This is a genomic window from Microvirga pudoricolor, assembly GCF_016892705.1.
GTDB lineage: Bacteria > Pseudomonadota > Alphaproteobacteria > Rhizobiales > Beijerinckiaceae > Microvirga > Microvirga pudoricolor.
Genome location: NZ_JAFEMB010000001.1, coordinates 1 through 55,921, shown reverse-complemented (window position 1 = coordinate 55,921; position 55,921 = coordinate 1). Strand labels below are relative to the sequence as shown.

Genomic DNA, 55,921 nt, shown 5'->3' with positions numbered 1-55,921 from the left:
GGTCAGACCCATCTTGCGGCCCAGGTCGATGATCTTGGCGCGGCCGGCCTTCGCGGCATTCTGGGCCTTGCCGCCCAGCTCCACCGACATGATCACCGGGATCGAGTTGATGGAGCGCGCGAGGGCCGACACCATGGGCATGGAGCCCGAGAAGGAGCGGCCATAATTCTGCGGGCACCAATTGCCGAGGCAGACCGGCCGGTCGACCACGACGGAGGTGGGCCGCTTGTCGGGCTTGTCCATCAGGTAGGCCGCGTAGACGAAAGGCTTGAACGAGGAGCCCGGCTGGCGCAGGGCGTCGGTGGCGCGGTTGAACTGGCTCTGGCCGTAGTCGCGGCCGCCCACCATGGCCCGCACGGCCCCGTCCACGTCCATGAGCACGATGGCGCCCTGGCCCGCCTTGTACTGGCGTCCATGCTGGCGCAGCATGTCTTCGAGCACCTGCTCCGCATGGCGCTGGGTGGGCGTGTCGAGGGGGGTCTTGACCGTCAGGACCCGGTCGCTGCCGAGCTTGCCCTCGGCCGCCAGGGTCTTCACCTGCTCGAACGCCCAGTCGAGGTAGAAGTCCGGGGTGGGGTCGCGGGTGCGGTTGATCGGGGTGGCCGGATTGCGCCGGGCGGTCTGGATCTGGCCCTCGGTGAGGAAGCCCGCCTCGACCATGTTGTTGAGCACGTCGTTGGCGCGGGCGCGGGCCGCCGGCAGGTTGATGTGGGGCGCGTACTTGGTCGGCGCCTTGAACAGGCCCGCCAGCATGGCCGACTCGGCCAGGGTCAAGTCCTTGGCCGACTTTCCGAAATAGTATTCTGTGGCCGCCACCACGCCGTGGGTGCCGCCGCCCATGTAGGCGCGGTCGAGATACAGCTTGAGGATCTCGTCCTTGGTCAGGTGGAATTCGAGCCACAGGGCCAGGAACGCTTCCTTGATCTTGCGCTCGATGGAGCGCTCGTTGGTGAGGAAGATGTTCTTGGCGAGCTGCTGGGTGATGGACGAGCCGCCCTGTACGACGCCGCCGCCCCTGGCGTTGACGGTGAGCGCCCGGAAGGTTCCGATGGGGTCGATGCCCCAATGCTCGTAGAAACGCCGGTCCTCGGTCGCGAGCGCGGCCTTCACCATGTAGTCCGGGAAATCCTCCAGCTTGTAGGAATCGTCGTAGCGGATACCCCGGCGCCCGACTTCCTGGCCGTAGCGGTCCACGAAGGTCACGGCCATGTCCTGGGTCTTGAGCCAGTCGTCGTTCGTCTCCCGGAAAGCCGGGATCGCAAGGCCGACCATGACGATGCCGCCGAACACGCTCAGGGTCACGGCCTCGCTGGTCAGGTCCAGCACCAGGCGCGGGAAGCCCCGGACCCGGAAGAAACGCATGCGGTTCGAATACCCTTCCCAGGCCTCCGCCAGCCCGCGCCCGCCCTGGAACAGGGACGAGTTCAGCCAGGCGTCGAAGGCCAGGGCCGCACGCTTGATCCGCGTCCAGAAGGAAATCGATGGGGAGCTGCGCACGGTGATCCCTGAGCTGCGGAATTTTTCCGTCGATTGATCTTATACTGTTCAAACCCGCACGACGAGGCGGATCCCTGAAGAATATCCGCCTCGCGTGGCCTAGCTTCAATAACTCCCTGGGGGCGTTTTGGGTTCAAGTCTTCGCGACTTGTTTCCCGCCTTGGCTCCCATTACTCAACGCCGATCCCGAAAGCGCCTCAAACCCGGACTAGACCGGGCCGGAGGGCACCTTTCGTCCACTCATCCGAGCCAAGATCATCCGAGCCGAAACCCTGTGACCGACCCGACCGAATTCTGGAAAACCAAGAGCCTCGAAGCCCTCACACCTGACGAATGGGAAAGCCTATGTGATGGATGCGGTCGCTGCTGTCTTGTCAAGCTCGAGGACGACGATACGGGCGATATCCACTACACGGATGTCGGCTGCACCCTCCTGAACGACCAGACCTGCCGCTGCCGGGATTATCCTAACCGCCAAGCCAAGGTGCCGGACTGCGTCCGGTTGACGCCGCGCAGCGTCCGTTCCCTGTCCTGGCTGCCGGTCACCTGCGGCTACCGGCTCGTGGCGGAGGGGCGTGACCTGTACTGGTGGCATCATCTCGTGTCCGGCGATCGCGAGACCGTGCACGCGGCAGGCATCTCCGTGCGGGACCGGGTGGCGGGTCCGGAGGAGGATTTCACGGTGCGGGAGCTGATCGGGCGCGTGACCGACTGGCCCAACGAGGACGTCTTCGGCCTTGACCGGCAGGCCGAACAGGCACACACTCCCTCATCCTTGAAAGATGGAGGCTAAGATAATGACTCCACCGGATAGCAAGCGAACAGTCTAGGTCCGCGGGATCAGGGCCGTTCCGCAGGGTTAGACTGCGTCTCCGACAATTGAAACCGTTTCGCCGTCTTACGACGGATCTCCGATTGCGGCTCATGCCGACGATCATCAAGGGCTTCCATCTTACATGGCGGCCCTTTTTCTTTGACCGACCCTCAGGCGGGGTCCTCGCCCGGCACGGGGGTCTGCTCGCCCAGCGTCTCGCGCACATAGAGCTTCTTGACCAGAACGAAGACCACCACGGAGAGCGGGAAGCCGAAGATCAGGCCCGGGATGCCGAAGAGGACGCCCCCCGCCAGGATCGCGAACAGCGCGAGCGCCGGCGGCACCTGGATCACCCGCTTGCCGATGAGGGGAAAGATCACGTTGCCCTCGATCTGCTGGATCAGCAGCATGGCCCCCATGGTCCACAAGGCCGTCTCCAGGCTGACGCTGAAGGCCACGAGCACCGCCGGTAGGGCACCCAGGATCGGGCCCAGGAACGGGATGAAGTCCAGAAGCCCCGCGATGAGGCCCAGCGCCAGGGGGGAGGGCAGGCCGATGATCCAGAAGGCGATCGCCGCGAGGCTCCCCACGCAGGTCATGGCGATGAGCTGGGAGGCGACCCAGAGCTTCAGGGCTTGGCCGGAGGCGGCAAGGGAATCGTCGATGCGCTCATGCTGGCTCTTCGGGAACAGCTTCACGAGGCCCACCCGGTAGAGCCTCGGCGAGGCCGCGATGTAGAGACCGGCGATGACGATGAAGAAGAAGTCCGCGACGGCGTTGGCGATAGCCCCGCCCACGCCGATCGCGCGGACGAGCAGGGTACTTCCCTGCTGCAGGTCGAAGTCCGGCATGAGCTTCGAGATGTCTTCGATGCCGAGGCGGGTTGCCAGGCTGTTGATGCCCGTCGGCAGTCGGTCGCTGATATTGACGAACTGGGCCCGTATCTGGGTCCCGAACAGGATCAGCACGGCGCAGATCAGCGCGAAGATGATGAGGCTCGCCAGGGCGAGGCTCCAGCGCTCGGGCGCGCGGGCGTAACGCTCGAGCAGCTCGGCGAAAGCCCGGAGGATCACCGCCACGAGGATCGACCCGAAGGCCAGCATGAATACGCCGCTGAGCTGCCAGAACACCAGCAGAAGCACCCCGATCCCGACCACGATGAGGACTTTGCGGACAAATTCACGGTCGGACATCATCATGGTCGCTCAAGCCTCCCCGGTCGGGATCGGTCTAAACGATGCGGCCCGGCAAAGCTGAGAAGTCATGAGGCCTCAATTCGTTCCTCCAGCCGCTCTCGTTCCTGTTGACTCTTGCAACGATATTTCTTAACGTCAATTAACCTTTCATCGCGCGCTTTTGATCGGACATCGCGATCAGCGGGGCGAACTGGTCACCGGGCCGTGGAACGCTATTGCAAAAACAAAGTTAATGATCCGTAGAGAGGTTTAGTCCCATGGCTTCGAGTTTCATCTCATTTATACTTGGCGCTGTCTTTCCGGTCGCACTCGTCGGCTGGATGATCTTCGGCCATTGAGCGGTCTTTGCTTGGGCTGATCTCGGTCGCTCAAGTCTAAATTCCGCAAAAGAAAAGCCCGGCAGATGATCTGCCGGGCTTTTGCTTGGTCTGGTCTTAGCGGATGACTTCGCGGCAGGACTGGTTGCCGACCGCATCGGTCACGCAGGTCTGCTCACGGATAGCGCCCGTAGCCGGCGGATCCACCACCACGACACCGGCGGGCGGTGCTGCGGTCTTGGCGTTCTGCTCGGCGATGCCGCCCGCGATCCCGCCGACGCCGGCGCCCACCGCCGCGCCAACCGGGCCGCCGACGATGGCGCCGGTCACGGCACCGGTGGCCACGCCGGCCGCCGTGCCTTCCTGGGCCGAAGCAACGCCGGGCAGGGACATAAGTGCAACCGCGGACGCGGCAAGAAGAATACGACGCATCTTCATCTCCTCGTTCAATCTTGACTGCCTATTCGAACGTGGAGGCCCGCAATGGGTTCCGAAAAACTTGACCGTTGCTTGCGGGAGGGTGGGGACCCGAAGGTGTGGCCACCTTTTTCAAGGTTGTCGCGCTCAGCGGTGCGGGATGCGGTCGGCGAGCTTCTCGAGGAGGGAGGCCGGCAGGTCGACCCCGCTCAGGCGCCAGCGGAACCCGCTCAGGCGCATCTGCAGCCGATAGCGGTCCTGTGGCGCCGCATCGACGGGCACCGTGAAGATCATGGTCCGGAAGCCGTGCGCTTCGGAGGAGGCGTAGAGCCGCAAGGCCTTGCCGATGGACGAGAAGGCGGGACCCAGCGCGGGGGCGGGGGCGGGCGCTGGACCGTCGGGGGCTTCCTGAAGGACCTCCTGGGGCCAGCCGTCATTGAGCAAGTCCACCAGGGTGGCGGGCGTCAGAAGCTGCGCCACGATCGGATCCGCCACCGTCGCGCCCGCTTCAGAGGCCAGCTTCTTGTCGAACGCGCTCAGGTCCCGCGTGCGGTTCGTGCGGTCGAGATATTCGCCGACGAGTTGCTTCGTCAGGGAGAGTCGAAAGGCCCGGAAGTTGATGTGCTGCGCGATCGCGTCCGCGTCCCGCCGCTCCACGGCCCGGGACAGCCCGTACAGGGCGACGTAGGGCGAGGCCGCATAGACGATCCAGGCGGCGAGCAGGAGAAGGCAGATTCGGAAGGTCCAACGCATCATGAATCAGGAGAATCGAACGGCAGGGGCGGGCGAGGCGCGGCCCGAAGCCGAGCGGCGGGCTTCCATAAGCGCTTTGCCGCCGTTCTCCAATACAAAAAGGGCGATCCTGAGACCGCCCTTTCTGCAACATCGTTCGGAATTTCCCTTTCGGGACAGTAGCTTATGATCAGCCGCGAGCGCGGGCGCGGATCATGAACGTATCGTAGGCGTACTCTGCGACTTGGAACCAGAGATATTCCTCGTTGCGGAAAGCGCGGATGCTGTCGTGGACTTTCTTGAAGTCCGCATTCTTGGCGCTGGTTTCCTCGTAGACCTCTCCGGCGGCCTTGTAGGCGGCTTCCATGATCTCCTGCGAGAACGGGCGCAGCTGAGTGCCGGCGCCCAGGAGGCGGCGGATGGCGGCCGGGTTGCGGGCGTCGTACTTGGCCAGCATGTCTAGATTCGCGTAGCCGGCGGCGGAGGCCAGGATGGCCTGATAGTTCTTCGGAAGCTCCTTCCACTTGCCCTGGTTGATGAACAGGTGGATCGTGGGGCCGCCTTCCCAGAAGCCCGGATAGTAGTAAAACGGCGCGACCTTCGCGAAGCCGAGCTTCTCGTCGTCGTAGGGGCCGACCCACTCGGCCGCGTCGATGGTGCCGCGCTCGAGGGACGGGTAGATGTCGCCGCCGGGAATCTGCTGGGGAACGACGCCGAGCTTGGCCATCACGAGGCCGGCGATGCCGGCGATGCGCATCTTCAGGCCCTGCAGGTCCTGAACGGTCTTGATCTCCTTGCGGAACCAGCCACCCATTTGCGTGCCGGTGTTGCCGGCCGGCATGCCGTAGATGTTGAATTTGGCAAAGAACTCGTTGAGCATGTCGTTGCCGCCGCCGTGGTACAGCCACGCGTTCTGCTGGCGGGCGTTGAAGCCGAACGGCATGGCGGTGCCGAGGGCGAAGGTCGGGTCCTTGCCAAAGTAATAATACGAGCAGGTATGACCCATCTCGACCGTGCCGTTGCCCACCGCGTCCGCCACCTGCGGCGTGCCGACGATTTCACCGGCCGCGAAGGGCTGGATCTGGAACTTGCCGTCCGTGGCCTCGGACACCTGCTTGGCGATGACTTCCGCCGCGCCGTAGATCGTGTCGAGCGACTTCGGGAAGCCCGATTGCAGACGCCATTTGATCTCGGGCATGGACTGGGCGATGGCCGGAGCGGCCACGGCCGTGCTGGCGGCTCCGACGGTTGCGGCCTGCAAAAACTGCCGGCGTTTCATGGTGGTTCTCCCTCTGGTTCGTGACAGAGTCACTTGGGCTTCATTGACACTAAGCGTGGGAAGCTGTGCAACAGAATTTAAGTCCCTTGCGACCAATGGATGAGGCTGATTTTCAGGTACCTCCAAGGGGCCGGAACGGTCCGGATCAGGGCCCCAGCGGGACTTCGAGCGTGCAGGCGACGCCCGCCGGCGGATAGGCGAGCCGCAGCGTTCCGTTCAGTTCGCGGGTGAGAATCCGCTCCATGAGCCGGGTCCCGAACCCCCTGCGTCCTGGCGGAGTCACGATCGGCCCGCCCCGCTCCTCCCAGGTGAGCACGAGAGCCGCGCCGCCGTCCCGGTCGTGCCGGGCCCAGGCCAGGCGCACCTGGCCGCCCGGTCGGCTCAGGGCGCCGTATTTGACCGTGTTGGTGCACAATTCGTGCAGGGCCATGGAGAAACCCAGCGTCATGGCGGGCGAGACGCGCAGGCTCTCGCCCTCGACCCGGAAGGCGCTGCCGCCGCCGAGATCCCTGTAGGGCGCGATGGCCTGGGCCACGATGTCGTCCAGGCTCGCGCTGTCCCAGCTCTCCTGGGTCAGCACGTCGTGGCCGCGGGCCAGGGCGAGGATCCGGTTCTCGAAGGCGATCTTCGCATCCCGCGCGAGGGGCGCGTCGCCGAGGTCGCGGAAGCTCTGCTGGGCAAGGGACTGGACGATGGACAGGGTGTTCTTCACCCGATGGTTCAACTCGTTGGCAAGGAGGCGCTGGTGCTCCTCGGCCCGCTTCTGCTGGGTGATGTCGACCTGAAGGCCGTCCCAGATCCACCGTCCGTCGGCGCCCTGGCGCGGCGTGACCACGAGGCGATGCCAGCGGATCTCGCGCGTGATCGCGTGGCGGATGGCGATTTCCATGTCGAAGGGCTTGCGCGCTTCGAACGCCTCGCGCTCCCGGATGGGCATGAGGGCGCGGTACTCCGGCAGCACCAGCTCGTAGATCCGCCTCGGGTCGCGGCGCGCCTCCTCGGCCGGGATGCCGATGAGCTGCTCGCAGCTCCCCGACAGGTAGAGCATCTCCCGCCCGTCCCGCCCGGGCGAGTCCGAGATTTGGTACACCATTCCCAGGGTGAGGTTGTCGGCCAAGGCCGCCAAGCGGGCCTGGCTTTCGCGCAGCTCCGCCTCGGCCTCCCGGCCCGGCGCCCGGTCCGGGAAGCGCGCGCCCACGCCGTCCCCGAACACGAAGAGGTGGACCATGATGCCGTCCGGCGCCACCTCGCAGGCAGCGGCCCGGCCGGTGGCCAGGACCGTCTCGCAGCAGGCTCTCAGCTCCGCCTCGGCGCCCCCCGGAAGGATCTCCCAGATCGGCCGACCGAGCATGGTGTCCCGTGGGCGGCGCAGGACGTCCTCAGCGCGCGCGTTCACGGCGGCGACGCGCCAATCCGTGTCGAGGGCGAAGAAGGCTTCGCCCATCCCGTCGAGCAATTGTCCCAGGCGCGGATCCGCACCAAGCCGAGGCCCGGCGTCGCTCGAAGACCCCGGAGGCACGGCGGCTTTTCCGGCCGCGCGCAGCGCCTCAGCCAGGCCGAGCGGATCGAAGGCGGCGGGAAGGGTCTGCGACGCTGTCATGGCGCAACATAGTCACACGAGGCGACGGCGCGCAATAAGCTCAAGGTCTCGGGAGGCTTTGGCGTAGGGGAGGGGTCAGTTGAAGGCTTCGGCCGCGCAGACGAGGGCGAAGAGGCACAGGACGCCGACAAGCTCCGCAAGATTGAGCAGCAGCATCGACGGCTCGCTCAAGAAGTAGGTCAATCCGCCCAGTACGAGCGCAACCACCGCAGCCCAAACGATCATGGGCCTTCTCCCCGGAAGAATGTGTGCAGTTCGCAAATCAACTCAGTCCTACGGTCCAGGTTCCTCGGGAGTACGAAATATTTCGCCGAGGAGGATCCGGCCGCGCGGGTGTCGATCCGGGCGTCACCATAAGCACAAGAAAATAGTCCCGCAACGCGAACGATGTTTCTAAATCGGTGGGATTATTGTTGTTCTTAACGGATCATCGGGCGGTGACGACAGGGGCCGGCCACCCTATAACCCACCGGTTGCCGGCCGGCGTCGCCCGGACCGGACCGACGGAATGGCGCCCGAGGATGGGCCGCAGCGGAATGGACGATGGTACCAGACAAGGACGACAGCCACCCCGAGACCGAAGACGCGGCCGGCGAGACGCAGGAACGCGCCGGGGACGGGCAGAGCTTCGGTGTCGTCGCCAGGGGCATGCCGGATCATCACAGCTTCAGCCCGACGGGCGAGAAAGCCGAACTGCACTGGCAGAAAAGCTATATCAGCCGGCCGGGCCTCGAGGATCGGGGCGACGTGTTCTTCGCGGCGGTCGAGATGACCCGCATGCCGATGATCGTCACGGACCCGAAACAGGACGACAACCCCATCGTGTTCGCCAACGGGGCGTTCCTCGACCTGACGGGCTATGACGAGCAGGAGATCCTCGGCCGCAACTGCCGCTTCCTGCAGGGCGCCAAGACGGACCGACAGGTGGTGGCGGATATCCGCGAGGCGATCCGGGACCGCCGCGCCATCGCGGTGGAGATCCTGAACTACAAGCGCGACGGCTCGCCCTTCTGGAACGCCCTGTTCATGGGCCCCGTCTTCGACACGGACGGTGAGCTCATCTACTTCTTCGCGTCCCAGCTCGACGTGACCCGGCGGCGGACCTCCGAGCAGGCCTTCCGCCAGGCCCAGAAGATGGAGGCCATCGGCCAGCTCACGGCGGGCCTCGCGCATGATTTCAACAACCTGCTCCAGGTGATGGCCGGCAACGTCGATATGGCGCGCCAGCACATCGACGGCGACCGCGCCCGCCTCGCGAAGGCGCTCGAAGGCGCCGACCGGGCCGCCGAGCAGGCCAGCAAGCTGACCCAGCAGCTCCTGTCCTTCGCCCGCAAGACCCGGCTGGAGCCCCGGCCCACCAACCTCAACACCCTGGTGGTCGCCTTCAGCGACATGCTGTCCCGCACGCTCGGCGGCTCGGTCGACCTGCGCCTCGACCTCAAGCCGCGCACCCCCGCCTGCACCGTCGATCCGACCCATATGGAGATGGCGCTGCTCAATGTGCTCATCAACGCCAGGGACGCGATGCCGGAGGGCGGCGTCGTCACGGTGTCGACGGAGCCGCTGCACCTGAACGGCAACGCGCCGGCCCACCATCTCCAGCCCGGCGACTATGCGGTCATGTCCGTGTCGGACCAGGGCTCCGGCATGACGCCGGACGTGCTGGAGCGGGCCACGGAGCCGTTCTTCTCCACGAAGGGCCCCGGCAAGGGCACGGGTCTCGGCCTCGCCATGGTGCACGGCTTCGTGCAGCAGTCCGGCGGGCGGCTCGAGATCGTCAGCGAGCCCGGCAAGGGCACGACGGTGCGGATGATCTTCCCGGTCGCATCCGACAAGGTCGAGGACCTTCCGGAGCCCGCGCCCGAGCCCGAGACGAGCGGACGCCGCGGGGTCGAGACGGTCCTCGTGGTGGACGACAGCGACGACGTGCGCGATCTCGCGGAGGCCATCCTGGCCGATAGCGGCTACGCCGTGGTTGCGGCCCGCAGCGGAGAGGACGCGCTCGCCGTCCTGAACAGCGGCACGCACGTGGACCTGCTCTTCACCGATCTCGTCATGCCGGGCGGGATGAACGGCCTCGTCCTGGCGGAACAGGTGCACGAGATGATGCCCGAGCTGCCGATCCTGGTCACCACCGGGTACACCGAGGAGCTTGTCGCCCAAGGGCCCGGCACCCCGACCATGGATGTTCTCGGAAAGCCGTACCGCCGCGCCGATCTCCTCGATCGCGTTCGCGCGGCGCTCAATCGCGGCGGGCGCGTGTTCGAGGCGCGCTCGAGCTCTCCCCGGCACGAGGGCTGAGCGCGGGGGCCATCCAGCCGCCCGTTGGCAAAGTATTTTCGTCGGCTTGCATGAACGAGCTTGACAGCGGCCCGCTGATAGAGTACAAAACAAGAACACTGGCGAAGTGTGGATGGGGGGTGCCGCCGCGCCGTTTCTCCATCGCCGGTCGCTTCAGCCGCCTCGGATCCGTTCCGGGCGGCTTTTTCATTGGTTCCTTTTCATGACGTTCAAAATTAGCGTGCCGGCCGCCGTCAAGGCGCGCATCCACGATTGCTACCACCATCAGCCGAGGGTCACGCTCGTCGAGATGGCCCGCGAGGTGGGCGTGACGGTCAAGACCTTCACGGCCTACCGCCGGGCCTGGGGCTGGAAGGATCGCCGGCAGGCGCTCTTCGATGCGTTGCAGGCGCAGGTTGGCGCCGGCTCGCCTCGCCGCAGGCCTCGCGCCGTCGCGAAGGATGCACGCCCGGCGGCCGATCCCCTGCAAAACGATCCGCATCCGGACGATGCGAATGGCGGCCCGGACCCTTCCGCCCGCGCCGCCATCCGCGACGCTGCCACGGCCCTGGCGCGCGTCGCCCAGGCGCGGCTCCGGTCGCTCGCGGCGGACCAGAGGGCGGGGCGCATCGCCGATCCCGACAAGGCCGCCCGCCTGCTGGCGGATTACGCCAAGACCCTGACCACCGCCCAAGCCCTGCTGCGCCGGGACGACGAGGTGCGCGATGACGAAGCCCGCGACGACGAGCCCCGCAGCCTGCGCGATCTCCACGCCGAGCTTGCTCGACACCTTGAGCGCCTTGTGGCGCCGGGGCCGTCTGGCCGAGGCGACGGCGGGTTGGTCGAAGGCTGATGTCGCCGAGGCCTTGCGCTACTGGCCTCTGCGGGCCCGGCCCGAGCAGCGGCCGCCCGACATGGCGATCCCGTGGACCATCTGGCTCATGCTGGGCGGGCGCGGGGCGGGCAAGACCCGCACGGGCGCCGAATGGGTGCGGGGCCTCGCGCTCGGGCTTCCGGGTTTTGCAACGTCCGCACTCGGCCGCATCGCGCTCGTGGGCGAGACCTTCGCCGATGCCCGCAACGTGATGGTCGAAGGCCCGGCCGGCATCCTGTCGGTGCATGCGCGCCGCGAGCGTCCCGTCTGGTCGCCGACCCTGCGCAAGCTCGAATGGCCGAACGGCGCGGTGGCGCAGGTCTTCTCGGCCGAGGATCCGGATTCCCTGCGCGGCCCGCAATTCGAGGCCGCCTGGTCCGACGAGCTCGCGAAGTGGCGGCACCCGGACGAGACCTGGGACATGCTGCAATTCGGCCTGCGCCTCGGCGCGCATCCGCGCCAGCTCGTGACCACGACGCCGCGTCCCATCGCGCTCATCCGCCGCTTCCTGGTCGATCCGCACGTGGCGGTGTCGCGCCTGCGCACCGCCGACAACGCCGACAACCTCGCGCCCGCCTTCCTGGAGACGGTGGTGGGCCGCTATGCGGGCACGCGGCTCGGACGCCAGGAGCTCGACGGCGAGATCATCGAGGACCGGCCCGACGCCCTGTGGCGGCGCGACCTCATCGAGGCGGCGCGCGTCGCGGCGGCGCCGGATCTCGCCCGCATCGTGGTGGCGGTGGACCCGCCCGCCACCTCCTCCAAGCGGGCCGATGCCTGCGGAATCGTGGCCGCCGGCCTCGACGAGACGGGCATGGCCTATGTGCTGGAGGATTCCAGCGCGTCCGGGCTCAAGCCGCCCGAATGGGCCGCGAGGGCCGTGGCGCTCTACCGCCGCCTCCAGGCCGACGCGCTGCTGGTGGAAACCAACCAGGGCGGCGAGATGGCGACGGCGGTTCTCCGCGAGGTCGATCCCACCGTGCCCGTCACGGGCGTGCGCGCCACGCGGGGCAAGTATCTCAGGGCGGAGCCGGTCTCGGTCCTCTACGCCCAGGGCAGGGTGCGCCACGTGGGCGCCCTGCCGGAACTGGAGGACGAGCTCTGCGATTTCGGCCCGTCCGGGCTGGCCTCCGGCCGCTCCCCCGACCGCCTCGACGCCCTCGTCTGGGCGCTCACGGAGCTGATGCTCCGGCGGGACGAGCCCCGGATCCGGGTTTTGTGAGGCACCGGCCTACCACCTTCCCCTAGAGGGAAGGATGAATACACACGACGATTTTCCTTTGAACACTTCAACATCCGCCCGTAGGGCCGGAGTTCTTCCACCATGCTCAATCCCATTACCCGTTGGTTTCGGGCGCCGCCCGAGGCCAAGGCTTCCCGCGCGGCTGCATCTGTCGCGCTGTATTTCGGCGGACAGGCCGTCTGGACGCCTCGCGACTACGGCGCCCTGGCGCGGGAGGGTTTCCAGAAGAACGCCGTCGTGCACCGGGCCGTGCGCCTGGTGGCGGAAGCGGCGGCGTCGCTGCCGCTCACGCTCCTCCACGATGGCGCGGCGCTCTCGGACCATGCGCTGCTGGCGCTCCTCGCGCGGCCCAACGTGCGGGAGGGCGGGCAGCGCTTTCTGGAGAGCGTGTACGGGCACCTCCTCGTGTCCGGCAACGCCTACGTGGAGGCGGTCGGCCTCGACGGCACGCCCCGCGAGCTGCACGCGCTGCGGCCCGACCGGATGCGCGTGGTGCCGGGGGCGGACGGGTGGCCCGCCGCCTATGAATACGCCGTCGGCGGCCGCACGATCCGCTTCGCGCAAGGGGACGCCTGTCCGCCGATCCTGCACCTGACGCTGTTTCATCCGGCGGACGATCATTACGGCCTCTCGCCCATGGAGGCGGCCGCCACGGCGCTCGACATCCACAACGCGGCGGGCGCGTGGAACAAGGCGCTGCTCGACAACGCCGCGCGGCCGTCCGGCGCGCTGGTGATGGGCGGGGGCACGCTCACGGACATGCAGTTCAACCGCCTCAAGGCCGAACTGGACGGCAATTACCAGGGCGCCGCCAATGCGGGGCGTCCGATGCTGCTCGAGGGCGGGCTCGACTGGAAGCACTTGTGAACAAAAGACGTCGTTGGTAAGCAGCCAGCGAGGAGAAATGGGTATGGAAGTCGGCGACAAGAAACCAAAGGCCTACAGCTACTTGCGGTTCTCGACCGCCGATCAGGCCAAGGGCGACAGCTATCGCCGCCAACTCGCTCTCGCAGAGGACTATGCGCGGACGCGGGGTTTGGACCTCGACCGCAGCTTGAGCTTCGAGGACCTCGGCGTCTCCGCCTTCTCTGGCAGGAACAAGAAGCGGGGGGCCCTCAAGCTGTTCCTCGATGCCGTTGAGGAGGACATCATTCCAGCGGGAAGCTTCCTACTCGTCGAGAGCCTTGACCGCATCTCTCGCGAGGCGATCCTCGACGCCCAAGGGACGTTCCTCATGATCGTGAACGCCGGGATCACTCTTGTAACCCTCAAGGGCGACACCGTGGAGCCTCATGAGGTCATCGTCACGGCCCTCGCGATGTTCCTCATGCACTACCAAGAACCGAGGCGCTTCAAGTCGGATGACGCCTTCACCACCCAACTGGTGCGGCGCGTTCGTGGGCTGTCGGACGTGAATGTCGGCGAGTGGTACGACGACAAGAGCGGGCGCACCCGTAGGGTCTACCGAGAACTCCCTCCTCGGGTCGTTCAGGTGATCGCGGGTTGGCTCATCCCGATGCTGGGTGGCATCGGCCTCAAGCTGGTCGAGCTGGAGCAGGCCGAGTGGGACGCTCGGCAGCAGGAGATTAGATCATTCTACAAAGCAGTATCGGACCTCACCTGATGACATCAGCAAGCCAGACCAAGGCCCCGTGGGACGACATCAACGCGGGGGACGCTGCCCCAATCAAACTCGAAGATGATCGGTTCTTCGAGCCGTGGCGAGCCCCACGAACCCCCAAGGCGAAAGCACTGGTGGCTGATGTCACCCGGCAAGTGGAGAGCTACGAGCGTCACCGAAAGCCCCGCGATCGGCAGCGGAAGCAGAGGGATCAACTAGTCTTCGAGGCCACAATCGCGGCCATCGTCTGCGATCTGGCCCATGCCTTCCTGACCAAACACGAGGGAGGATTGGCGGTGAGCCGCTCGAACCGAGAGCTTGGGGTGCGGTCTCGATACCGGTCGCCCATCCTCGGTAAGAAGTTCCCTGAGGTTCTCGACCTGTTGCGGGCCCCAGAGATGGCCTTCATCAAACAGTCTCTCGGCCACCGCAACCCGATAGCGAACCGAAACCAGAAGACGCTTATCACCCCTGGTCCACGCCTCAGGTCCCGCATCATCGAGAGCGGCCTCGAACTCGCCGACATTGGGTGGTCGATGGATGAGGAGACCATCGTCCTTAAGGCCGCCAAGGAAGACCACTGGGACCCGGGGGAGTGGATTGAATATGAAGACACCCCTACCACGAACTTGTTGCGCTCTCGCCTTCGCCAGATCAACGAGTGGATCGACCAAGCGGACATCCTCGTCACGGATGAGCGGAGCCTAACGATCAGCGACCTCGGAGAGCAGGAGCGCCGCCTCCGCAGGGTCTTCACCCAGGGTTCCTTTGAAAAGGGTGGACGCCTCTTTGGAGGTCGATGGCAGGCTATTCGCAAGCAGGACCGCCTGGGGAAGCTGGAGATTGACGGGCAGAACGTCGTCGAGTTGGACTACGGCCAGATGACCCCGCGCATCCTGTACGGCATGGCTGGTGCAGAAGCTCCTGGCACGGATGCCTACCTTGTTCCAGGTACGACAGACCCTGCTCGATACCGGGATGGCTTCAAGAAGCTCCTCAACTCCCTGCTCTTCACCGAGAAGCCTCTGGAGCGGAAGCCCAAGGACACCGAGAGCTTGCTTCCCAAGGAGAACATCAAGACCCTTGTCGAGCGCCTCCGTGAGTTTCACCAGCCGATTGCTAATTACTTCGAGACAGGGATCGGTCATCACCTCCAATACCGAGAGAGTGAAATTATGGTGGAGGTTCTTCTGCGCCTCCAGGCCAAGGAGGTCGTGGGGCTTCCCATACATGATGCGGTGATCGTTCCTGCCTCTGCGGAAAAGATCACGAGAGAGGTCATGGAGGAGGTGTTCCTCGCGAGGACTGGGCTAAGGGGGATCGTAACCACGACCTCTTAACTTCGCCTCTATCAGTAATTCCTATACCCTCTCCTTGATAGGGACTCATAAGCCCGTAGCACGAGCCAAACGGCTTTCGGGATTGGCCTTATCATTCAGTGATCCAGTGGACAGACAGCATTAGCGACGGGCCTCAAGTTCCCTTCTGAGATTGTCCTGCTCTCGCCTAACACCGCTGATGTCTCGGCGTAGCCCTTCAACGGCGCGGACGATGTCTCTGATGTCGTCCCGCGTCACCTCAGCCTGCCGGGTCATTTGTGGGACGCTAGCGCAATCGGGGGAGCCATCCCGGCGATAGCGCAAGCTCAACGTCTCGCCGACCTTCAAGTAGGTGCAGCGGGTCTCTGGGTCCTGCCAAGTGGAGGGACGATCCTGAGCCCCGGCAGGGGCACCCATAGAAAGTATGAGCAACAGAGTTACGGAACCCGCAACCGGGGCAGCAAGGATTAGAGAGCGTGAAAAGTTTCGCATCTCCGGACGCCCTACAGGTTCGATAGGGTTAGCGCAGCACCGGCTGCGAAGAAGGTCAGAAGTAGTGCCGGGTAAAGCTGACGCATCAACGTGCCGCCCATGAACGGCCTGTAGTCCTCACCGTTCTTCGGCAAGGCGATGATCAGCAAGCCCAGGCCAACCACGAGCAGGCCGATCCCAATCCCCATTTGCATAATGTTTCTCCGCGTTGTCGTTCGTTAGTGCTGGCGGCTTAGGCCGTTTCGTAACACGGCTCAGGTTTTGTCATCCGCAGAAGTAAAGCTCCGAGGATCGCTGAGCAGCCTGAACCTGCCAAAACACCCAACTTCACCGCGTCTTGGAGCCCTTCGGAGGTCGGGAAGGCCAGAAGGCCGATGAACAAGCTCATGGTGAAGCCAATCCCGCACAAGAGCGCCACGCCGTAGACCTGCGCCCACGTCGCATGGGCCGGGAGGTCAGCCCAGCCTGCCCGCACCGCTGCCCAGGCGAAGCCGAAGACGCCCACCTGCTTGCCGACGAAGAGGCCAAGCGCCACCCCGAGCGGTACCGGCTCCAGGAGGGTCGAAAACGACATCGTCACGAACGAGACCCCAGCATTGGCGAAGCCGAAGATTGGGACGATCAGGAAGGCGACCCAAGGCTGGAGAGCATGTTCCAGGCGGTGGAGGGGGGAGGTCACGTCCTCCGGCCTGCCGGGCGAGACCCGCAGCGGGATCGTCAAGGCCAGGGCCACACCGGCCAGCGTGGCATGGACGCCCGACAAGAAGACCAGAACCCACAGGACGACCCCTAGGGCCATATAGGGCTTGAGGTCGGTGTAGCCGAAGGCGTTGAGGCCCCTCAACATGCTCAAGACGAAGATGGCTCCGCCCAAGGCGTAGATGTTGAGGTCGCTGGTGTAGAACAAGGCGATGATGACCACCGCGCCCAGGTCGTCGATGATGGCCAGAGCCGTCAAAAAAACTTTGAGCGAGACCGGGACCCGTGGCCCGAGCAGGGACAGAACGCCCAAGGCGAAGGCGATGTCGGTGGCCGACGGAATGGCCCAGCCGTTCGGGTGCCCGCCATAGCCCAGATTGAACACGAGATAGATGGCTGCTGGCACCACCATGCCACCCAGCGCCGCAACCCCCGGCAGGGTGCGCCTGGACCATGTGGAGAGCTGGCCGTCCAGCATCTCGCGCTTGATCTCCAAGCCGACGAGCAGAAAAAACACCGCCATGAGAGCGTCGTTGATCCAGTGCAGGACAGACAGGCCCAAGACGTAGACGTGGAGGGCCCCGAAATAGGCGCTGCTCAGGGGCGAGTTGGCCACCACGAGAGCGAGCGCCGCAACCCCCATGAGGACAAGACCGCCAGAAGCTTCATTGTCGAGAAAGGACCTAAGTGCAGAACGGGGACGGTTACCGGTTGAAATCATGCAGCCTCCAAACTCAAGAGTTGGGTCACACGGCAAGATTTCCGGGGCAAGCAGAACCGGTTGTCCTCACGCCGATGTGACGGAGTCCTCAAAAAAATGAGCGTCTAAAGTTGACAATAGGAAGCCGCTCTCGCTTTCGCCCAAGGACATGGATTTCGTGGAGGCCAAGGCCATCGCGGCCCGCGAGATCGCGCTGGCCTTCGGGGTGCCGCCGCTGCTGCTGGGACTCTCCGGCGACAACACCCATGCCAACTACGCCGAGGCCAACCGCGCCTTCTACCGCCAGACCGTGATCCCGCTGGTGCGACGCACCGCGGAGGCCCTGGCGCATTGGCTCTCGCCCGCCTTCGGCGAGACGCTCCGCCTCGACCCGGACCTCGATGCCATCGAGGCCCTGGCCGACGAGCGCGAGAGCCTGTGGCGCCGGGTGTCCGGCGCGGCGTTCCTCAGCGACGACGAAAAGCGCGAGGCGGTGGGCTACGGGCGCGGCCCGTCCTCCCCACGGACATAGGTCTTGCCCTATGTCCGATTCCCAAGGCGCAAGTCGGAAACATCCGACTTGCGATGGGGACGATGAGACGGGCCTCACACCACACTCAACCCTCAACGGAGACGCCGATCCTCCTTTGCGCCCCAAACCGCGACTGGAACCCACAATGACCATGCTCGATCAGATCGCCGAGGCCGTCATCCGGCGTGGGGATCTGGCCCATCTCGCCCTGTTCGCATGGGCGAGCGGAGCCTCCGCCATGCTTGCCATGACGCTGCGCGACCTGTTCGCCGCGAACCGGCGCTTCGACGCCTTCGTGCGCGAACTCTCCCTCTTCAACCGTCGTCAGACCGGAAGCCACCATGAAAACATCATCACGCCGCACCAAGACCCCGTCCGGTGAGGCGAAGGCCCGCCGCGCCGGATCCGTCGCCCCGAAGGCGACGCCCCGCGCCGCGCGGAACCGCGCCACGCTGATCTTTCGCGATTTCGTCCGCCAGCTCGAAAAGCTGTCCGTCGCGGAGCCCAAGCCGGGACCCGGAGCCCACCGATGAGCGGCCTTCATCCGGGTCTGACCCGCGAGATGAAGCTCCTGCCCGAGGCCCTGACCCACGTGGACGAGGCCGGGATCTTCGAGGGCTATGCCAGCCTGTTCGGCGTGCCGGACCTCGGCAAGGACGTGGTGGTGCCGGGCGCCTTCGCGGACTCGCTCTCGCGGCGCGGCGCCTCGGGCGTGCGGCTCCTGTGGCAGCACGACCCGTCCGAGCCCATCGGGCGATGGCTCGCCATCGAGGAGGACCGGCGCGGCCTGCGGGTGCGCGGTCGGCTCAACCTCGCGGTGTCGCGGGCGCGGGACGTGCACGCCCTCATGCGGGAAGGTGGGGTGGACGGGCTGTCCATCGGCTTTCGCGTCGAGCGGGCGCGGGCGGAGCGTCCCACGGGATTGCGGCGGCTTGAAAGGCTCGACCTGTGGGAGATCTCCATCGTGACCTTCCCGATGCTGCCCGGGGCGCGCATCGACGGCGTGAAGCGCGCCGCGGCGGGCCTCGCGGCGCGCATCAAGGCGGCGGCCGGCCGCCTGTTCCCGGCGGATGCCGGTCCGGCCCGGAAACCTTGGCTCCAGCCGGCGCGTTAGGAATCGAACCCGCAATCGGAACGGTGCGGGCGACGCGTGGGACGATGCCGTCCCGGGCCATCCTTACCCGTCCGCAGGGAGTTTTCCACATGCATAAACTTGCTCTCGTCGCGCTCCTGGCCCTCGGAACCGCGGCCTGCACCACCACGGAGGAGCGCGTGAGCGGTGCGGCCGTGGGCGCGGGCGTCGGCGCCATCGCGGGTCCCGTCGGCGCGATCGCCGGCGGCGCCGTCGGCGCGGCCACCGGCCCGGCCGTGTCCAGCACCGTCCAGAACAACACCCAGCGCGCCCGCAGGCGCTGAGAGCCGCTCCACTCCCCCTTCAGGGATACCACCAGGGCCCGCCGCATGGCGGGCTTTTTTATTGCACCAACCATCGAGTTGCCATGATCCCCGTTGTCGAAACCAAATCATCCCACGCCCAACCCTCTCAAGAGGACGTCGCCTCGGCGTTCGAGGAGTTCGCCCGCGCGTTCGAGGCGTTCAAGGACACCAACGACACGCGCCTCGGCGAGATCGAGACGCGCCTGACGAGCGACGTGGTGACGGGCGAGAAGCTCGCCCGCATCGACGCCGCCCTCGACGCCGCCAAGGGCCGCCTCGACCGGCTCACCCTCGACCGGTCCCGTCCGCCCCTGGGCGGCGGCGATGCCCCGCGGGATCCGGCCCAGGCTGAACACAAGGCAGCCTTCCGGGCCTATATGCGCAGTGGCGAGGCCCCGGGCCTCAAGCGGCTGGAGGAGAAGGCCCTGTCGGCGGGCTCCGGTCCCGACGGCGGGTATCTCGTACCGGACAACGTGGAGCGCGAGGTGCTGCGGCGGCTGTCCGGCGTGTCGCCGATCCGCGCCATCTCGTCGGTGCGGATCATCTCGGGCGGCCAATACAAGCGCGCCTTCTCCACGAAGGGCCCGGCCGCCGGCTGGGTGAGCGAGACCGGGGCCCGCGAGGAGAGCGCCTCGCCGACGCTCACCGAGATGAGCTTCCCGGCCATGGAGCTCTACGCCATGCCGGCCGCCACGCAGACCCTCCTGGACGACGCGGTGGTCGATATCGACGCCTGGATCGCCGAGGAGGTCGAGACCGCCTTCGCCGAGCAGGAGAGCGCGGCCTTCGTCAGCGGCAACGGCATCGACAAGCCGAAGGGCTTCCTGGCCGAGAAGACCGTCGAGGACGAGATCTGGGAGTGGGGCTCGCTCGGCGCCGTGCATACGGGCGGCACGGGCTTCCCGGCGGACGACCCGTCCGATACGCTCATCGAACTGGTCTATGCCCTGAAGGCGGGATATCGCCAGAACGCCGCCTTCGTGATGAACCGCAGGACGCAGAGCGCGATCCGCCGCTTCAAGGACGACAGCGGGCAGTATCTCTGGGCGCCTCCCACGGGCGCCGGCCAGGCCGCCACCCTGATGGGCTTCCCCGTCGTCGAGGCCGAGGATATGCCCGACATCGGCGCGGATACCTGCCCGCTGGCCTTCGGCGACTTCAAACGCGGGTATCTCGTGGTGGATCGGGCGGGCGTGCGCATCCTGCGCGATCCGTATTCCGCCAAGCCCTACGTGCTGTTCTACACCACCAAGCGCGTGGGCGGCGGCGTCCAGGATTATGCGGCGATCAAGCTGCTGAAGTTCTCGGCCTGAGCGAGCCCTCGGGTCTCATGGGCGAGGCGGCCTACTGCCTCGCCCAATGGCCCTGGAGGCCGTCCAGCGACGCGACGCCCTGGTTGATCCAGGCGAGGTGATCGGACACCGGCGTGACGGCGGTCAACCCGCCGCAGGCGGAGTTGCGCGCGCTGCGCAGCGCACCGCTCGACCAACTCACGATGCCCAGGAGCTGATAGCCCGCCTGCGTGGGCACCAGGATGGGCCCGCCGGAATCGCCCCGGCACGCACCCGCGCCCGTCGTCTGCGCCAGACGGTTCTCGTCGGCCACGATGTGTACGCGGTTGGAGATCTTCACGGGTCCGAGAGAGACAAGATCGGTCTGGCGCAACGTTCGCGCCGACCCGCGCTGTCCTTCGCCGACGATGCCATAACCCGCGATCGTCACGCGCTCTCCCGGTTGAAGCTGACCGATCGCACTGAGGTTGAAGGGCACGAAGCCGTCCGTGAGAGGGCGCTCGAGCTTCAGGATCGCCAGATCCACGCCCGGCTGCGTGCGCGGCGTCGTGCCGGGCATGAACTGCGGATGCACCGCCGCCGCGACCACGCGCAGACGTTGCGGCTTGAACGCGCGGTTGAGCGCGACCACGCGGTACGATGCCTGATCCATCATGCAATGCGCCGCCGTGAGCACGAGATCGGGGCGGATGAGCGCGCCGGAGCAGAGTTCGCCCTCGGAGTTCTCGATCCACACGACGGATTGGCGAAGCCCGTCGGGATGACGGGATGGTTGTCCCCGCATCACGGCTTGGGCCGGAACGATGAGCGACGCGAGGGCGAGGAACGACAGGAGGGAGAGAACGCGCATGGGGGGAGTGTGCTGCCTGGCAGGGGTTTTCGCAAGGCAAGCGTTGGCGAACGCCGATGGTTCCCGCGGAATGGTGAAGGAGGGATGACGAGTGCGTTATGGGAGCATGTCGGCACGATAAGGCGCGTTCATCCTCTCCATGGATCTCGTGGCTTGCCGATCACGTTCGTTCCGTCACGGGATAGGGCGGACGTGTCAGCGCCACTGCGCGGCGCGGCCCCAACCGGCCAGCGTCCTGTCGATCCAGTCCCGTTGCGGGCCCACGAGGATCCCCTGCGTGAGGCCGCCGCAGCCGCGCCCGTTGGCGGCCGAGGACCAGATCGTCACGGCCGCCACCTCGTGGCCCACCGCCATGGGCCCGCCGGAATCGCCCTGGCAGGCGCCGGCCCGACGGCCTTCGCCCCACAGGAGAATGCGGCTCGGGCCGTAGGGCTCGATGGCGGTGGCGGCCGCGATCCGGAAGGTTCCCGTTGAGCGCGGATCGTCGCTTTCCGCGACGCCGTAACCGCCCACCGTGAGAGCCGCGCCCTTGGGCGGCGGCGCCGATGCCAGGGTGGCGGTCTCGAAGGAGGCCGGCAGCGGGTCGGCGAGGCGCACCAGGGCAAGGTCCACGGAGGGCCGACGGTTCTCCACCGCCTTGGCGTTGTAGCCCGGGTGCACCGTTCGCGCGGCCGGAACCAGCAGAACGGGTTCGCGACCGTTGCGGTAATGCACCCGATAGTCCCGGTCTCCCGCCACGCAATGGCCGGCCGTGAGCACCACGTCCGGCGCCAGCACGATGCCGCTGCACATCCCCGTGCGCGTCACCAGCATGATGCCCGACCGGCTGAGCGGTCCGCTATCGGCCGCTCCGCCCACGATGGCGCCCGCGCCGCCGGGCGCCAGAAGCCCCAGAAGCGTGAGGCTGACGATGAACTTGTTCATGAGAGGAATCCTGTTTCGATGAATCCGATACTCATCGGCGGCCCGGCCGTCGAGCCGGTTTCGCTCGCTGACATGAAAGCGCATCTGCGCGTCGACGGCGAGGACGAGAATGAACTGATCGCCGGTCTCGTCAAAGCCGGGCGTCTGATGGTCGAGTCCGCCTCCCGGCGTCTCCTGATCGAGCAGGCCTGGCGGGTGACCCTGGACGCCTGGCCGCTCGACGGCGTCCTGTCGCTGCCGGTCTCACCCGTCATCGCCCTCGACGCGGTGCGGGTGGCAGGCGAGGGCGGCGCGATGGTCGATGTCGATCCCGGCGCCGTGGAGGCCGATCTCCTATCCGACCCGCCGCAGGTGATCGTGCGGGGCGCGCCGCGCCCGGCCCGGCCGCGCAACGGCATCGCCCTGGATCTTCGCGGCGGATACGGGGCCTCCGCCCATGACGTGCCCGCCACCCTGGCTCTCGCCGTCAAGCTCGTCGTGGCGCATTGGTTCGAGCACCGGGGCGACATGGAAGGCCTGCAAACCCTGCCCGCCGATGCGCTGGCGCTGATCGCGCCATTCCAGCGGATCCGGATGTAAGCGGCACTTCGCCTCGACACCTCATCTTCACTCGACCTCATCCTGAGGGGGAGCCGCAGGCTCGTCTCGAAGGCGGGCTTCAGCAGAGTGTTTCCTGTGCCAACTGCATCATCCTTCGAGACGCTCGCTGCGCGGGCCCTCAGGGTGAGGTTTTTCGATCATCTTTTCATCTCTTTATCAAAGCCGTCGCCATGACCAAAACCCTCTCCATCGGCGCGCGGGCGCGCCGCTTCGTGCTCGAACTGCCACTGGAATCCCCGGACGGTTTCGGCGGGTCCATTCGGTCCTACGCGCCGGGGCCGCAGGTCTGGGGAGCCGTCGAGATGCTCTCCGGCCGCGAGCGGGTGCGGGCCGACCGCCCCGAGCAGACGCTGACGCACCGGATCACCCTGCGCTATCGCGACGGTGTGACGGGCGCCATGCGGCTTGTCCTGGGCTTGCGCCGCTTCGCCATCCGGGCGGCGTCCGACCCGGACGGGTCGCGGCGCGAGCTCGTCTGCCTCGTCGAGGAGATGAAGCCGTGACGAGCCCTGTCCTGGAACTGCGCCGCGCGATCCTCGCGGCGGCACAAGCGGATGCGGAACTCGTGGCGCTCATGGGCGGCGCGCTGCGCCTCCACGACGAACCGCCGCGCAACGCCGAGCCGGTCTACGCGGTCTTCGGCGACGTGACCGCGTCCGATTGGTCGACGGATACGGATCGCGGCCATGAACAGGACCTGACCCTCGTGGTCTGGTCCCGGCCCGGGAGCGCCCGCGACGGCCTCTCGGCCGCCGAACGCTTCGCCGCGATCCTCCACGACGCGCCTCTCGTCCTCGACAATCATCGCCTCGTGAACCTGCGGGTGACGAGGCTCGTCTCGGCCCGCGACAAGGACACGAACCTCATCCGAGCAACGCTGCATCTGCGTGCCGTGACGGAGGTGATCTGACGTGCCGGATCTCACCCTCTCCCGTGTGGGAGAGGGGCAGGGGTGAGGGAAGAACCTGTCAGATAAGGATGTGAGTGACTCGACCTGACTTCCTCCCCTATTGGGACCAGCGCCGCACCCCCCTCTCTCCATCTCTCCCCCCAAGTGGGGAGAGAGCCTGTCGTGCACCGGCGCAGGTAGGCTTCTTACATCCTCTCACGCACCTTCCATTTTCCATCCCGGACGGAAACTTTCAAAGGAATCCCCATGCCAGCCCAGAAAGGCAAAGACCTCCTCATCAAGATCGGCGACGGCGGCTCCGGCTTCACGACCGTTGCCGGGTTGCGTACGCGCCAAATCGCGTTCAATGCCGAAACCGTGGACGTGACGCACTCGGAATCCGCCGGGCGCTGGCGCGAATTACTGGCGGGTGTCGGCGTGCGGCGTGCAGGAGTCACCGGTTCCGGCGTGTTCAAGGACGAAGCCTCCGACGCGCGCATGCGCCAAGTGTTCTTCGACGGCGACATTCTCAACTACCAGATCGTCATCCCGGATTTCGGCCGCATCGAAGGCCCGTTCCAACTCACCAGCCTCGAATACAGGGGCGACCATGCGGGCGAGGTGACCTTCGAAATGGCCTTCGAATCCGCCGGCTCCATGACCTTCGCGGCGCTCTAGAACCCCTCTCCCGTGTGGGAGAGAGGCAGGGGTGAGGGAATGCCGTTTCAGAACGAAGCATCGGCCAAGCCGACCAACTGAACCACCGAAGAAGGAACGCACATGCCCAATGCAAGGCGCGGGGAAGTCCCGCTCATCCTCGGCGCGCAAACCTATACGCTCTGCCTGACGCTCGGCGCGCTGGCCGAACTGGAAGACGCATTCCAGGTGCAGGACTTGACCGCTCTCGCCGAACGCTTCGGCACGGGCCGTTTGTCGAGCAGAGACTTGCTCGCGATCCTCGGCATCGGCCTGCGCGGCGGAGGACACTCCATGACGGACGACGAGGTGGCGCGCCTGCCGCTCGCGGACGGCATCGAGCCGCTGGCCGCCGCCATCGCGGCCCTGCTGCTCGCGACGTTCGGAGGCACACCCGCAAACCCTCCGGCGCCGCAGGATCGATAGACGAACGGGTCGAGCGCGACGCGTCCCACCGGAACACCTTTCCTTGGGAGGATGCTCTCGCCTTCGCTCTCGGCATCCTGCGGTGGACCCCGGAAACGTTCTGGCGCGCGACCCCGCGCGAACTCGGCGCCGCTTACGAGAGCTTGGTCGGAAGAACTCGTCATGAGCCTGCGGGGCGGGGTGATCTGATGCGGATGATGGAGGCGTTTCCGGACGGGTGAGACATTTCATCCAAGGATCGTCAGCGCCAGCTCAACACGTTCTTTGCTTCATCAGCTTTAATATAAACTTCAAGTTATATGGGTGCATCACGAATGAGCACTCCCTTTCGAGTTTTGCCAACATAAGGAATACCTTTCGCTTCGACGCACGCAACATAGATCCTGTCATAAGTACTTTGTGAATCCACAGTTACAGCCGCAACAGCTTTTACGGCCTCGTAATGGCAAGTCTTGTCGATGATGCTCCATTCTTGATCAGATCTTTTCCCTACATCGAAAGTCAAATTGTACTTTGAATTATCAGCGCAGCCCGCAGCGATCAAAACGCCGAGAAATGCAATGAATTTGAAGATAAATGAGAACCCTGGCCCACCAAATTCCCGGCAAGATGAAGTTGCTGCTGAAGATCGCAAGCGCCAGCTCAACACGCTCATCTCACTCTCCGACAAATTCGGCGACTCTCTGGCCAACGCGTTCGCCAAGAACGTGTCGGAGGGAAAAAAATTCGACGACGTTCTGAAGTCGATCCGCCAGTCATTGGTGGAGGGAGGGTTGCGACTTGCACTTGCGCCTCTTCAAACCGCTCTCAGTCAGAGCTTGAAGAGCTCTATCACTCCGAGCCCTGGCGGCGCACCTCTCGATTTAGGGGGGCTGTTGGGCGGGCTCGGCAAGGGGCTGACCTCAATGCTCGGCTCCCTCTTCGGCGGAGGCGGCGCGGCCTTCGCGCAGGGGGGCGTGATGTCGCGCGGGATGGTGATGCCGTTCGCCCAAGGGGGCGTCGTCGGCGCGCCAACCTACTTCCCGCTCGGGCGCGGGCTCGGCCTCATGGGCGAGCGCGGCGCCGAGGCCGTGATGCCGCTGGCCCGCGGGCCGGATGGGCGCTTGGGTGTGCGCGGCGGCGGGGGAGGGCGCCCCATGACTGTCACCGTGAATGTGGCCACGCCGGACGCGGACAGCTTCCGGCGCTCCGAGGCCCAGGTCTCCGCCGCGCTGGCGCGCGCCGTGGCGCGGGGCCAGCGCGGGATGTGATCCGTCAGTCGCCGCCGTCCAGCATCGCCATCATCTCGTCCTTCAGGCGCACGCGGCGGCGCTTCATTTCCTCCTCCACATCCTCGGTGCTGGGCTCGACCCGCGTCTCGACGCGGTGGATGGAGCGGTTGAGCTCGTCATATTCGTCATAGAGGCGCGCGAAACGGTTGTTGCTCGTCTTGAGCCGGTGGATCTCCTCCTCGCGGCCCGGAAAGTCGGAGGCGAGGTCGTTGGGATTGCTGCTCATCGTCGGACTCCTTTCCCATCACAAACGCGGCGGCACCCGTGTCGTTTCATTCCAGCGAGGTTCTCCGCCATGGCGGCCGATTTCCATGAAGTTCTGTTCCCCCTCGATATCGGTCTGGGCCGGGCGGGCGGCCCGGTTCGGCGCACCGACATCGTCACCCTGGCCTCGGGCCGGGAGCACCGCAACGCGCGCTGGGCCGCATCTCGCCGGCGCTACGACGCAGGCCTGGGCGTCCGCAGCGTGGACGCGCTCCATGCGGTGATCGCCTTCTTCGAGGAGCGGCGCGGCCGCCTCGTCGGCTTCCGCTTCCGCGACCGCACCGACTGGCGTTCGGGCCCGCCCTCCCAGGCGCCCGGGCCCTTCGACCAGCGCATCGGAACCGGCGACGGCGCGAGCCTGGCCTTTCCCCTCGTCAAGACCTATGGCGGCGGCTTCGCGCCCTACCTGCGCGCCATCGCCAAGCCGGTGGGCGGCAGCGTGCGGGCGGGGGTGAACGGGGCCGAGCAGCCCGTCGGATCCGGCTTCAACTGCGATCCCGCGACGGGCCTCGTGACCTTCGCGGCGCCGCCGCCCGCCGGCGCGGCGATCACGGCGGGCTTCGCCTTCGACGTGCCGGTCCGCTTCGACACCGACGAACTCGACATCGACCTGTCGGCCTTCGACGCCGGCGCGATTCCGAAGATTCCGCTCATCGAAATCGTTCCCTGAACGCAACGCTCTCTCCCCATGCGGAAGAAACCATCTTCGACGAGGCTCCCATGCGTGCCATCCCGGCCGATCTCTCCGCTCATCTCACAGACGGCGCGACGTCACTGTGCCATTGCTGGAAACTGATCCGCCGGGACGGCAGGATCTTCGGGTTCACGGATCACGACCGCGACCTGTCCTTCGGGGGCGTCCTGTTCGTCGCCCGCTCCGGGCTCGAGGCCGCGGAAGCGACGGCGGAGCTCGGCTTCGCGGTGGGCGGCGGCGATGTATCGGGCGCTCTGCTCTCGGCGGGCCTCACGGAGGATGACATCTCGTCCGGGTTCTACGACGATGCCAGCGTCGAGACCTGGCTCGTGAACTGGAGCGACGCATCCGAGCGCATCCTGCTGGACGTCGGCACCATCGGCGAGATCCGCCGCCAAGACGGCGCATTCGTGGCCGAGGTGCGCGGCATCATGCACCGCCTCGACGAAGAACGCGGTCGGCTTTACCGCGCCACCTGCTCGGCGGATCTGGGTGATGCGGCCTGCGGCGTCGCGCTCCCGGCCTTTACGGATACGGGCACGGTGTCGCGCACCGACGGCGCGCTCGGCATCGCCGCAACGGCTCTCGGTTTCGCGGACGGCTTCTGCACGGGCGGCAAGCTCACATGGACGGGCGGCGCCAACAGGGGCGTGTCCGTGGAGATCAAGGTGCATCGCAGAAACGGCGCGGCCTCGGAGTTAGACCTCTGGCAGCGCGCGCCCCAGCCCATCGCGGTGGGGGATACGTTCCGCGTGACGGCGGGCTGCGACAAGACCCACGGAACCTGCCGCGCCAAGTTCAACAACGCCGTGAACTTCCGCGGCTTTCCGCACATGCCCGGCAACGATTTCATCATCCGCCTTCCCCAATCCGGCGAGCCCGGCCTGGACGGCGGCAGCTTCTTCCGCTGAGGCGCCACTTTATACCTTCCCCTTGAGGGGGAAGGTCGCCGCGCAAGCGGCGGGATGGGGTGGGAGGCACCACGCCTAGATATGTCGTGTTTCCACCCCACCTCGGCCTTTGGCCGATCCTCCCCCTCAAGGGGAGGATAGGGCGCCTTATCCTGTGCGCCCTTCCTTATACGCCACTCACCATCGGCTTTCTTCATGACTCCTTCCCTCATCGTTGCCACGGCGCGCGGCTGGATCGGCACGCCTTATCGCCATCAGGCTTCGCTCAAAGGCGTGGGCTGTGATTGCCTTGGCCTTCTGCGCGGCGTGTGGCGTGGCGTGTATGGCGTCGAACCCGAATTGCCGCCTCCGTATACGCCCGATTGGGCCGAGGCCGGCGCCGATACGCTGCTGCAGGCCGCGCGGCGTCATCTCGTCGAGACCGATCCGCGCGGGCTCGACGAGGCCTGCGTGCTGCTGTTCAGGTGGCGGGAGAGCCTCCCCGCCAAGCACTGCGCCATCGCGACCTCCGACCGCACCATGGTGCACGCCCATGACGGGGCCTGTGTGTCCGAGGTCGCGATCGGGCCCTGGTGGCGGCGGCACCTGACCCATGTGTTTCGTTTTCCGGAGCTGATCTGATGGCCACCCTCGTACTTCAGACCGTCGGCTCCGTGGTCGGCGGCATTGTGGCGGGCCCGCTCGGCGCCATGGCCGGCCGCGCGCTCGGCGGGCTGGCGGGGGCCGCGATCGACAACTCGCTTCTCGGGGGAGGCGACAGCAAGGTGGTGGAAGGCCCGCGCCTGAAGGAGATCGACGGTCTCACCTCCTCGGAGGGAGCGCCGATCCCCCGCGTCTACGGCCGCGCCCGCATCGGCGGCCAGCTGATCTGGGCGACGCGGCTCGAGGAGGTGGTGAACACCAAGACCGAGCGTTCCGACAAGCAGGGCGGAAAGGGCGGGGCGGCGGCCGGCGGGAAGACCACCACGGTCACCTATTCCTACTTCGCCAACCTGGCGGTCGGCCTGTGCGAGGGCGCCATCGCCCATGTGCGCCGCGTGTGGGCGGATGGACGCGAGCTCGACGTCTCGACGCTCACCATGCGGATTCACGCGGGCCATCCCGGCCAGGTGGCCGATCCGCTCGTCGTCGCGAAGGAGGGGGCCGAGAACGCGCCGGCCTATCGGGGGCTGGCCTATGTGGTGTTCGAGCGCCTGCCGCTTGCCGATTTCGGCAATCGCGTGCCGCAATTCTCCTTCGAGGTCATCCGGCCGGTGGACGGGCTCAACCGCATGGTGCGCGCCGTGTGCCTCATCCCCGGCGCGACCGAGTTCGGCTACGACCAGCGCACGGTCATGCGCGTGCTCGGCCTCGGCCGGTCGCTGCCGGAGAACGTCCACCAGTTCCAGCGCGCGAGCGACGTGGGAGCCTCCCTGGACGCGCTCCAGGCCCTGTGCCCGAACCTGCGCCGCGTCTCCGTGGTGGTGAGCTGGTTCGGCGACGACCTGCGCGCCGGCAACTGCACGATCACGCCCCGCGTCGACGTGAACGACAAGGAGACGGACGGCGCCGTCTGGAGGGTTGACGGGTTGAGCCGGGCCGGCGCCAGGCCGGTGTCGCAGGTCAACGGCTCGCCGGCCTATGGCGGAACGCCCTCGGACGAATCCGTCGTGCGCATCATCCGCAACCTCAAGGAACGCGGGCTTGAGGTCGTGCTCTATCCGTTCGTGATGATGGACGTGCCCATCGGCAACGCGCTCCCGAACCCCTACGGCGGAACGGGTCAGCCGCCCTATCCCTGGCGCGGGCGCATCACCTGCCATCCGGCGCCGGGCATGGGCGGATCGCCGGACGGCACCGCGGTGGCGGGCGCCCAGGTCTCGAGCTGGTTCACCCGTGACTGGGGCTATCGACGCCTCGTCCTGCATTGCGCGGACCTGGCGCGGGATGCGGGCGGCGTGCATGCCTTCGTGATCGGCAGCGAGCTCATCGGCCTCACGCGCGTCCGCTCTGCTTCCGGGGTCTATCCGGCGGTCACGCAGCTGCACGGGCTCGCGGCGGATGTTCGCGCCCGCCTCGGCGCCGGAACGAAGCTGGTCTATGCGGCCGATTGGACGGAGTACGGCGCGCACGTGCTCGACGGCGGCGACGAAGTTCGTTTTCCCCTGGATGCTCTCTTCGCCTCCGCGGACATCGATGCGGTGGGCATCGACTATTACCCGCCGATCTCCGACTGGCGGGACAGTCCGGACCACGCGGATCGCGCCGTGGCGCGAAGTCCCTACGATGTGAACTATCTGCGGGAGCGGCTCGGAAGCGGCGAAGCGTTCGATTTCTACTATGCGAACGCATCAGAACGGGCGGCCCAGACGCGGCGGCCGATCACGGACGGCGCTTACGGCAAAGCCTGGATCTACCGGGCGAAGGATCTCGTGTCGTGGTGGTCCAGCCGCCATGTCCAGCGTGTCGGCGGCCGCGAAACCACGGCGACCCCCTGGCTGCCGCAATCGAAGCCGATCTGGCTCACCGAGATCGGCATCCCGGCCGTGGACAAGGGACCGAACGGACCGAACGTATTTCCCGATCCCAAATCGTCCGAATCGGCCTATCCGCCATTCTCGCGCGGCACGCGGGACGACCTGTCCCAGGCGCGGGGGCTCGAGGCGATCCTGTCGCGGTTCGATCCGGCGCAGCACGGTTTCGAGCCGGCGTTCAATCCGGTCTCCACGGTCTATGGCGGGCGCATGGTCGATCCGGGCCACGTCTATGTGTGGGCGTGGGATGCGCGTCCGTTCCCGGCCTTTCCGGATTTCGACACCGTGTGGGCCGACGGTGCCAACTGGGAGACCGGCCACTGGATCACGGGGCGCATCGAGGGGGCGCCGCTCGATCATCTCATTCGCACGATCCTGCGCGATTTCGGTCTCGATGCGCCGCTCTCGATCCCGGTCGACGGCTTCATGGACGGCTACGTGATCGACCGGCCCATGTCGGCGCGGGCCGCGCTGGAACCGCTGTCGCGGCTGTTCGGGTTCGACGCCGTCGTGAGCGGCGGCAAGATCGTCTGGCGCGGGCGCGGAGGGGGCGCGGTGGAGGGCCTCGCGCGGGAGGATTTCGTCCTCGACGAGAAGACGCCCGCCTTGCGGCTCACCCGCTCGCAGGAGACGGAGCTGCCGCTGCAGGTCGAGCTGGGCTTTACGGACAGCGATGGGGAATACCGCCGCGCCGCCGTCGCGTCGCGGCGCCTGTCCGGCGCGAGCCGCCGCGAGGCGCGGGCGGATTCCGCCATCGTGACCCGGCGGGCGGAGGCCCAGCGGCTCGCGGATACCTGGCTCCAGGATCTGTGGGCGGCGCGCGAGACGGCAGAGTTCGAACTGTCGCCGCGCCGCATCGACCTCGAGCCCGGCGATGTGGTCCGCCTGCCCACGGACGGGGGCGAGAAGCTCCATCGCATCACCCGCATCGCGGACGGCGCGACGCGCAAGGTTCATGCGCGGGCGGTCGAACCGGCGATCTTCGAGATGCCGGGCCTGTCCCTGCCCAAACCGCCGAGGAAGCCCCCGCCCGTGCCCGGCAAGCCCCTGGTCGTGGTGCTCGACCTGCCGGCGGCCGGGGCCGATCCGACGGTGCTCCAGCACATCGCCGTCGCGGCCGATCCCTGGCCCGGCGCGGTCACGGTCTGGCGCTCCGGCAACGGCTTGGGCTTTGCGCCGACCCATGTCCTCGACCTGCCGGCGGTGATCGGCCGGACGCAATCGGCGCTCGCTCCAGGCCCGCTCTGGCGCTGGGACCCGCGCGCCGCGTTCGACGTCGTGCTCTCGTCCGGCGCGGTCGCGTCCGTGGATGACGAGTCCGCGCTGGCGGGCGCGAATCTGTTCGCGGTCCAGGGCGGCGACGGCCGTTGGGAGATCGTTTCCGTGGCGCGCGCAGAACTGATCGGCGAGCGAACCTATCGCCTGTCACGTCTCCTGCGGGGCCTCGGCGGGACGGAGCTTGAAGCGGCGAGGGACGTTCCGGCCGGGTCGCTGATCGTTCGCCTGGACGAAGCCGTGGTGCCGCTTACCCGTGACATGGCCGATCTCGGCATTCCGTGGCGCTACCGCGTGGCGCCGTCGGGACGGGATCACGCGGACGCGTCCGCGGTCGAATTCACCGCGACAGCCACCCTGGAAGCGTTCAAGCCCTTCAGCCCCGTTCACGTCGCGGCGCGGCGCGAACCGGGCGGCATCCGCCTGACCTGGACGCGCCGCTCCCGGCGCGACGGCGACCCTTGGGAACCGCTGGACGTGCCGCTCGGCGAAGCCACCGAGCGTTACGAGACAGAGATCCTGTCCGGCGGCGTCGCCAAGCGCACGATCATCACCGGTGAACCCTCGCTGCTCTATCCGTCCGCCCTCGAACTGGCCGATTTCGGCTCCCCGCAAACGCAGCTCACGATCCGCGTGGTCCAGTTGAGCGCCTCGGTCGGGCGCGGCTTCGAACGCATCGTCACGATCCGCATGACGTGATGTGAAAAGCGTCACGGCGCCAGCCACCATTCGCCATTCATCATTCGCCAACTCCTAAGGCCCTCATGACCAACACCCCTCATCTCGACCTGCCGCTCCTCGCGGCCGCGCAGGCGCAAAAGCACGTCACGCACAACGAGGCGCTGGCGACGCTCGATGCGCTCGTGCATCTGGCCGTCATCGAACGCAACCGCGCCGCTCCGCCCGCCGCGCCCGCGGAGGGCGCCCGTTATCTCGTCGGCGGCGAAGCGACCGGCGCATTCGCCGGCCATCCGGGCGAGGTCGCGTTCTTCGATCTCGGGATCTGGCGCTTCCTCGTGCCCCGCGCCGGATGGCACGCCTACGTGGAGGCCGAGGATTGCGTCATCGTCTTCGACGGCGCCGACTGGCAGGACCTCGGCCATTACGGACGCGACCTCGACAACCTGGACCGGCTCGGCATCGGAACCGTCGCGGACGACGTCAACCGCCTTGCCGCGAAGCTCAACGCGGCCCTCTTCACCGCCCGCGCGGCGGGCGAGGGCGGGACGGGCAACTTGCGCATCTCCCTCAACAAGAGCGAGACCGCCAACGTCGTGTCCCAGCTCTACCAGCGCGCCTATAGCGGGCGCGCCGAGACGGGCCTGATCGGGGGCGACGATTTCAGCATCCGCGTCTCGGCGGACGGGAGCCTGTGGCGGGACGCCCTCGCGATCGACCGGAACACCGGGATCGTGTCCTTCCCCAGCGGCCTCGCGGGCTTGGCCGGCCTGCCGGGGCCGAACCTGCTCCACAACGCCGCCTTCCTGGTCAACCAGCGCGGCTTTCCGGGGGGATCGCTCGCGGTCGGCTATTACGGCTTCGACCGCTGGCGCGCCGGCACCGGCAACGCGACGCTCAGCCGCGCGGCCGACGGCACCGCGACCCTGACCGGCACCATCGAGCAGGTGCTCGACGTCGACCTGACGGCCTCCCTGCTGGGGGCCGCCCATTATGGCGGTCAAACCTACACCCTGTCCGTCGAGAACCCCACGAGCGCCCTGACGGTGTCCCTCGGTGGGGCGTCGGGCGTCATCCCGGCCGGATCCGGCCGCCGCTCGGCGACGCTGACGCTGGGCCCGGGGGAGACCGGATCCGTCACTTTCCGGCTCCAGGCCGCTTCGGCCTGCGCCTTCCGGCGCCTCAAGCTCGAACCCGGCGGCGCCGCAACGCCCTGGGCCGGCATCGCCCTCGACACGGAAGAGGCGCGGTGCCGCCGCTATTACCAGCGGCTTCCCTTTACGGGTACCACGACGGGCACCCTGGGCGTCCTGGCGCAGAGGGTCTCCGCCAACATGATCGAAGCCCCGATCCTTCTGCCCGTCGCCATGCGGACGGGCGCCGTCCTGACGGCCACCTATTTCGGTTGGACGGCAGGGGCGCCCTCGGGCAGCCAGATGGCGTTCCTCGACAGCGCCACCTCGTCCTGGATCTCCATCGCGGGCACGCCGAGCGCGTCCCTGGCGGGCACGCCCGGCACCCATGCGGCGATCCTGCGCGTCCAGGCCTCCGGAAGCTTCGGAGGCGCCGCCGGCGCTCACGGCACCCTGCACCTCGGCGGCGGCGCCGCGATCGCCCTGCAGGCCGAGCCATGACGGCCCGCTCCTTCGAGCCGGCCCTGCGGGCCGTGTTGGACCTGGAAGGCGGCTTCGTGCGCCATCCCGGCGATCCGGGCGGGGCCACCAATCGTGGCATCACCCAGCGCACCCTGGCGCGCGCCCGGGGCCGACCCGTCACCGTCGACGAGGTGCGTGCGCTCACGGCGCCGGAAGCGGGCGCTATCTACCGCCGCCTCTACTGGGATGCCGTGCGGGCCGACGGCCTGCCGGCCGGAATCGACCTCGCGCTGTTCGACTTCGCCGTCCATTCCGGTCCCGCCCGATCCGTTCGCGCGCTTCAGCGCCTCCTGGGCGTACGGCCTGATGGCCGGGTGGGACGGGAGACGCTGCTCGCCGCCGCCGCGGCCGACCCGGAAGAGGTCATCCGCGGCCTCACCCGCAAGCGGCTCGGCTTCCTGCAGCGGCTCGGCCCATGGCGGCTCTTCGGGCGCGGCTGGAAGCGGCGGGTTCTCGCCGTGGAACGCGCCGCGCTCGCCCTCGTGCCCCAAGCCCTCAAGGAGATCCCCATGCCCGATACCAAGTCCATTCTCGCCAGCCGTACGGTCTGGTCCAACCTCCTGGGGCTGCTGGCCGTCCTGGCGGGCGTGCTCGGTTTCGATGCGTCAGGCGTCGATTCCGGCGCGGTGGCGGACGCCATCGTGCAGATCGTCGCGGCCGGCAGCTTCATTGCCTCCACGCTCTTTCGCATCCTGGCCACCCAGCAGATCCGGAACTGACCGGAGGGCGGATGAAACGTCATTCAGGCTCTATTCACGGCCTTTCCGGCACGGTGCGGCCATGCGTTTCCTAGGGCCCATCCTCCTGTGGCTCGGGCTCTGCGGCGCGGTTCACGCCCAGAGCCCTGAAGCTGTCCCGCTCAACTGCCTGCCGCCTCGCGAGATGCGTCAGGCAGTGGCCGACAAGGGCGTCGTCGCCCCCGTGGCGGCGGTGGTGACGGCCCGGCGGCGGGTGCCCGACGCGGACGTGTTGCGGGCCAGCCTATGCCGTAACGACAACGGCCTCGTCTATGTCATCATGGCCTTGCAGAGTGACGGCCGGATCGTGCAAGTGATGGTGGACGGATCGTCCGGCACCGTCAAATCCGTTCACTAGGGAGTACCGCCACCGTGCGCCTGCTTGTCGTCGAGGACGATCAGACCCTCAATCGCCAGATCGTGACCGCCCTGGAACAGGCCGGCTATGCCGTCGATCAGGCCTATGACGGCGAGGAGGGGCAGTTTCTGGGCGAGACCGAGCCCTACGACGCCGTGATCCTCGACCTTGGCCTGCCCAAGGTGGACGGGGTGTCCGTGCTCAATGCCTGGCGCCGGGAGGAGCGGAAGATGCCCGTCATCATCCTGACCGCCCGCGACCGCTGGAGCGACAAGGTCCAAGGCTTCGACGCCGGGGCGGACGACTACGTGACCAAGCCCTTCCACATGGAGGAGCTCCTGGCCCGCGTTCGCGCGCTTCTGCGCCGGGCCACGGGCCATGCCACGAGCGAGATCGCCTGCGGGCCCGTGCGCCTCGATACCCGCTCCGGCCGCGTCGTGGTGGACGGCAACCCGGTCAAGCTCACCTCGCACGAGTACCGGCTGCTGTCCTATCTCATGCACCATACGGGCCGGATCGTTTCGCGCGCGGAACTGACCGAGCACCTGTACGACCAGGATTTCGACCGGGATTCAAACACGATCGAGGTGTTCATCGGCCGCCTTCGCAAGAAGCTCGGCGTCGACATCATCCAGACCGTGCGCGGCCTGGGCTACCTTCTCGAAGCCTCGCGGACCCCCGCGTGACAGGCCTGCGGGCCCTGGCGAAACCTCTCGGGAAGACCGTCCCGGCCGGATTCTGGAAGCCTCTGGCCGGGCGCTCCATCGCCGTCCGCCTCGCGGTCTCCTCGGTGTTCTGGAGCTTCGTGATCCTCCTCATCGCGGGCCTCATCCTGTCCGCCGTCTACCGCGACAACACGGAGCGCGCCTTCGACCAGCGGCTTCTCGTCTTCGCCAACACCTTGGCGTCCGCCCTCGTGGCGCCGGGCGATCCCGACCGGGATCTCGGCCCCATCGGCGATCCGCGCTTCGAGCTGCCCCTGTCGGGCTGGTACTGGGAGGTGGTGCGTCCGAACGCGCGGGAGCAGAACATCCGCCTGTCGAAATCGCTGTTCGGCGGACAATTGCCGAGCCTCGTGCCGCAAGGCCAGACGCCGCGCTTCGGCGAAATCCGGCGCGGCTACGGCCAAGCGCCGGACGAGCGGGGCCTGCGCATGGTGGAGCGGGACATCGATGTGGGCCAAGAGGGGCGTTTCATCATCCGCGTCGCCGGTCCGGCGGACGAGATCGAAGGCAGCATCCGCAATTTCTCCTTCGCGCTGCTCGTCACCTTCGCGGCCCTGGGCGTCGCGCTCGGCGCCTCGACCCTGCTGCAGATCCGCTTCGGCCTCCAGCCCCTCATCAAGCTGCGCGGCGCGCTGACAGCCATTCGTCGGGGCGAGGCGGACCGCATCCCGGGCGAGTTCCCGAGGGACATCGCGCCCCTCGCGAGCGAGCTGAACCTGCTCCTCGACACCAACCGCGAGATCCTGGAGCGGGCCCGCACCCAGGTCGGCAACCTCGCCCATGCCCTCAAGACGCCCCTCAGCATCATCGTCAACGAGGCCGAGAGCGCCCCGGAGGACGTGGCCGCCAAGGTGCGGGAGCAGGCCGCCCTCATGCGCGACCAGGTGAACTACTACCTCGACCGCGCCCGCGCGGCGGCGCTTGCCGGGACGCTCGGCACCCTGACGGAGGTCGAGCCGGTCCTGGCGGGCCTGTCCCGCACCTTCGTGAAGATCTACCGGGACAAGGACCTCGATATCGCGGTTCAATGCCTGGCGGGCGTGAAGTTCCGGGGCGAGCGGCAGGACCTGGAGGAGATGGCCGGAAATCTCATCGACAACGCCGCCAAATGGGCCGCCTCCCACGTGAGCGTGACGGCGTCCCGGGTCGAGGACCTGGACCGTCCGTGGCTGCACATCCTCATCGACGATGACGGTCCCGGCCTGCCCGAGGAGGCCAGGACCGAGATGCTCAAGCGCGGGCGGCGCCTGGACGAGACCAAACCGGGCTCGGGACTCGGCCTGTCCATCGTGAGCGATCTGGCGGCCCTCTATCGCGGGCGCCTCCGCTTGGAGCCGTCTCCCTCCGGCGGCCTGCGGGCCCGGCTGGAACTTCCGGGGGATGGCGGCTGAGGGCGCATCATTCGTGCGTGACACCGTGCCACCGTCGTGCTTCACCGCAGCGCGCGTTAAGTAGGCCCCCATGGTGATCTGGATTGTCTTGCTGGTGATGACGGCCGCGGCCGTGATGGCGGTGCTGTGGCCCCTGTCGCGCCACGAATCCGCCGCTGCCGGGGACGATCCGAACACGGAGTTCTACCGCCAGCAGATCGCCGAGATCGAGCGTGACCGCGCCCGGGGCATGCTGATGCCGGAGGAGGCCGAATCCGCCAAGGCCGAGGCGGCGCGCCGCCTCATCCGGGCCGGAGCCAGCGCCGATGCGGCCGCCTACGCCGTGGGTGAGCCCGCCCTGCGCCGCCGCCGGGCGGTCTCCGCCCTGGCCCTGTCCCTGGTGCCGATTCTCGCCGTGGCGGTCTACGGCGCCTACGGGTCCCCGCACCTGCCGGTCGCGCGGCCCGCCCCGCAGGCCAAGGCCGCCGACGGGATCGACCTCGCCGCCGCCGTCGGCCAGATCGAGGCCCACCTGGCCAAGAGCCCGGAGGACGGGAAGGGCTGGGACATCATTGCGCCGGTCTACTTGCGCATGGGCCGCGTGAACGACGCCGTGAACGCCTACGCCACCGCCCTCAGGCTTCTCGGCCGGGATGCGAACCGGTTGACCAATTACGGCGAGGCTCTCGTGCTCGCCCAGAGCGGCATCGTGACCGCCCAGGCCAAGGCTGCGTTCGACGAGGCCATCAAGCTCGACGGATCGTCCCCGAGGGCCCGGTTCTATCTCGCACAGGCGGCCGCGCAAGACGGGCAGACCGACAAGGCTCGGGCCGAGTACACCTCGCTTCTCGCCTCCGCACCGGCGAACGCCCCTTGGGTGCCCGTGGTGAAGGACCAGCTCGCCCGCCTCGACGGGACCGCACCCGCTCAAGACAGCCCCATGCCGGATGCCGCTGCGATCCAAGGCATGGTGGACGGGCTCGCGTCCCGCCTTGCGTCCCAGGGCGGCTCGGCCGAGGAATGGACCCGGCTGATGCGCTCCTACATGGTGCTGGGACAGCGCGACAAAGCACAGGATGCCGCCCGGCGCGCCCGCCAGGCCCTTGCGAAGGATGGGGCTGGCCTGCAAATGGTGGACGCGATGGCCCAGGACCTCCAACTGACCGACGACGCGACGAAGCCATGACCCGCAAGCAGCGACGCCTGACCCTCATCGGAACAGCGGGTGCCGTGCTGGCGCTGGCGCTCGGCCTCGTGCTCTTCGCCATGAGCGACACCATCGTGTTCTTCAACGCGCCGTCGGACATCCAGGCCAAGAACGTGCAGCCCGGCACGCGCTTCCGCCTGGGCGGCCTCGTCAAGGAAGGCACCGTGCGGCGTGACGAGAACCAGCTCGTGAGCTTCGAGGTGACCGACATGGCGAGCACCGTCGCCGTTCACTACAAGGGCTTGCTGCCGGATCTTTTCCGGGAAGGGCAGGGGATCGTGGCCGAAGGCATGCTGGAGCCGTCGGGCGTCTTCCGGGCCGATACGGTGCTGGCCAAGCACGACGAGACCTACATGCCGCCCGAGGTGGCCGATGCTCTGCGGCGTCAAGGCCATTGGCAGGGCGAGGCAAAAGCCCCACAACAGGCACAAAATTAAGGGAGCTGATCGGTGTTGGTCGAGGCCGGACATTACGCGCTCGCGCTGGCGCTCGGATTGTCCCTGATCCAGTTCGGGGTGCCGCTCTGGGGCGCGCGGGTCAACGATCCGGTTCTCATGAACGTGGCGCCGCCCGCCGCCATCGCGGTCTTCATCTGCGTCCTGGCCTCATTCCTGGCGCTGACGGCCGCCTACGTGACTTCCGACTTCTCTGTGCTCAACGTGGTCGAAAACTCCCACTCGACGAAGCCGATGATCTACAAGATTTCCGGCGTCTGGGGAAACCACGAGGGCTCGATGCTGCTCTGGATCCTCATCCTGACCCTGTTCGGGGCCGTGGTGGCGGGGGCCCGCCGAAGCGTGCCCTTGCGGCTTCGCGCCAACACGCTCGGCGTTCAGGCCGCCGTAACGGTGGCGTTCCTGCTGTTCATCCTCACCACCTCGAACCCCTTCACCCGCGTAGTGCCGGCGCCCCTGGAGGGCCAGGACCTCAACCCGCTGCTGCAGGATCTCGGCCTCGCGATCCATCCGCCGCTCCTGTACATCGGCTATGTGGGTTTCTCGATCACCTTCGCTTTCGCATGCGCGGCCCTCATCGACGGGCGCATCGACGCGGTCTGGGCGCGGATCGTGCGGCCCTGGACCCTCGGCGCCTGGGCCTTCCTGACGCTCGGCATCGCCATGGGGTCCTATTGGGCCTATTACGAACTCGGCTGGGGCGGCTGGTGGTTCTGGGACCCGGTGGAGAACGCCTCGCTCATGCCGTGGCTCGCGGGCACCGCCCTGGTCCATTCCACCGTCGTCATGGAGAAGCGCGACGCCCTCAAAGTCTGGACGATCCTGCTCGCCATCCTGACCTTCTCGCTCTCGCTCCTCGGCACGTTCCTGGTGCGCTCCGGCGTGCTCACTTCGGTGCATTCCTTCGCGGTCGATCCGGAGCGCGGCATCGTCATCCTGGCCATCCTGATGATCTTCATCGGCGGTTCGCTCGCGCTTTTCGCCTGGCGCGCGCCGATGCTGCAGCAGGGCGGCATCTTCGCGCCGGTTTCCCGCGAGGGCGTGTTGGTGCTGAACAACCTGTTCCTGGCCACCGCCTGCGCGACGGTGTTCATCGGCACGCTCTATCCGCTGGCGCTCGAATCCGTCACGGGCGAGAAGATTTCCGTCGGGGCTCCGTTCTTCAACTTCACCTTCGTGCCGTTGATGCTGCCTTTGTTGCTGCTTCTGCCCTTCGGCCAGACGCTGGCCTGGAAGCGCGGCAACTTTCTCGGTACGGCGCAGCGACTCTACGCCGTGATCGGCATCGCGATCCTGGTGACGCTCGCGGTCTATGCCTTCACCCTTGGCGGCCCGGTCCTGGCGCCGCTCGCCATCGGACTTGGGATGTTCCTCGTCCTGGGCTCGCTCAACGAGATCCTGACGCGGTCCTGGGCGAAGGGCTCGAACCTCTCCGCAGCCTTGCGCCGCGCGCGGGGCTTGCCCCGTTCAGCCTGGGGCACCAGCCTTGCTCATGCGGGCGTCGGTCTCACCGTCATCGGCATCGCGGCGACAGCCTGGAACGCCGAAGAGCTCGGCATCCTGAAGGTCGGCGACACGCTGAGCGCCGGTCCCTATCAGGTCAAGCTCGAACGGGTTGTGCCCCGTGCCGAAGCGAATTACCGCGACGAGGTGGCGACCCTCCTGGTGTCATCAGGTGGACGAGAGCTTGGACATGTCGAGACGATGAAGCGGATCTACGTGACCCGCAACATGCCGACCACCGAGGCCGGAATCATGACGTTCGGCTTGAGCCAAGTCTATGCCAGCATCGGCGAGATCCAGGCGGACGGATCGGTCGGCCTGCACCTGTTTTACAAGCCCTTCGTGCTGCTCATTTGGCTCGGCGCCGTGGTGATGGCGGCGGGCGGGGCCCTGTCCCTGAGCGACCGCCGCCTGCGCGTCGGCGCGCCGGTGCGGGCCAAGGGTCTACAGGCCATGCCGGCTCCGGCGGAGTAGGCCATGCGGACCGCGCTCGCCCTGATTCTTGCGCTCGGCCTCGGCGGCTCGGCGCTTGCCGTTCAGCCTGACGAGGTGCTCAAGGATCCGGCCCTCGAGCAGCGGGCGCGGGGCATTTCGTCGGGCTTGCGCTGCCTCGTCTGCCAGAACCAGTCCATCGACGATTCGGATGCGCCGCTCGCCAAGGACCTGCGCGTTCTCGTGCGCGAGCGCCTGACGGCCGGAGACAGCGATTCTCAGGTGCGCGACTTCCTCGTCCAGCGCTATGGCGAGTTCGTCCTTCTGAAACCCTCCTTCAGCGGCCACAATCTCCTGCTATGGCTCGGTCCCTTCGCGGTTCTGGTTGTCGGAGGCATCGGGGTGTTCGTCTCCATGCGAAGGCGCAAGGTCCAGCCAGCGGTCCCGCTCGATGCGACGGAGCAGTCGGCGCTTGAGGAGTTGCTCAGAGGTAAAGGGCAAGGCCGGAAAGAGGTTTGAATGGCCCTCGCCTCATCCTGAGGGAATTGCAGAGCAATTCGTCTCGAAGGATGGTCCAGTTGGCGCCGGAAACACCTCGCTGGAGCCATCCTTCGAGACACCCGCTTCGCGGGCCCTCAGGATGAGGTCGAGGGGCATCGAGAAGCCGCTAGTCAGCTCCTCACGATCAGGTTGAGCACGACTCTCCCGCCTTGCCCAACCTTACGAACAATTCATCTGGCCGTGAGAGCACCGTAACGGGACGTCCCCCATCTTGATCTCATGACGAACCCCCAGAGGGGTTTGCGGAGGTCAATCTGATGACGAACACGAATTCCAATTCGGCCAGCAAGCGCACCGCCAAGTGGCTCGGTGCAGCCGCCGTGGCGGCCCTGATCGCCGGCGGTGCCGTGCAGACCGGTTTCATCGCCCCCAACGAGGCCCATGCCGAGCTTCGCTCCATGAGCCAGCCCGTCCAGGGCCTGCCTTCCTTCGCCGACGTGATCGAGAAGGTGAAGCCCGCAGTGGTGTCGGTCAAGGTCAAGGTGCAGAACGTGGCCAGCCGCGACGACGACGAGGACGGCGGGCAGTTTTCCATGCCCGACTTGCCCCCGGGCCACCCCATGGAGCGCTTCTTCAAGCAGTTCCGTGACGGCCAGCCGGGTCAGCGCGGCGAGCGTGGCCAGCGCCAGCAGCCCAAGCAGTTCGGCCAGTCTCTCGGCTCGGGCTTCTTCGTCTCGGCCGACGGCTATGTGGTGACCAACAACCACGTGGTCGAGAACGGCGCCAGCGTCCAGGTGACGATGGAAGACGGCAAGTCCTACGACGCGAAGGTCGTCGGCACCGATCCCAAGACCGACCTGGCCCTGCTCAAGGTCGATGGCGGGAGCGACTTCCCCTATGTGCGGCTGGCCGGCCAAAAGGCCCGTGTCGGCGACTGGGTGATGGCGATCGGCAACCCGTTCGGCCTCGGCGGCACCGTGACGGCCGGCATCGTGTCGGCCCAGCACCGGGACATCGGCGCGGGTCCCTACGATGACTTCATCCAGATCGATGCTCCCGTGAACCGGGGCAATTCGGGTGGACCGACCTTCAACCTGGCCGGTGAAGTGGTTGGGGTGAACACCGCGATCTTCTCGCCGTCCGGCGGGAACGTGGGCATCGCCTTCGCGATCCCGGCCTCGACGGTGGACTCCATCGTGACCTCGCTGAAGGACAAGGGTTCCGTGACCCGCGGCTTCATCGGCGTGCAGATGCAGCCCGTCACCAAGGAGATCGCCGAGGCGATCGGCCTGAAGGAGCCCAAGGGCGCCCTCGTGGCTGAGGCCATGAAGGACAGCCCCGCCGCCAAGGCAGGCGTGCGGACCGGCGACACCATCGTGGCCGTCGACGGCGAGCGGATCGGCGAGGCCAAGGACCTGTCGCGCAAGATCGCCACGGTCGCGCCGGGCAAGTCCGTTTCGCTCACCCTCTATCGCGAGGGCAAGGAGCGGACCGTGACCCTCGAGGTCGGATCGCAGCCGAAGGCCTAAAACCCTCGGTTCAAAGGTTGGACGCCGGGCCTTTCTCGTCAATCGCCCCCCAGCGGGCCCGGCGCTCCTGCCCTCGGCAGGCTGGTTCCCCCTCCATAAACCAGCCTGCCGTTGGGCTCCCATCGGCAAGCGGCCCGACAGCACAGCCCTCCGTCGTCCCTGTTGTCCTGCATTCGAACGGCGGGCCTTGCGTAACCGGCCCCGAGCCCTTGAGCCGCTTCCACCACAAGCCCCGGTGGAGGCGGCTTTTGTTTTTACCATCCTGGCTTTTCGGGCGCGGGCCGGATGCCATTCCGGGAAAAAGGGCTCTAAGATCATGCCCATGCGTATTCTGATCATCGAGGATGACCGCGAGGCAGCCTCCTATCTCGTCAAGGCCTTTCGCGAGGCCGGTTACGTCGCCGATCACGCCGCCGATGGCCTCGACGGCTATGCCATGGCGGAATCCGGCGATTACGACGTGCTGGTGGTCGACCGCATGCTGCCCAAGCTCGACGGCCTGTCCCTGATACGCTCGCTGCGGGAGCAGAAGGTCGAGACGCCCGTTCTCATCCTGTCCGCTCTCGGCCAGGTCGACGACCGGGTGAAGGGCCTGCGGGCCGGCGGTGACGATTACCTGCCCAAGCCCTATGCCTTCTCCGAGCTATTGGCGCGGGTGGATGTGTTGTCGCGGCGACGGTCCTCGGGGGGCAGTGCCGAGCCCACGATCTACCGCATCGCGGATCTCGAACTCGACCGGCTGTCCCACCGGGTCACCCGTTCGGGACGTGAGATCGTGCTGCAGCCCCGCGAGTTCCGATTGCTCGAATATCTCATGAAGAACGCCGGACAGGTGGTGACCCGCACCATGCTGCTCGAACATGTCTGGGATTACCACTTCGATCCGCAGACCAACGTGATCGACGTTCACGTATCCCGCCTGCGCGCCAAGGTGGACAAGGGCTTCGACCGGCCGCTCATCCATACGATCCGGGGCGCGGGCTACACGGTGCGCGTCGGCCAGGAGGGGGCGCGGGGCGATGACGAGTAGCGCCGCCATGAGCTGGCGCGCGGGACGCCCCATGTCGGCGCTCGGCAAGCTCGTCCGCACGACCGCGTTCAAGCTTTCGTTCGCGTATCTTCTGGTCTTCACGGTCTTCGCATTCGGGACCCTGTCTTACGTGGCCTGGAACGCGAGGCGGGTTCTGGACGACCAGTTCATTTCCACCATTCAGGCCGAGATCACAGGGCTGTCCGACGTATATCGGACGGGCGGCATCCGCCGCCTCGTCACCATCGTCGACCGCCGCTCCCGAATGCCTGGCGCCTCCCTCTATCTCGTGACGACGGATACGGGCGAGCGCATCGCCGGCAATGTGGGGGCGCTGCCTGCGGGCATCATCGACCGTCCGGGCCAGTACGAGACCGATTACGCCCGCACCGAGGAGGCCAATGCTCCCACGGGCCATGCCATCGTGCGCGTCTACATGCTGCCGGGCGGCTTCCGTCTCATGGTCGGACGCGACGTGGAGGAGCGGGCCCGTCTGCGCGAGGTCATCCAGCGCGCGTTCGGCTACTCGATCATCCTCATCGGCGTGCTCGGCTGCGCGGGCGGATGGTTCATCACGCGGCGGGTGCTCAAGCGCGTGGACGACATGACGGAGACGACCCGCACCATCATGGACGGCGACCTGAACGGACGCCTTCGCGTCGTGGGAACGGGCGACGAGCTCGATCGCCTCGCCCAGAACCTGAACGCCATGCTCGACCGGATCGGCGAACTGATGGTGGGCATGAAGGAGGTGTCCGACAATATCGCCCACGATCTCAAGACGCCGCTCACCCGGCTGCGCAACAAGGCCGACGAGGCCTTGCGAAGCGCCAAGACTCCCGAGGAGCTGCGCGAGGCCCTGGAGGCCAATATCGAGGAGAGCGACAACCTCATCCGCATCTTCAACGCCCTCCTGATGATCGCCCGCCTGGAGGCCGGCGGCGCCCGTGAGGTGCTGGCGGATTTCGATGCCGCCGACGTGGTGCGCGACGTGGGTGAGCTCTACGACGCGGTTGCGGAGGACGCGGGCGTTCCGCTCACCCTGGCGGTAGACGACGATCTGCCGGTCCACGGCAACCGCGAATTGTTGGGCCAAGCCATGGCCAATCTGCTCGACAATGCCATCAAGTACGGGGCCGGCCGGGGAGGCGATCGGCTCGAAGGTGGGATCGAACTCACGGCCGCCAAGGCTGACGGCATGGTGCGGATCACCGTGGCGGATCGGGGGCCGGGCATCCCGGAGACGGACAGGGTTCGGGTCGTCGAGCGGTTCGTTCGCCTGGAAAGCGCCCGCTCCAGCCCAGGATTCGGCCTGGGGCTCAGCCTGGTCTCGGCCGTCGCCCGTCTGCATGGCGGCACCTTCAAACTTGAGGACAATGCGCCAGGCCTCAAGGCCGTGCTTGCAATTCCCCTGAAAGACGTTCCAACGTCGTAAACCCGATCTCGACCTGACGAGAGCCGCCGGCCTGCCGTGACGGATGCGTCCAGAAGCCCCTGGAGCCCTCCCTCACGACACGGGGGACCTGGCTCAGGACGACGTTTTCCGCTGGGTTGGACGATCCTATGGCCGCAGATGCAAGATCCCTTCAGGCCCGCTTGACGAAGGCACCCCTCGTCTCCGACGCGCGCCGCGCCAAGGCTCGGATGGCGGACTGGCTGAAGCGGGTCGAGGCAGCCGGCGCCGACAGGGCTCTTCTGGACTCCCTCGCGGGAGGACTCTTGCGCGACCTTCTTCTGGCGGTTGCCGACCACTCGCCATTCCTGTCCAACGTCATCGCAGGGCGCCCGGAACTCGTCGCGGAACTGTCCGCTGGCGTTCCGGAGGACGTCCACGCGCGCTTGGCGGCGGACCAAGCGGGCCTGTTCCGTCGCTTCCGTGACGGGGAGATCGGCCGGGATGAGGTTGCCCGCCACTTTCGTCGCAACCGCAACGCTCATGCGCTGCTCGTCGCCCTCGCCGATATGGGCGGGGTCTGGAGCGTGGAGGAGGCCACGCAGGCCCTGTCCGATTTCGCGGACGCTTCCGTGCGCGGCGGCGTCGGTGTCGTTCTCACCGAGATGGCGTCGCTCAAGCGCATCACGCTCGCGAACGCGGACGAGCCCGGCGAAGGCTCAGGCTTCACGGTGCTGGCGCTCGGAAAGCATGGCGCCGGCGAGCTCAATTATTCGAGCGACATCGACCTCGTGGTGTTCTTCGATCCGGAAACCGCGCCCTTGCCCGATCCCTCCGAGGCGGCCACCTTCTACACCCGCGTGGCGCAGGGGCTCGCGCGTCTCCTGCAGGAGCGCACGTCGGACGGCTACGTGCACCGGGTCGATTATCGCCTGCGGCCCGATCCGGGCTCGACGCCAACCGCCGTCGCGCTGCCGTCGGCCTACACCTATTACGAGACCGTCGGACAGAACTGGGAGCGGGCCGCTCTCATCAAGGCGCGACCCGTGGCGGGCGACCTCGGTCTCGGCGAAGCTTTTCTCGCCGACCTGAGACCCTTCATCTGGCGCAAGTATTTCGACTTCGCGTCCATCGCCGACGTGCATGCCATGAAGCGGCAGATCCACGCGGTGCGAGGCCACGACCAGATCGCGGTGGCGGGGCACGACATCAAGCTCGGGCGAGGGGGGATCCGCGAGGTCGAGTTCTTCGTGCAGACGCAGCAGCTCGTCTTCGGCGGTCGGAGGCCCGGACTGCGCGGACGACGCACCCTCGACATGCTGGCGGCCCTGCACCAGGAGGGCTGGATCACCGCCGGGGCGCGGGACGAGCTGTCCGATGCCTACCGGTTCCTTCGCACGGTCGAGCATCGCCTGCAGATGGTGGCCGACGAGCAGACGCAGCGGCTTCCCGTCGATGAGGATCAGCTCAAGCGTTTCGCCCGCTTTTGCGGCTTTTCCAGCTTCGCGGCGTTTTCCAAGGCTCTGATCAAGCAGGCCAAGATCGTCCAGGGCCATTACGCTCTCCTCTTCGAGGAGGGCCCCGAGCTTGCCTCCGATGCGGGCAATCTTGTCTTTACCGGGACGACCGACGACCCCGAGACGCTGGCCACCCTGCAGCGCCTGGGCTTTCGCCAGCCCGAGCAGGTGGCCGAGACCGTGCGGGGGTGGCATTTCGGACGCCGCGCCGCCATCACCAGCCAGCGCGCCAGGGAGGTTCTGACGGAACTCGTGCCAGCCCTGCTGACAGCCCTCGGCGGAACGCCCGATCCGGACGGGGCTCTCGCGGCGCTCGACCGGGCCTTCGCCCGGATGCCCGCCGCCGCGGAGCTTCTCACGATCATGAAATCGCATGACCGGCTTCGCCTCCTCTTCGCCGACCTGCTGGGCACGGCACCGCGACTTGCGGACATGGTGGCGCAATCACCCCACGTCCTCGACACGCTCATCGATCCCGCTTTCGTCGTGCCGCTGACCGACGATGCCTCCATCGAGGATCAGGTGCGCCAATCCATCGGACGACCGACCGATCACGAGGATTTTCTCGACCGGACGCGCGACGCCGCACGGCAGATGCGTTTCGCGACAGGCGCCAAGATGCTGTCGGGCATCCTGTCGCCCGCCCAGGCCGGCGAGGCGTATTCGGCCATCGCCCGCGCCGTCATCCGCGCCTCGTTCGAACAGGTGCGATCCGTGTTCGAAGCGGAGCACGGACGGGTGTCCGGCGGCCGGATCGCGATCTTGGGCCTCGGGCGGCTCGGCACGCGCGAACTGACGGCGGGATCCGATCTCGATCTCGTCGTCACGTACGACTTCGATGAGGAGGATCGCGAGAGCTCAGGCCCGCGTCCGCTCGATGCGGTGGTCTATTATACACGCCTGACCCAGCGCCTCGTGGCGGCCCTCACCGTGCCGACGCGGCGAGGGTTGCTCTACGAGGTCGATCTGCGCCTTCGCCCGCAAGGCGGCAAAGGACCGGTCGCGTCGCAGTTTCGGGGCTTCCTGGCCTATCAGCGAAGCGAGGCCGATCTCTGGGAGCACATGGCTCTGACCCGCGCCCGCGTCATGGCGGGCGACGGCGATTTCTGCGCGGACGTACAGGCCGCGGTGTCGGACATCGTCGCCACGAAGCGGGACCCTGCCGGGGTCAACAGGGAGGTTCGCGCCATGCGCGACCTCATCGCGCAGGAGAAGGGCGACGACGACCCCTGGGATCTGAAACTGGCGCGCGGCGGGCTGACGGATCTCGACTTCATCGCCCAGGCGCTGATCCTGTCTCAGGCTCGGGCGCATCCGTCGCTTGCCGGCCTCGCGCCGGAATCGACCTTCGCCGAGGCGCAGGCCGTCGGGATCCTGAGCGAGGACGAGGCGCACACCTTGATCGACGCCCATCGTCTTCTCGCGTCGGTCTTCCAATGGCAGCGCCTGACGATCGAAGGGCGTTTCGACGCGGCGTCCGTGTCTCCCGCCATCATGAAACGCCTGGCAGGCGCGGCGGGGCTGCCGAATCCGAAGGTTCTGCTCACGCACCTCGACGAGACACGCAAGCGCGTTGTCGAGATCTACCGTCGCGTGCTGGCTTAGGCGGCCGCGTCCGCGAGTGCGATGTCGGCGCTCGTGGCCTCCGTCAGCGGCAGGTGGACCAGCACGATGGTGCCGACGCCTTCCTGGCTCTTGATGCGCAGCGAACCGCCATGCAGCTCCGCGATTGAGCGGGCGATGGCAAGACCGAGACCCGAGCCCTTGTAGCTCTTCGAAAACTCGGTCTCGACCTGCTCGAACGGACGGCCCAGACGCTGGAGCGCATGGTCGGGAATGCCGATGCCGTTATCCTCGACGTAGAGGTTGACGGCATTGCCGGCCTGACGGGTGCGGATGGTGATGCAGCCGCCGTCGTTGGTGAACTTCGTCGCGTTCTGCAGAAGGTTGACCAGGATCTGGTGCAGGCCGCGCTCATCCGCCGGGACCACGATGTCGTCCGGCTGCACGTCCACGGTCACGGTGAGGTTCTTGGCGCGAACCTGTTCGCTGACGAGACGGAGCGCACGCTGCACGGCGCCGTTCACCTCCATCGGCACCTTGGTCAGCGTCGTGCGGCCGGCCTCGATGCGCGACATGTCGAGAATGTCGTTGATGACGGAGAGCAGGTACTCGCCGCTGGAGCGGATGTCGTGGCAGTATTCCTCGTATTTTTCGGAGCCGAGCGAACCGAAGATCCCGCTCTGCATCACCTCGGCGAATCCGATGATCGCGTTGAGCGGGGTGCGGAGCTCGTGGCTCATGTTGGCGAGGAATTCGGACTTGGCCCGGTTGGCGCTTTCGGCTTGAGCCTTCTGGTCGAGATAGCGTTCCGCGAGGTCCGCAAGCTGATGGGTCTGCGCCTCAAGCTTCTGGCGGGATTGCTTGAGGTCGAGAACGGAAGCGATCAGTTCTTTCTCGGATTCCACGAGGCGGTGCTCGTGACGCTTCAGCGCCGTGATGTCGGTGCCGACGGACACGTAGCCGCCGTCCTTGGTGCGGCGCTCGTTGATCTGGAGCCAGCGGCCGTCGTTGAGGCGGGCCTCGAAGCTGCGCGCATCCGCATCCTGACGGTCTCCGCGGGCGAATTGGTGCTGCACCTCCGGCGGGCGGCCCAGTGCCATCACCTCGGCGTAGGACTTGCCTTGAAGCGCGGCGTTGGCCGGCAGTTCGTGCAGTTTCTGGAATTTCGAGTTGCACAGCACGAGGCGATTGTTGGCGTCCCACAGCACGAAGGCTTCCGAGATAGCTTCCACGGCATCGTGCAGGCGCGCATCGGCGCGCGCCGACTTCTCTTCGAGATTGCGCTGCTCGGTCACGTCGACCGCGATGCCGACCAAGTGGCTCGTCTCGTCGTCCGGATCGCTCATGAGTTCGGCGCGGGCGCGCAGCCAGACCCAGTCGTTGTTGGCGCTGCGGATGCGGAACTCGTAGTCGAGCAGCGAAGTGCGCGCGGAGGCAAGCTGCTCGGCGATGGTGTAGAGATCCTCGTCGTCCGCGTGGATCATCGCATTGACTTCGCCGAAGGACAGGAACTCGTCGCGCCGTTCGTAACCCAGCAGCTCATACATCGAGTCGGACCAGTAGATGCGCCCTCTGCCGACATCCCAGTCCCAAAGGCCGCAGCGGCCGCGGCTTAGCGCGGAATCGATACGGTCGCGCACCTTCTCGCAGATCTCGTCGGCCGAGCGCGCCCGGTTGGCCTGCATCACATAGGCCAGGCCGATGCCGAGCAGCACGACGGTCGCGGCGCCGAGCAGGGATACCTGTCCGATGGTGCGGGCCCACCAGCCCGACAGGACGCGCGGGATCGGCTGCACGACGGCGAGCTGGCCGCCGGAGCTCGCGATCGACCGGACCGTGGCGATGCCCTGGTCGCCGTCCGCGAGCTTGATCGTCATGACGCCCGCGCGATCCGCGAACACGGTCAGGGGCTGCGCTTCGCCGAGAAGTTCGCCCAAGGTCGCAGGCGCCACGACGCCTGCGGGGTAGGTCGCCTGCACGTTGCCGTTCATGTCGGTCAGCAGGAGCACGCGGCTGCGCAGCAGCACGCTCGACGGCATGGACTGGGCGATTTCCGAGAGCTGGAGGGCCGCTGCCTTCGCGCTGTTGGGAGCGGCGCGCTGGTCCAGCTTCAAGGCGGCCAGGGACGCGATCACGTCGATGTCGCCGATAGCGTCGATCACGGTCTCTTCGCGGCTGTCGCGAACCTGCACCCAGGCGCTCGTCGCCAACGTGATCAGGAAGAGTGCGAGCAGGGCCGGAACGGCCAAGCGCAACAAGGACTCATATTGTTCGAGACGGCGGAAAGCGGGGTTTGCGATTGATCGCGTTACACCTAGAATCGTACCCGCACGCGCAGGTACGCACGCGGATGTCGCCCCCGCCATGCTGGCCCCCTTTGGAATCCTTTAACGCCCCTCACCGGAAGGATGTGCCGCATCTCTCCGAATCGTTGTTAATAGAATCATCCACAGGTGATTTGTCTAGCTACCTGAGAGCTGCGCCGGGCAAATAATTTAACCATCTGTTGAGGTTTCGTTTGCAAATCGAAATCTCTTTATCATCAGTTGGTTAGCCTGGCACCTATTCGTTTAGAGAGCGTTGAACGATGTCCCCTACGTCACGGGAAAGATTGGGCTTTCCGGCGATCCTTCGAAGGGCCGAACAGGCGGCATTTTTTTGCGAAGTTTTCATCATTTTCCACACGCTGAAGGCGGTCAGGAGTCTTGCGGCGAGTTGCGGATTCAGGTCGTCGATCCTGATGATGAGGTCGGCCATGAAATCGTACCCAGCGCCGTCCGCTCGGTTGAACTGGGTCTGATTGAGCATGGCGAAGCTCGCCAGCAGGGCGCGGGCACGGTTCGGATTGGCGAGAGAGAACGCTTCGTGCTTCATCAAACGCCGCACCCGGTCCAGCGTCCCGGCCTCGGGAATCGCCGCCTGCAGCGTGAACCACTTGTCCAGAACCAGCGGCTCGTCGCGGTAGCTCTGTTCGAAAGCCGACAATGCGTCCTCGCGGGCCCGGCCGGGCAGGGTCGTCAGGACGCCCAGGGCGCCGAGCCTTTCCGTCATGTTCGTTGCCGTTTCGAATTGCCGGAGCGCGAGGGTCTCGCCCTGGGCGGCATCGCCCGCAGTCAGCAGGTCCAGGGCGACGTTGCGCAGGGCGCGCCGCCCCGCGCTCGCAGCATCCGGGCTGTAGGCGCCTGTCGAGGCCAAGCCAGCGTGCAGCCGCTCGAGCGGCTCCGCGCAATGCCGGCCAATCCGGCGGCGCAACTCGGTGCGGGCTTCGTGGATGGCGTCGGGGTCGACGTCGCTGCCGATCTCCTGGGCGATGTCGGCCTCAGACGGCAGGGTGAGCACGAGGGCCGCGAAGGCGGGGTCGGCTTCGGCGTCCCTTTCCAGGAACGCGCGCAAGGCTCCTGTCAGGCTCACGCTCTCGGCTTCGTTGAAGGGCGCCCCGCCGCTGGCCGCCGCCAGCATCCGCATCGCAACGGTCTGCGCGGCCTGCCAGCGATTGAACGCGTCCGTGTCGTGGCGCAGGAGGGTCAGCAACGCGTCCGTCGTCAGGTCGAGCGAAGCTTTGACGGGCGCCGAGAAGGCCCTGAACACCGACGGCACCGGTCTCACGGCAACGTTCGAGAAGGTGAGACTCTCAGCCGTCTTGTCGAACACGAAGACGCCGTCCTCCCGCACCTCATTGCAGGAGATCGCAAGGGGCTCGCCGTCCGGCGACACGAGGCCAAGCACGACGGGAATCACCATCGGGCCCTTGTCGGGCTGGCCCGGCGTCGGAGCGGTTTCCTGGGTGAAGTCGAGCCTGTAGGTTCTCGCCTCCGGATCGTGGTGTCCCGCGATCGACACGCGGGGCGTCCCGGCTTGAGCGTACCATTGCGCGAAATGCGACAGATCGCGGCCCGTGACGTCGGAGAACGCTCCCAGAAAATCCTCGACGGTCGCGGCGGTCCCGTCGCAACGCTCGAAATAGAGGTCCATGCCGCGCCGGAAGTCTTCCTCGCCGATGAGGGTCTTGAGCATGCGAACGATCTCGGCGCCCTTCTCGTAGACCGTGGCGGTGTAGAAGTTGTTGATTTCCTTGTATTGGGTCGGGCGGACCGGATGGGCGAGGGGGCCGGCGTCCTCGGAGAACTGCCGCGCCCGGAGCACTTTCACCTCGGAGATGCGATGCACCGGCCGCGAGCGTTCGTCTGACGAGAATTCCTGGTCTCGGAAAACCGTCAGGCCTTCCTTCAGGCAAAGCTGGAACCAGTCGCGGCACGTCACGCGGTTGCCCGACCAGTTGTGAAAATACTCGTGGGCGATGATCGCTTCGATGTTGGCGTAATCCGTGTCGGTGGCCGTCTCGGCGCTCGCCAGGACGTATTTGTCGTTGAAGATGTTGAGACCCTTGTTCTCCATGGCGCCCATGTTGAAGTCCGACACGGCCACGATGTTGAACACGTCGAGGTCGTATTCCCGGCCGAAGGCAAGCTCGTCCCAGCGCATGGAGCGCTCCAGGGCATCCAGCGCATAATCCGCGCGGTCCTCCTTGCCGGGCTCCACGTAGACCGCGAGCGCCACGTCCCGGCCGTTCATGGTGGTGAAGCGCTTGGACACGTGGCCGAGCTTTCCGCCGACCAGCGCGAAGAGGTAGGACGGCTTGGGATGTGGGTCGTGCCAGACCGCGTAGTGCCGGTTCGTTCCGGCGACCTCTCCGGTCTCGACGGGGTTGCCGTTCCCGAGCAGCACGGGCGCCTCGTCCCGGTCGGCTTCGATCCGGGTCGTGTAGACGGACAGGACGTCCGGGCGATCGAGACAATACGTGATGCGGCGAAAGCCCTCCGCCTCGCATTGGGTGCAGTAATTGCCGCTCGACCGATAGAGTCCCATGAGCTGGGTGTTCGACGTGGGATCGATCTCGGTCTCAACCGTCAAGGTGAAGGGGCGTGCCGGAGCGTGGGGGATTGTCAGCGCGTCAGGCGACGCCTCGTATTCACCGGTCTTGAGGGTTTGTCCGTCCACAGCGAGGGCTTTGAGAACCAGCTCGTCTCCGTCCAGCACCAGCGGGGCCTGTCCCGGCACGGCCGGGTTCGGTCGGATCGCCAGCGTGGCCGTGACCCGGGTCGCGGTCGGATGCAGGCGCACGTCGAGGTCCACCCGGTCGATCAGGTAGGCGCTGGGGCGATAATCCTCGAGACGGACAACCTGGGGAGTATCGGTTCGCATGGATGTTGTTCTTCCTGACGGTGTGATGGCGTGCCCGGCGGAATGCGTCGGCCGGCGGCACGAAATGGCGCCCGATGGTAGGCCGTCCCCAGCAAATGCCAAGGGGGCGACGATGCAGGCCGCCCCAGCTCTTGACGTTGCGCACCGATGCCCCAAGACGAGGCAGGAGACCCTAGCAAGAGATCGATGCACGAGTGACCGGCAGGCCCTTGGGGCGCCGGAGAAGAGGACACGATGGAATATCTGCACACGATGATCCGGGTCACGGATCTTGACACATCCCTGGACTTCTTCTGCAACAAGTTCGGCCTCGTGGAGGTGCGGCGCACGGAGAGCGAGAAGGGCCGCTTCACCCTGGTCTTCCTGGCCGCCGACGAGGACGTGGCCAAGGCCAAGGACACGAAGGCCCCGCTTCTGGAGCTGACCTACAACTGGGACCCCGAGGAGTACAAAGGCGGCCGCAATTTCGGCCATCTGGCCTATCGGGTCGACGACATCTACGCCTTCTGCCAGAAGCTCATGGACGCGGGCATCACGATCAACCGCCCGCCCCGGGACGGGAACATGGCCTTCGTCAAGACCCCGGACAACGTTTCCATCGAGATCCTGCAGCGCGGCGAGCCGAAGCCCCCGCAGGAGCCCTGGGCCTCGATGCCCAACACGGGCACCTGGTAGGCCGTCCCGCGCGAAGTGTTGTCGCGGGGCCGCCGCGACAACGACCCTGTTGGCGAAAGCCCGTTCCTCGGCCATGCTAGCCTGGAGGTTGAGCCGGACGATCCGGTGGAGGCATGCGTGGCACGAAAGACAATCCGCTTCCGGCGGCAGGGACGAGAGATCGAGGTCGCAGGCTTCCACCCCCGAACCACCTTTCTGGACTATCTGAGGCTCCAGGAGCGCAGCCTGGGCACCAAGGAGGGCTGCGCGGAGGGCGATTGCGGCGCCTGCACGGTCGCGGTGGGCCGGGTCCGGGAGGGCCGGCTCGTCTACGAGCCCGTGAACGCCTGCATCCTGCTCCTCGGGCAGGTGGACGGCGCCGAGGTGGTGACCGTGGAGGATCTGGCGAGCGCCGAGGGCCTGCACCCGGTTCAGGCGGCGCTGGTGAAGCACCATGGTTCGCAATGCGGGTTCTGCACGCCGGGCATCGTCATGAGCCTGTTCACGCTCTACCACGAGGGCGAGCGGCCCGTGTCCCGCCAAGCCGTGAACGATACGCTGGCAGGCAACCTGTGCCGCTGCACCGGATACCGCCCCATCATGGACGCGGCGTTGGAGGCCTGTGCGAGCGGCCCCGTGGACGTCTTCTGGTCCGAAAAGGCTGCCCGCGCACGCCACGTCTCGGCCCTGGACGAAGACCGCCGCGACGTGTTCGTCGGCGAGGGCTCCCAGTTCTTCGCCGCGCCGGCCAACGAGGCCTCGCTGGCGGCGCTGTATGCGCAGCACCCGGACGCGACCCTGGTGGCAGGCTGCACCGATGTGGGCCTGTGGATCACCAAGGGCCTCGCGGACATCCGCAAGATCATCTGGCTCGGGCGCGTGAGTGGGCTCGACCGGATCGAGGACGGCCCCGAGACCCTGGTCCTCGGCGCCGCCGTCACCCATGCGGGGGCCTTTGACGCCCTGGCCGGGATCGACCCGGACCTCGGCGAGATCATGCGGCGCTTCGGCTCCGTTCAGGTGAGGGCCTCCGGCACCGTCGGCGGCAGCATCGCCAACGGCTCGCCCATCGGCGATCTCGCGCCCGCCCTGATCGCCCTCGACGCTTCCCTGGAGCTTCGGCAGGGCGACGGGGTGCGCACGCTGCCGCTGGAGAATTTCTTCATCGCCTACAGGAAGCAGGATCGCCTGCCGGGCGAATACGTGAGGCGCCTTCTCGTGCCGAAGCTCAGGTCGGGCGAGGTGTTCCGGGCCTACAAGGTCTCCAAACGCTTCGACGAGGACATCTCCTCCGTGCTGGGCGCCTTTCGCCTTACACTGGACGGCCGCCGCATCGCATCGGCCCGCATCGCGTTCGGCGGCATGGCGGGGATCCCCAAGCGCGCCGTCGAAACGGAGGCTGCACTTCTTGGCGCATCGTTTGATGACTCATCTTCTTGGCAAAATGCGTTCGAAGCCATGGCCCGAGACTATCAGCCCCTCGACGACCATCGGGCCTCCGCATCCTACCGCGCGACGGTGGCGCGCAACCTGGTGCTGAAGGCCCTAAGCGAGATCGCCCATGACAGCACGGGCGCAACGCGCATCGTTGGCCATCGCGGCCCGCTGGCAGCTGCGGAGTGATGGGGATGAGTCAGAATGGGACGACGGACGCATCCACCTCCCCCTTGAGGGGGGAGGTCGGCCCGGAGGGCCGGGAGCGGGTGGGAAACGCCATGTCCGGGAATGTCGCGTTGCCACCCCACCCCGGAGCGCTGA

Annotated in this window: 52 protein-coding genes and 2 pseudogenes (1 of these 54 cut by a window edge); 39 read left to right on the top strand and 15 right to left on the bottom strand. The window is 66.9% G+C overall.

Annotated features, from left to right (window positions below):
- Positions 1 to 1,497, bottom strand: the 5' portion of a protein-coding gene (locus ILT42_RS00265; protein ID WP_204213301.1) for a transglycosylase domain-containing protein. The gene continues 699 nt to the left of window position 1, outside the view; only the first 1,497 of its 2,196 coding nucleotides appear in the window; it begins with the start codon at positions 1,495 to 1,497; its stop codon lies beyond the left edge, outside the window.
- A gap of 274 nt (positions 1,498 to 1,771) precedes the next feature.
- Here ILT42_RS00265 and ILT42_RS00260 point away from each other — a divergent pair, with 274 nt between their 5' ends.
- On the top strand, positions 1,772 to 2,290 hold the full coding sequence (locus ILT42_RS00260) for a YcgN family cysteine cluster protein (RefSeq protein WP_204213300.1): 519 nt from the start codon (positions 1,772 to 1,774) through the stop codon (positions 2,288 to 2,290).
- Positions 2,291 to 2,481: 191 nt separating this feature from the next.
- On the opposite strand, the gene ILT42_RS00255 is transcribed toward ILT42_RS00260, so the two are convergent.
- From ILT42_RS00255 to ILT42_RS00230, 6 genes are all read right to left on the bottom strand, one after another.
- Positions 2,482 to 3,510 (bottom strand): AI-2E family transporter, encoded by a 1,029-nt coding sequence (locus tag ILT42_RS00255; protein ID WP_204213299.1) that lies wholly within the window; start codon positions 3,508 to 3,510, stop codon positions 2,482 to 2,484.
- A 431-nt stretch (positions 3,511 to 3,941) separates the two neighbouring features.
- Complete coding sequence (locus ILT42_RS00250; RefSeq protein ID WP_204213298.1) at positions 3,942 to 4,256, bottom strand: YMGG-like glycine zipper-containing protein; 315 nt, start codon at positions 4,254 to 4,256, stop codon at positions 3,942 to 3,944.
- A 132-nt stretch (positions 4,257 to 4,388) separates the two neighbouring features.
- Complete coding sequence (locus tag ILT42_RS00245; RefSeq protein ID WP_204213297.1) at positions 4,389 to 4,997, bottom strand: DUF2939 domain-containing protein; 609 nt, start codon at positions 4,995 to 4,997, stop codon at positions 4,389 to 4,391.
- Positions 4,998 to 5,163: 166 nt separating this feature from the next.
- Positions 5,164 to 6,252, bottom strand: a complete 1,089-nt coding sequence (locus ILT42_RS00240) for a TRAP transporter substrate-binding protein (RefSeq protein WP_204213296.1) — start codon at positions 6,250 to 6,252, stop codon at positions 5,164 to 5,166.
- Positions 6,253 to 6,397: 145 nt separating this feature from the next.
- The gene (locus ILT42_RS00235) at positions 6,398 to 7,852 is read right to left on the bottom strand and encodes a sensor histidine kinase (protein ID WP_204213295.1); all 1,455 of its coding nucleotides are present in this window, start codon (positions 7,850 to 7,852) and stop codon (positions 6,398 to 6,400) included.
- Between the two features lie 75 nt (positions 7,853 to 7,927).
- A complete protein-coding gene (locus ILT42_RS00230) occupies positions 7,928 to 8,077 on the bottom strand; it encodes a hypothetical protein (RefSeq protein WP_204213294.1) in 150 nt (49 codons plus the stop codon).
- Positions 8,078 to 8,395: 318 nt separating this feature from the next.
- Between ILT42_RS00230 and ILT42_RS00225 the strand changes: the two genes are divergently transcribed.
- The 6 genes and pseudogenes from ILT42_RS00225 to ILT42_RS00205 all read left to right on the top strand — a co-directional run bounded on the left by ILT42_RS00225 (position 8,396) and on the right by ILT42_RS00205 (position 15,210).
- Positions 8,396 to 10,153 carry a histidine kinase famiy protein gene (locus tag ILT42_RS00225; RefSeq protein WP_204213293.1) on the top strand — a complete coding sequence of 586 codons (1,758 nt, stop codon included), beginning with the start codon at positions 8,396 to 8,398 and terminating at the stop codon, positions 10,151 to 10,153.
- 202 nt (positions 10,154 to 10,355) lie between these two features.
- Complete coding sequence (locus ILT42_RS22705) at positions 10,356 to 10,985, top strand: hypothetical protein (protein ID WP_229428308.1); 630 nt, start codon at positions 10,356 to 10,358, stop codon at positions 10,983 to 10,985.
- Positions 10,912 to 12,228 (top strand): DNA-packaging protein, encoded by a 1,317-nt coding sequence (locus ILT42_RS00220; RefSeq protein ID WP_407664527.1) that lies wholly within the window; start codon positions 10,912 to 10,914, stop codon positions 12,226 to 12,228. The genes ILT42_RS22705 and ILT42_RS00220 overlap by 74 nt, the downstream gene beginning before the upstream one ends.
- A 102-nt stretch (positions 12,229 to 12,330) precedes the next feature.
- Positions 12,331 to 13,113 (top strand): annotated as a pseudogene (locus tag ILT42_RS00215) (phage portal protein); the annotation flags it as partial.
- A 46-nt stretch (positions 13,114 to 13,159) separates the two neighbouring features.
- Positions 13,160 to 13,873 (top strand): recombinase family protein, encoded by a 714-nt coding sequence (locus tag ILT42_RS00210; protein WP_204213290.1) that lies wholly within the window; start codon positions 13,160 to 13,162, stop codon positions 13,871 to 13,873.
- Positions 13,873 to 15,210 carry a hypothetical protein gene (locus ILT42_RS00205; protein ID WP_204213289.1) on the top strand — a complete coding sequence of 446 codons (1,338 nt, stop codon included), beginning with the start codon at positions 13,873 to 13,875 and terminating at the stop codon, positions 15,208 to 15,210. The genes ILT42_RS00210 and ILT42_RS00205 overlap by 1 nt, the downstream gene beginning before the upstream one ends.
- Positions 15,211 to 15,692: 482 nt before the next feature.
- Here the strand turns inward: ILT42_RS00205 and ILT42_RS00200 are convergent, their stop codons facing one another.
- Both ILT42_RS00200 and nhaA read right to left on the bottom strand, forming a co-directional pair.
- Entirely contained in the window at positions 15,693 to 15,875 is a 183-nt protein-coding gene (locus ILT42_RS00200; RefSeq protein ID WP_204213288.1) for a hypothetical protein, read from the bottom strand.
- Positions 15,876 to 15,913: 38 nt separating this feature from the next.
- The gene (gene nhaA / locus ILT42_RS00195) at positions 15,914 to 17,101 is read right to left on the bottom strand and encodes a Na+/H+ antiporter NhaA (RefSeq protein WP_204213287.1); all 1,188 of its coding nucleotides are present in this window, start codon (positions 17,099 to 17,101) and stop codon (positions 15,914 to 15,916) included.
- A 121-nt stretch (positions 17,102 to 17,222) separates the two neighbouring features.
- Here nhaA and ILT42_RS00190 point away from each other — a divergent pair.
- The 6 genes and pseudogenes from ILT42_RS00190 to ILT42_RS00165 all read left to right on the top strand — a co-directional run.
- A pseudogene (locus tag ILT42_RS00190) lies at positions 17,223 to 17,612 on the top strand (phage portal protein); the annotation flags it as partial.
- 145 nt (positions 17,613 to 17,757) lie between these two features.
- Positions 17,758 to 17,994, top strand: coding sequence for a hypothetical protein (locus ILT42_RS00185; protein WP_204213285.1), 237 nt, complete (start codon positions 17,758 to 17,760; stop codon positions 17,992 to 17,994).
- Positions 17,954 to 18,145 carry a hypothetical protein gene (locus ILT42_RS00180; RefSeq protein ID WP_204213284.1) on the top strand — a complete coding sequence of 64 codons (192 nt, stop codon included), beginning with the start codon at positions 17,954 to 17,956 and terminating at the stop codon, positions 18,143 to 18,145. The genes ILT42_RS00185 and ILT42_RS00180 overlap by 41 nt, the downstream gene beginning before the upstream one ends.
- A 29-nt stretch (positions 18,146 to 18,174) precedes the next feature.
- Entirely contained in the window at positions 18,175 to 18,726 is a 552-nt protein-coding gene (locus ILT42_RS00175) for an HK97 family phage prohead protease (protein WP_229428374.1), read from the top strand.
- A gap of 89 nt (positions 18,727 to 18,815) precedes the next feature.
- Entirely contained in the window at positions 18,816 to 19,028 is a 213-nt protein-coding gene (locus tag ILT42_RS00170) for a hypothetical protein (RefSeq protein WP_204213282.1), read from the top strand.
- Positions 19,029 to 19,111: 83 nt separating this feature from the next.
- Complete coding sequence (locus ILT42_RS00165) at positions 19,112 to 20,362, top strand: phage major capsid protein (protein ID WP_204213281.1); 1,251 nt, start codon at positions 19,112 to 19,114, stop codon at positions 20,360 to 20,362.
- Between the two features lie 31 nt (positions 20,363 to 20,393).
- Here ILT42_RS00165 and ILT42_RS00160 read toward each other — a convergent pair whose 3' ends face one another.
- Both ILT42_RS00160 and ILT42_RS00155 read right to left on the bottom strand, forming a co-directional pair.
- Positions 20,394 to 21,191: a S1 family peptidase gene (locus tag ILT42_RS00160; RefSeq protein ID WP_204213280.1), complete on the bottom strand. Its 798-nt coding sequence runs from the start codon at positions 21,189 to 21,191 to the stop codon at positions 20,394 to 20,396.
- A gap of 195 nt (positions 21,192 to 21,386) precedes the next feature.
- Positions 21,387 to 22,115 carry a S1 family peptidase gene (locus tag ILT42_RS00155; protein ID WP_204213279.1) on the bottom strand — a complete coding sequence of 243 codons (729 nt, stop codon included), beginning with the start codon at positions 22,113 to 22,115 and terminating at the stop codon, positions 21,387 to 21,389.
- A gap of 18 nt (positions 22,116 to 22,133) precedes the next feature.
- Between ILT42_RS00155 and ILT42_RS00150 the strand changes: the two genes are divergently transcribed.
- The 6 genes from ILT42_RS00150 to ILT42_RS22700 all read left to right on the top strand — a co-directional run bounded on the left by ILT42_RS00150 (position 22,134) and on the right by ILT42_RS22700 (position 24,947).
- On the top strand, positions 22,134 to 22,694 hold the full coding sequence (locus ILT42_RS00150) for a head-tail connector protein (protein ID WP_204213278.1): 561 nt from the start codon (positions 22,134 to 22,136) through the stop codon (positions 22,692 to 22,694).
- 191 nt (positions 22,695 to 22,885) lie between these two features.
- Entirely contained in the window at positions 22,886 to 23,218 is a 333-nt protein-coding gene (locus ILT42_RS00145; protein ID WP_204213277.1) for a phage head closure protein, read from the top strand.
- Entirely contained in the window at positions 23,215 to 23,625 is a 411-nt protein-coding gene (locus ILT42_RS00140) for a DUF3168 domain-containing protein (protein WP_204213276.1), read from the top strand. The genes ILT42_RS00145 and ILT42_RS00140 overlap by 4 nt, the downstream gene beginning before the upstream one ends.
- Before the next feature lie 246 nt (positions 23,626 to 23,871).
- A complete protein-coding gene (locus ILT42_RS00135) occupies positions 23,872 to 24,282 on the top strand; it encodes a phage major tail protein, TP901-1 family (RefSeq protein WP_204213275.1) in 411 nt (136 codons plus the stop codon).
- Between the two features lie 102 nt (positions 24,283 to 24,384).
- Positions 24,385 to 24,726, top strand: a complete 342-nt coding sequence (locus ILT42_RS00130) for a gene transfer agent family protein (protein WP_204213274.1) — start codon at positions 24,385 to 24,387, stop codon at positions 24,724 to 24,726.
- Positions 24,723 to 24,947, top strand: a complete 225-nt coding sequence (locus tag ILT42_RS22700; protein WP_204215093.1) for a phage tail assembly chaperone — start codon at positions 24,723 to 24,725, stop codon at positions 24,945 to 24,947. Before ILT42_RS00130 ends, ILT42_RS22700 begins: the two co-directional genes overlap by 4 nt.
- A 74-nt stretch (positions 24,948 to 25,021) precedes the next feature.
- Here ILT42_RS22700 and ILT42_RS00120 read toward each other — a convergent pair whose 3' ends face one another.
- Positions 25,022 to 25,381, bottom strand: a complete 360-nt coding sequence (locus tag ILT42_RS00120; RefSeq protein WP_204213273.1) for a hypothetical protein — start codon at positions 25,379 to 25,381, stop codon at positions 25,022 to 25,024.
- A gap of 250 nt (positions 25,382 to 25,631) precedes the next feature.
- On the opposite strand from ILT42_RS00120, the gene ILT42_RS23240 reads away from it, so the two are divergent.
- A complete protein-coding gene (locus ILT42_RS23240; protein ID WP_204213272.1) occupies positions 25,632 to 25,976 on the top strand; it encodes a phage tail tape measure protein in 345 nt (114 codons plus the stop codon).
- Positions 25,977 to 25,980: 4 nt separating this feature from the next.
- Here the strand turns inward: ILT42_RS23240 and ILT42_RS00110 are convergent, their stop codons facing one another.
- Entirely contained in the window at positions 25,981 to 26,223 is a 243-nt protein-coding gene (locus tag ILT42_RS00110; RefSeq protein WP_204213271.1) for a YdcH family protein, read from the bottom strand.
- A 69-nt stretch (positions 26,224 to 26,292) separates the two neighbouring features.
- On the opposite strand from ILT42_RS00110, the gene ILT42_RS00105 reads away from it, so the two are divergent.
- From ILT42_RS00105 to ILT42_RS00025, 17 genes are all read left to right on the top strand, one after another.
- The gene (locus ILT42_RS00105) at positions 26,293 to 26,931 is read left to right on the top strand and encodes a DUF2460 domain-containing protein (protein WP_204213270.1); all 639 of its coding nucleotides are present in this window, start codon (positions 26,293 to 26,295) and stop codon (positions 26,929 to 26,931) included.
- 50 nt (positions 26,932 to 26,981) lie between these two features.
- A complete protein-coding gene (locus tag ILT42_RS00100; RefSeq protein WP_204213269.1) occupies positions 26,982 to 27,866 on the top strand; it encodes a DUF2163 domain-containing protein in 885 nt (294 codons plus the stop codon).
- 195 nt (positions 27,867 to 28,061) lie between these two features.
- Positions 28,062 to 28,487: a C40 family peptidase gene (locus tag ILT42_RS00095; RefSeq protein ID WP_204213268.1), complete on the top strand. Its 426-nt coding sequence runs from the start codon at positions 28,062 to 28,064 to the stop codon at positions 28,485 to 28,487.
- A complete protein-coding gene (locus ILT42_RS00090; RefSeq protein WP_204213267.1) occupies positions 28,487 to 32,353 on the top strand; it encodes a baseplate multidomain protein megatron in 3,867 nt (1,288 codons plus the stop codon). The genes ILT42_RS00095 and ILT42_RS00090 overlap by 1 nt, the downstream gene beginning before the upstream one ends.
- A gap of 65 nt (positions 32,354 to 32,418) precedes the next feature.
- Positions 32,419 to 33,966, top strand: a complete 1,548-nt coding sequence (locus tag ILT42_RS00085) for a DUF2793 domain-containing protein (RefSeq protein WP_204213266.1) — start codon at positions 32,419 to 32,421, stop codon at positions 33,964 to 33,966.
- Complete coding sequence (locus tag ILT42_RS00080) at positions 33,963 to 34,706, top strand: glycoside hydrolase family 108 protein (RefSeq protein ID WP_204213265.1); 744 nt, start codon at positions 33,963 to 33,965, stop codon at positions 34,704 to 34,706. Before ILT42_RS00085 ends, ILT42_RS00080 begins: the two co-directional genes overlap by 4 nt.
- Before the next feature lie 61 nt (positions 34,707 to 34,767).
- Positions 34,768 to 35,082, top strand: a complete 315-nt coding sequence (locus ILT42_RS00075) for a PepSY domain-containing protein (RefSeq protein WP_204213264.1) — start codon at positions 34,768 to 34,770, stop codon at positions 35,080 to 35,082.
- Between the two features lie 14 nt (positions 35,083 to 35,096).
- Complete coding sequence (locus ILT42_RS00070) at positions 35,097 to 35,768, top strand: response regulator transcription factor (RefSeq protein ID WP_204213263.1); 672 nt, start codon at positions 35,097 to 35,099, stop codon at positions 35,766 to 35,768.
- A 5-nt stretch (positions 35,769 to 35,773) separates the two neighbouring features.
- A complete protein-coding gene (locus ILT42_RS00065; protein WP_407664526.1) occupies positions 35,774 to 37,198 on the top strand; it encodes an ATP-binding protein in 1,425 nt (474 codons plus the stop codon).
- 70 nt (positions 37,199 to 37,268) lie between these two features.
- Entirely contained in the window at positions 37,269 to 38,363 is a 1,095-nt protein-coding gene (ccmI, locus tag ILT42_RS00060; RefSeq protein ID WP_204213261.1) for a c-type cytochrome biogenesis protein CcmI, read from the top strand.
- Positions 38,360 to 38,821 carry a cytochrome c maturation protein CcmE gene (gene ccmE / locus ILT42_RS00055; protein ID WP_204213260.1) on the top strand — a complete coding sequence of 154 codons (462 nt, stop codon included), beginning with the start codon at positions 38,360 to 38,362 and terminating at the stop codon, positions 38,819 to 38,821. Before ccmI ends, ccmE begins: the two co-directional genes overlap by 4 nt.
- A gap of 12 nt (positions 38,822 to 38,833) precedes the next feature.
- A complete protein-coding gene (locus tag ILT42_RS00050; RefSeq protein WP_204213259.1) occupies positions 38,834 to 40,816 on the top strand; it encodes a heme lyase CcmF/NrfE family subunit in 1,983 nt (660 codons plus the stop codon).
- A gap of 3 nt (positions 40,817 to 40,819) precedes the next feature.
- The gene (locus ILT42_RS00045) at positions 40,820 to 41,293 is read left to right on the top strand and encodes a cytochrome c-type biogenesis protein (RefSeq protein WP_204213258.1); all 474 of its coding nucleotides are present in this window, start codon (positions 40,820 to 40,822) and stop codon (positions 41,291 to 41,293) included.
- Between the two features lie 299 nt (positions 41,294 to 41,592).
- On the top strand, positions 41,593 to 42,804 hold the full coding sequence (locus tag ILT42_RS00040) for a trypsin-like peptidase domain-containing protein (RefSeq protein WP_204213257.1): 1,212 nt from the start codon (positions 41,593 to 41,595) through the stop codon (positions 42,802 to 42,804).
- 322 nt (positions 42,805 to 43,126) lie between these two features.
- Positions 43,127 to 43,834, top strand: a complete 708-nt coding sequence (locus tag ILT42_RS00035; RefSeq protein ID WP_204213256.1) for a winged helix-turn-helix domain-containing protein — start codon at positions 43,127 to 43,129, stop codon at positions 43,832 to 43,834.
- Positions 43,824 to 45,269, top strand: coding sequence for a HAMP domain-containing sensor histidine kinase (locus ILT42_RS00030; RefSeq protein ID WP_204213255.1), 1,446 nt, complete (start codon positions 43,824 to 43,826; stop codon positions 45,267 to 45,269). The genes ILT42_RS00035 and ILT42_RS00030 overlap by 11 nt, the downstream gene beginning before the upstream one ends.
- A 128-nt stretch (positions 45,270 to 45,397) precedes the next feature.
- Entirely contained in the window at positions 45,398 to 48,349 is a 2,952-nt protein-coding gene (locus tag ILT42_RS00025; RefSeq protein ID WP_229428306.1) for a bifunctional [glutamine synthetase] adenylyltransferase/[glutamine synthetase]-adenylyl-L-tyrosine phosphorylase, read from the top strand.
- Here the strand turns inward: ILT42_RS00025 and ILT42_RS00020 are convergent.
- A complete protein-coding gene (locus ILT42_RS00020; RefSeq protein WP_204213253.1) occupies positions 48,346 to 50,562 on the bottom strand; it encodes a PAS domain-containing sensor histidine kinase in 2,217 nt (738 codons plus the stop codon). The genes ILT42_RS00025 and ILT42_RS00020 overlap by 4 nt on opposite strands.
- 307 nt (positions 50,563 to 50,869) lie before the next feature.
- The gene (gene pepN, locus ILT42_RS00015) at positions 50,870 to 53,509 is read right to left on the bottom strand and encodes an aminopeptidase N (RefSeq protein WP_204213252.1); all 2,640 of its coding nucleotides are present in this window, start codon (positions 53,507 to 53,509) and stop codon (positions 50,870 to 50,872) included.
- A 234-nt stretch (positions 53,510 to 53,743) separates the two neighbouring features.
- Here pepN and ILT42_RS00010 point away from each other — a divergent pair, with 234 nt between their 5' ends.
- Both ILT42_RS00010 and xdhA read left to right on the top strand, forming a co-directional pair.
- The gene (locus ILT42_RS00010; RefSeq protein ID WP_204213251.1) at positions 53,744 to 54,184 is read left to right on the top strand and encodes a VOC family protein; all 441 of its coding nucleotides are present in this window, start codon (positions 53,744 to 53,746) and stop codon (positions 54,182 to 54,184) included.
- A gap of 117 nt (positions 54,185 to 54,301) precedes the next feature.
- Positions 54,302 to 55,786, top strand: a complete 1,485-nt coding sequence (gene xdhA / locus ILT42_RS00005) for a xanthine dehydrogenase small subunit (protein WP_204213250.1) — start codon at positions 54,302 to 54,304, stop codon at positions 55,784 to 55,786.
- Positions 55,787 to 55,921: the final 135 nt, after the last annotated feature.

Excerpts from the sequence above, each read along its gene's own strand:
- ILT42_RS00255 (WP_204213299.1), bottom strand. The coding sequence starts at position 3,510 with ATGATGATGTCCGACCGTGAATTTGTCCGCAAAGTCCTCATCGTGGTC.
- ILT42_RS00250 (WP_204213298.1), bottom strand. The coding sequence starts at position 4,256 with ATGCGTCGTATTCTTCTTGCCGCGTCCGCGGTTGCACTTATGTCCCTG.
- ILT42_RS00245 (WP_204213297.1), bottom strand. The coding sequence starts at position 4,997 with ATGATGCGTTGGACCTTCCGAATCTGCCTTCTCCTGCTCGCCGCCTGG.
- ILT42_RS00240 (WP_204213296.1), bottom strand. The coding sequence starts at position 6,252 with ATGAAACGCCGGCAGTTTTTGCAGGCCGCAACCGTCGGAGCCGCCAGC.
- ILT42_RS00235 (WP_204213295.1), bottom strand. The coding sequence starts at position 7,852 with ATGACAGCGTCGCAGACCCTTCCCGCCGCCTTCGATCCGCTCGGCCTG.
- ILT42_RS00230 (WP_204213294.1), bottom strand. The coding sequence starts at position 8,077 with ATGATCGTTTGGGCTGCGGTGGTTGCGCTCGTACTGGGCGGATTGACC.
- ILT42_RS00225 (WP_204213293.1), top strand. The coding sequence starts at position 8,396 with ATGGTACCAGACAAGGACGACAGCCACCCCGAGACCGAAGACGCGGCC.
- ILT42_RS22705 (WP_229428308.1), top strand. The coding sequence starts at position 10,356 with ATGACGTTCAAAATTAGCGTGCCGGCCGCCGTCAAGGCGCGCATCCAC.
- ILT42_RS00210 (WP_204213290.1), top strand. The coding sequence starts at position 13,160 with ATGGAAGTCGGCGACAAGAAACCAAAGGCCTACAGCTACTTGCGGTTC.
- ILT42_RS00205 (WP_204213289.1), top strand. The coding sequence starts at position 13,873 with ATGACATCAGCAAGCCAGACCAAGGCCCCGTGGGACGACATCAACGCG.
- ILT42_RS00200 (WP_204213288.1), bottom strand. The coding sequence starts at position 15,875 with ATGCAAATGGGGATTGGGATCGGCCTGCTCGTGGTTGGCCTGGGCTTG.
- nhaA (WP_204213287.1), bottom strand. The coding sequence starts at position 17,101 with ATGATTTCAACCGGTAACCGTCCCCGTTCTGCACTTAGGTCCTTTCTC.
- ILT42_RS00185 (WP_204213285.1), top strand. The coding sequence starts at position 17,758 with ATGACCATGCTCGATCAGATCGCCGAGGCCGTCATCCGGCGTGGGGAT.
- ILT42_RS00180 (WP_204213284.1), top strand. The coding sequence starts at position 17,954 with ATGAAAACATCATCACGCCGCACCAAGACCCCGTCCGGTGAGGCGAAG.
- ILT42_RS00175 (WP_229428374.1), top strand. The coding sequence starts at position 18,175 with ATGAAGCTCCTGCCCGAGGCCCTGACCCACGTGGACGAGGCCGGGATC.
- ILT42_RS00170 (WP_204213282.1), top strand. The coding sequence starts at position 18,816 with ATGCATAAACTTGCTCTCGTCGCGCTCCTGGCCCTCGGAACCGCGGCC.
- ILT42_RS00165 (WP_204213281.1), top strand. The coding sequence starts at position 19,112 with ATGATCCCCGTTGTCGAAACCAAATCATCCCACGCCCAACCCTCTCAA.
- ILT42_RS00160 (WP_204213280.1), bottom strand. The coding sequence starts at position 21,191 with ATGCGCGTTCTCTCCCTCCTGTCGTTCCTCGCCCTCGCGTCGCTCATC.
- ILT42_RS00155 (WP_204213279.1), bottom strand. The coding sequence starts at position 22,115 with ATGAACAAGTTCATCGTCAGCCTCACGCTTCTGGGGCTTCTGGCGCCC.
- ILT42_RS00150 (WP_204213278.1), top strand. The coding sequence starts at position 22,134 with ATGAATCCGATACTCATCGGCGGCCCGGCCGTCGAGCCGGTTTCGCTC.
- ILT42_RS00145 (WP_204213277.1), top strand. The coding sequence starts at position 22,886 with ATGACCAAAACCCTCTCCATCGGCGCGCGGGCGCGCCGCTTCGTGCTC.
- ILT42_RS00135 (WP_204213275.1), top strand. The coding sequence starts at position 23,872 with ATGCCAGCCCAGAAAGGCAAAGACCTCCTCATCAAGATCGGCGACGGC.
- ILT42_RS00130 (WP_204213274.1), top strand. The coding sequence starts at position 24,385 with ATGCCCAATGCAAGGCGCGGGGAAGTCCCGCTCATCCTCGGCGCGCAA.
- ILT42_RS00120 (WP_204213273.1), bottom strand. The coding sequence starts at position 25,381 with ATGAGCGTGTTGAGCTGGCGCTTGCGATCTTCAGCAGCAACTTCATCT.
- ILT42_RS23240 (WP_204213272.1), top strand. The coding sequence starts at position 25,632 with ATGCTCGGCTCCCTCTTCGGCGGAGGCGGCGCGGCCTTCGCGCAGGGG.
- ILT42_RS00110 (WP_204213271.1), bottom strand. The coding sequence starts at position 26,223 with ATGAGCAGCAATCCCAACGACCTCGCCTCCGACTTTCCGGGCCGCGAG.
- ILT42_RS00105 (WP_204213270.1), top strand. The coding sequence starts at position 26,293 with ATGGCGGCCGATTTCCATGAAGTTCTGTTCCCCCTCGATATCGGTCTG.
- ILT42_RS00100 (WP_204213269.1), top strand. The coding sequence starts at position 26,982 with ATGCGTGCCATCCCGGCCGATCTCTCCGCTCATCTCACAGACGGCGCG.
- ILT42_RS00095 (WP_204213268.1), top strand. The coding sequence starts at position 28,062 with ATGACTCCTTCCCTCATCGTTGCCACGGCGCGCGGCTGGATCGGCACG.
- ILT42_RS00090 (WP_204213267.1), top strand. The coding sequence starts at position 28,487 with ATGGCCACCCTCGTACTTCAGACCGTCGGCTCCGTGGTCGGCGGCATT.
- ILT42_RS00085 (WP_204213266.1), top strand. The coding sequence starts at position 32,419 with ATGACCAACACCCCTCATCTCGACCTGCCGCTCCTCGCGGCCGCGCAG.
- ILT42_RS00080 (WP_204213265.1), top strand. The coding sequence starts at position 33,963 with ATGACGGCCCGCTCCTTCGAGCCGGCCCTGCGGGCCGTGTTGGACCTG.
- ILT42_RS00075 (WP_204213264.1), top strand. The coding sequence starts at position 34,768 with ATGCGTTTCCTAGGGCCCATCCTCCTGTGGCTCGGGCTCTGCGGCGCG.
- ccmI (WP_204213261.1), top strand. The coding sequence starts at position 37,269 with ATGGTGATCTGGATTGTCTTGCTGGTGATGACGGCCGCGGCCGTGATG.
- ccmE (WP_204213260.1), top strand. The coding sequence starts at position 38,360 with ATGACCCGCAAGCAGCGACGCCTGACCCTCATCGGAACAGCGGGTGCC.
- ILT42_RS00045 (WP_204213258.1), top strand. The coding sequence starts at position 40,820 with ATGCGGACCGCGCTCGCCCTGATTCTTGCGCTCGGCCTCGGCGGCTCG.
- ILT42_RS00040 (WP_204213257.1), top strand. The coding sequence starts at position 41,593 with ATGACGAACACGAATTCCAATTCGGCCAGCAAGCGCACCGCCAAGTGG.
- ILT42_RS00035 (WP_204213256.1), top strand. The coding sequence starts at position 43,127 with ATGCGTATTCTGATCATCGAGGATGACCGCGAGGCAGCCTCCTATCTC.
- ILT42_RS00030 (WP_204213255.1), top strand. The coding sequence starts at position 43,824 with ATGACGAGTAGCGCCGCCATGAGCTGGCGCGCGGGACGCCCCATGTCG.
- ILT42_RS00025 (WP_229428306.1), top strand. The coding sequence starts at position 45,398 with ATGGCCGCAGATGCAAGATCCCTTCAGGCCCGCTTGACGAAGGCACCC.
- pepN (WP_204213252.1), bottom strand. The coding sequence starts at position 53,509 with ATGCGAACCGATACTCCCCAGGTTGTCCGTCTCGAGGATTATCGCCCC.
- ILT42_RS00010 (WP_204213251.1), top strand. The coding sequence starts at position 53,744 with ATGGAATATCTGCACACGATGATCCGGGTCACGGATCTTGACACATCC.